Origin of the sequence: Devosia chinhatensis, from assembly GCF_000969445.1 — a bacterium.
GTDB classification, from domain to species: Bacteria; Pseudomonadota; Alphaproteobacteria; order Rhizobiales; family Devosiaceae; genus Devosia; species Devosia chinhatensis.
This window is the reverse complement of the sequence record NZ_JZEY01000061.1, coordinates 1-54,334: the sequence shown is the minus strand read 5'-3', so window position 1 is coordinate 54,334 and position 54,334 is coordinate 1. Positions and strand designations below refer to the sequence as shown.

Annotated in this window: 63 protein-coding genes (1 of these 63 cut by a window edge); 27 read left to right on the top strand and 36 right to left on the bottom strand. The window is 62.9% G+C overall.

Annotated elements, in window-relative coordinates; translation table 11 throughout:
• The 3 genes in view from VE26_RS10680 to VE26_RS10670 are tightly spaced (at most 57 nt apart) and all read left to right on the top strand, a layout consistent with a single transcriptional unit that may run on beyond the window.
• A protein-coding gene (locus VE26_RS10680; RefSeq protein WP_046106239.1) for an NAD(P)-dependent alcohol dehydrogenase crosses the window boundary here: on the top strand, positions 1-765 show its 3' portion. Its footprint begins 282 nt before the window's first position; the window shows 765 of its 1,047 coding nt (coding positions 283-1,047); its start codon lies beyond the left edge, outside the window; the stop codon is at positions 763-765.
• 10 nt (positions 766-775) lie between these two features.
• The gene (locus tag VE26_RS10675; protein WP_046105289.1) at positions 776-1,549 is read left to right on the top strand and encodes an SDR family NAD(P)-dependent oxidoreductase; all 774 of its coding nucleotides are present in this window, start codon (positions 776-778) and stop codon (positions 1,547-1,549) included.
• A gap of 57 nt (positions 1,550-1,606) precedes the next feature.
• Positions 1,607-2,131 carry an MgtC/SapB family protein gene (locus VE26_RS10670; protein WP_046105288.1) on the top strand — a complete coding sequence of 175 codons (525 nt, stop codon included), beginning with the start codon at positions 1,607-1,609 and terminating at the stop codon, positions 2,129-2,131.
• A gap of 218 nt (positions 2,132-2,349) precedes the next feature.
• On the opposite strand, the gene VE26_RS10665 is transcribed toward VE26_RS10670, so the two are convergent.
• Positions 2,350-2,784, bottom strand: a complete 435-nt coding sequence (locus tag VE26_RS10665; RefSeq protein WP_046105287.1) for an ANTAR domain-containing protein — start codon at positions 2,782-2,784, stop codon at positions 2,350-2,352.
• A 292-nt stretch (positions 2,785-3,076) separates the two neighbouring features.
• Here VE26_RS10665 and VE26_RS10660 point away from each other — a divergent pair, with 292 nt between their 5' ends.
• Complete coding sequence (locus VE26_RS10660; protein ID WP_046105286.1) at positions 3,077-4,798, top strand: tetratricopeptide repeat protein; 1,722 nt, start codon at positions 3,077-3,079, stop codon at positions 4,796-4,798.
• Here the strand turns inward: VE26_RS10660 and murD are convergent.
• Complete coding sequence (murD, locus tag VE26_RS10655) at positions 4,795-6,087, bottom strand: UDP-N-acetylmuramoyl-L-alanine--D-glutamate ligase (protein WP_046105285.1); 1,293 nt, start codon at positions 6,085-6,087, stop codon at positions 4,795-4,797. The two genes, VE26_RS10660 and murD, sit on opposite strands and share 4 nt — an antisense overlap.
• A complete protein-coding gene (locus tag VE26_RS10650; RefSeq protein ID WP_046105284.1) occupies positions 6,077-7,408 on the bottom strand; it encodes a MurL-like N-terminal domain-containing in 1,332 nt (443 codons plus the stop codon). Before VE26_RS10650 ends, murD begins: the two co-directional genes overlap by 11 nt.
• A gap of 171 nt (positions 7,409-7,579) precedes the next feature.
• Between VE26_RS10650 and VE26_RS10645 the strand changes: the two genes are divergently transcribed.
• Positions 7,580-9,946, top strand: a complete 2,367-nt coding sequence (locus tag VE26_RS10645; protein ID WP_052715846.1) for a bifunctional diguanylate cyclase/phosphodiesterase — start codon at positions 7,580-7,582, stop codon at positions 9,944-9,946.
• A gap of 3 nt (positions 9,947-9,949) precedes the next feature.
• On the opposite strand, the gene VE26_RS10640 is transcribed toward VE26_RS10645, so the two are convergent.
• On the bottom strand, positions 9,950-10,840 hold the full coding sequence (locus VE26_RS10640; protein ID WP_046105283.1) for a metallophosphoesterase family protein: 891 nt from the start codon (positions 10,838-10,840) through the stop codon (positions 9,950-9,952).
• A gap of 167 nt (positions 10,841-11,007) precedes the next feature.
• Between VE26_RS10640 and VE26_RS10635 the strand changes: the two genes are divergently transcribed.
• Complete coding sequence (locus VE26_RS10635; protein ID WP_052715845.1) at positions 11,008-11,481, top strand: NUDIX domain-containing protein; 474 nt, start codon at positions 11,008-11,010, stop codon at positions 11,479-11,481.
• A 74-nt stretch (positions 11,482-11,555) separates the two neighbouring features.
• Here the strand turns inward: VE26_RS10635 and VE26_RS10630 are convergent, their stop codons facing one another.
• Positions 11,556-12,515 carry a glutathione S-transferase family protein gene (locus tag VE26_RS10630; RefSeq protein WP_046105282.1) on the bottom strand — a complete coding sequence of 320 codons (960 nt, stop codon included), beginning with the start codon at positions 12,513-12,515 and terminating at the stop codon, positions 11,556-11,558.
• 361 nt (positions 12,516-12,876) lie between these two features.
• Here VE26_RS10630 and VE26_RS10625 point away from each other — a divergent pair, with 361 nt between their 5' ends.
• The 3 genes from VE26_RS10625 (at position 12,877) to VE26_RS10615 (ending at position 15,309) form a co-directional block, all read left to right on the top strand.
• Positions 12,877-13,425, top strand: a complete 549-nt coding sequence (locus VE26_RS10625) for a GNAT family N-acetyltransferase (protein WP_046106236.1) — start codon at positions 12,877-12,879, stop codon at positions 13,423-13,425.
• Between the two features lie 79 nt (positions 13,426-13,504).
• The gene (locus VE26_RS10620; protein WP_052715843.1) at positions 13,505-14,131 is read left to right on the top strand and encodes a CoA pyrophosphatase; all 627 of its coding nucleotides are present in this window, start codon (positions 13,505-13,507) and stop codon (positions 14,129-14,131) included.
• Positions 14,128-15,309: a CCA tRNA nucleotidyltransferase gene (locus tag VE26_RS10615; RefSeq protein ID WP_046105281.1), complete on the top strand. Its 1,182-nt coding sequence runs from the start codon at positions 14,128-14,130 to the stop codon at positions 15,307-15,309. Before VE26_RS10620 ends, VE26_RS10615 begins: the two co-directional genes overlap by 4 nt.
• On the opposite strand, the gene VE26_RS10610 is transcribed toward VE26_RS10615, so the two are convergent.
• Positions 15,303-15,500, bottom strand: a complete 198-nt coding sequence (locus VE26_RS10610; RefSeq protein WP_046105280.1) for a DUF1059 domain-containing protein — start codon at positions 15,498-15,500, stop codon at positions 15,303-15,305. The genes VE26_RS10615 and VE26_RS10610 overlap by 7 nt on opposite strands.
• 58 nt (positions 15,501-15,558) lie before the next feature.
• Entirely contained in the window at positions 15,559-16,725 is a 1,167-nt protein-coding gene (locus VE26_RS10605; protein ID WP_046105279.1) for an AAA family ATPase, read from the bottom strand.
• A 62-nt stretch (positions 16,726-16,787) separates the two neighbouring features.
• Here VE26_RS10605 and VE26_RS10600 point away from each other — a divergent pair, with 62 nt between their 5' ends.
• Positions 16,788-17,375, top strand: a complete 588-nt coding sequence (locus VE26_RS10600) for a DUF2062 domain-containing protein (protein ID WP_046105278.1) — start codon at positions 16,788-16,790, stop codon at positions 17,373-17,375.
• On the opposite strand, the gene hemF is transcribed toward VE26_RS10600, so the two are convergent.
• Together hemF and VE26_RS10590 are read right to left on the bottom strand one after the other, a co-directional pair.
• Positions 17,329-18,201 (bottom strand): oxygen-dependent coproporphyrinogen oxidase, encoded by an 873-nt coding sequence (gene hemF / locus VE26_RS10595; protein ID WP_046105277.1) that lies wholly within the window; start codon positions 18,199-18,201, stop codon positions 17,329-17,331. The genes VE26_RS10600 and hemF overlap by 47 nt on opposite strands.
• A 17-nt stretch (positions 18,202-18,218) precedes the next feature.
• Positions 18,219-18,683, bottom strand: a complete 465-nt coding sequence (locus VE26_RS10590; RefSeq protein WP_046106234.1) for a tRNA (cytidine(34)-2'-O)-methyltransferase — start codon at positions 18,681-18,683, stop codon at positions 18,219-18,221.
• A 235-nt stretch (positions 18,684-18,918) separates the two neighbouring features.
• Here VE26_RS10590 and petA point away from each other — a divergent pair, with 235 nt between their 5' ends.
• The 5 genes from petA (at position 18,919) to VE26_RS10565 (ending at position 22,573) form a co-directional block, all read left to right on the top strand.
• On the top strand, positions 18,919-19,446 hold the full coding sequence (petA, locus tag VE26_RS10585) for a ubiquinol-cytochrome c reductase iron-sulfur subunit (protein ID WP_046105276.1): 528 nt from the start codon (positions 18,919-18,921) through the stop codon (positions 19,444-19,446).
• Positions 19,447-19,460: 14 nt separating this feature from the next.
• Positions 19,461-20,711, top strand: coding sequence for a cytochrome b (locus tag VE26_RS10580; protein ID WP_046105275.1), 1,251 nt, complete (start codon positions 19,461-19,463; stop codon positions 20,709-20,711).
• A 14-nt stretch (positions 20,712-20,725) separates the two neighbouring features.
• Positions 20,726-21,595, top strand: a complete 870-nt coding sequence (locus tag VE26_RS10575; protein WP_052715842.1) for a cytochrome c1 — start codon at positions 20,726-20,728, stop codon at positions 21,593-21,595.
• 225 nt (positions 21,596-21,820) lie between these two features.
• Entirely contained in the window at positions 21,821-22,015 is a 195-nt protein-coding gene (locus tag VE26_RS10570; protein ID WP_046105274.1) for a hypothetical protein, read from the top strand.
• A 24-nt stretch (positions 22,016-22,039) separates the two neighbouring features.
• On the top strand, positions 22,040-22,573 hold the full coding sequence (locus VE26_RS10565) for an adenine phosphoribosyltransferase (RefSeq protein WP_046105273.1): 534 nt from the start codon (positions 22,040-22,042) through the stop codon (positions 22,571-22,573).
• Between the two features lie 29 nt (positions 22,574-22,602).
• On the opposite strand, the gene VE26_RS10560 is transcribed toward VE26_RS10565, so the two are convergent.
• The 6 genes from VE26_RS10560 to VE26_RS10535 all read right to left on the bottom strand — a co-directional run bounded on the left by VE26_RS10560 (position 22,603) and on the right by VE26_RS10535 (position 26,359).
• Positions 22,603-23,004, bottom strand: a complete 402-nt coding sequence (locus VE26_RS10560) for a GFA family protein (protein ID WP_046105272.1) — start codon at positions 23,002-23,004, stop codon at positions 22,603-22,605.
• A 75-nt stretch (positions 23,005-23,079) separates the two neighbouring features.
• Positions 23,080-23,481, bottom strand: coding sequence for a VOC family protein (locus VE26_RS10555; RefSeq protein ID WP_046105271.1), 402 nt, complete (start codon positions 23,479-23,481; stop codon positions 23,080-23,082).
• Positions 23,482-23,770: 289 nt separating this feature from the next.
• On the bottom strand, positions 23,771-24,790 hold the full coding sequence (locus tag VE26_RS10550) for a TerC family protein (RefSeq protein ID WP_046106232.1): 1,020 nt from the start codon (positions 24,788-24,790) through the stop codon (positions 23,771-23,773).
• A 159-nt stretch (positions 24,791-24,949) separates the two neighbouring features.
• Positions 24,950-25,294 carry a hypothetical protein gene (locus tag VE26_RS10545; protein ID WP_046105270.1) on the bottom strand — a complete coding sequence of 115 codons (345 nt, stop codon included), beginning with the start codon at positions 25,292-25,294 and terminating at the stop codon, positions 24,950-24,952.
• 31 nt (positions 25,295-25,325) lie between these two features.
• The gene (locus tag VE26_RS10540; protein ID WP_052715841.1) at positions 25,326-25,883 is read right to left on the bottom strand and encodes a MaoC family dehydratase; all 558 of its coding nucleotides are present in this window, start codon (positions 25,881-25,883) and stop codon (positions 25,326-25,328) included.
• Entirely contained in the window at positions 25,880-26,359 is a 480-nt protein-coding gene (locus tag VE26_RS10535) for a MaoC family dehydratase (protein WP_046105269.1), read from the bottom strand. The genes VE26_RS10540 and VE26_RS10535 overlap by 4 nt, the downstream gene beginning before the upstream one ends.
• 156 nt (positions 26,360-26,515) lie before the next feature.
• Between VE26_RS10535 and ychF the strand changes: the two genes are divergently transcribed.
• The 3 genes from ychF to VE26_RS10520 all read left to right on the top strand — a co-directional run bounded on the left by ychF (position 26,516) and on the right by VE26_RS10520 (position 28,905).
• The gene (ychF, locus tag VE26_RS10530; protein ID WP_046105268.1) at positions 26,516-27,613 is read left to right on the top strand and encodes a redox-regulated ATPase YchF; all 1,098 of its coding nucleotides are present in this window, start codon (positions 26,516-26,518) and stop codon (positions 27,611-27,613) included.
• A 213-nt stretch (positions 27,614-27,826) separates the two neighbouring features.
• A complete protein-coding gene (locus VE26_RS10525; RefSeq protein WP_152658821.1) occupies positions 27,827-28,369 on the top strand; it encodes a hypothetical protein in 543 nt (180 codons plus the stop codon).
• The gene (locus VE26_RS10520; RefSeq protein WP_046105266.1) at positions 28,369-28,905 is read left to right on the top strand and encodes a hypothetical protein; all 537 of its coding nucleotides are present in this window, start codon (positions 28,369-28,371) and stop codon (positions 28,903-28,905) included. The genes VE26_RS10525 and VE26_RS10520 overlap by 1 nt, the downstream gene beginning before the upstream one ends.
• 51 nt (positions 28,906-28,956) lie before the next feature.
• Here VE26_RS10520 and pth read toward each other — a convergent pair whose 3' ends face one another.
• From pth to VE26_RS10485, 7 genes are all read right to left on the bottom strand, one after another.
• Positions 28,957-29,667 carry an aminoacyl-tRNA hydrolase gene (pth, locus tag VE26_RS10515; RefSeq protein WP_046105265.1) on the bottom strand — a complete coding sequence of 237 codons (711 nt, stop codon included), beginning with the start codon at positions 29,665-29,667 and terminating at the stop codon, positions 28,957-28,959.
• A 66-nt stretch (positions 29,668-29,733) separates the two neighbouring features.
• Positions 29,734-30,357, bottom strand: coding sequence for a 50S ribosomal protein L25/general stress protein Ctc (locus tag VE26_RS10510; protein ID WP_046106230.1), 624 nt, complete (start codon positions 30,355-30,357; stop codon positions 29,734-29,736).
• Between the two features lie 164 nt (positions 30,358-30,521).
• Positions 30,522-31,454, bottom strand: a complete 933-nt coding sequence (locus tag VE26_RS10505; RefSeq protein WP_046105264.1) for a ribose-phosphate pyrophosphokinase — start codon at positions 31,452-31,454, stop codon at positions 30,522-30,524.
• Between the two features lie 117 nt (positions 31,455-31,571).
• Positions 31,572-32,285 carry a peptidoglycan editing factor PgeF gene (pgeF, locus tag VE26_RS10500; RefSeq protein WP_210165403.1) on the bottom strand — a complete coding sequence of 238 codons (714 nt, stop codon included), beginning with the start codon at positions 32,283-32,285 and terminating at the stop codon, positions 31,572-31,574.
• A gap of 41 nt (positions 32,286-32,326) precedes the next feature.
• Complete coding sequence (locus tag VE26_RS10495) at positions 32,327-33,406, bottom strand: class I SAM-dependent methyltransferase (protein WP_052715839.1); 1,080 nt, start codon at positions 33,404-33,406, stop codon at positions 32,327-32,329.
• A gap of 45 nt (positions 33,407-33,451) precedes the next feature.
• Positions 33,452-34,276 (bottom strand): prolipoprotein diacylglyceryl transferase, encoded by an 825-nt coding sequence (gene lgt, locus VE26_RS10490; RefSeq protein WP_046105263.1) that lies wholly within the window; start codon positions 34,274-34,276, stop codon positions 33,452-33,454.
• 157 nt (positions 34,277-34,433) lie between these two features.
• A complete protein-coding gene (locus tag VE26_RS10485; protein WP_052715838.1) occupies positions 34,434-34,904 on the bottom strand; it encodes a nucleoside deaminase in 471 nt (156 codons plus the stop codon).
• A gap of 135 nt (positions 34,905-35,039) precedes the next feature.
• Here VE26_RS10485 and VE26_RS10480 point away from each other — a divergent pair, with 135 nt between their 5' ends.
• The 4 genes from VE26_RS10480 (at position 35,040) to proC (ending at position 38,682) form a co-directional block, all read left to right on the top strand.
• Positions 35,040-36,632 carry an FAD/NAD(P)-binding protein gene (locus VE26_RS10480; protein WP_052715837.1) on the top strand — a complete coding sequence of 531 codons (1,593 nt, stop codon included), beginning with the start codon at positions 35,040-35,042 and terminating at the stop codon, positions 36,630-36,632.
• A gap of 88 nt (positions 36,633-36,720) precedes the next feature.
• The gene (locus VE26_RS10475; RefSeq protein WP_046106225.1) at positions 36,721-36,972 is read left to right on the top strand and encodes an accessory factor UbiK family protein; all 252 of its coding nucleotides are present in this window, start codon (positions 36,721-36,723) and stop codon (positions 36,970-36,972) included.
• A 388-nt stretch (positions 36,973-37,360) separates the two neighbouring features.
• On the top strand, positions 37,361-37,861 hold the full coding sequence (locus VE26_RS10470) for a type III secretion system chaperone family protein (protein WP_046105262.1): 501 nt from the start codon (positions 37,361-37,363) through the stop codon (positions 37,859-37,861).
• Positions 37,861-38,682: a pyrroline-5-carboxylate reductase gene (gene proC, locus VE26_RS10465; protein ID WP_046105261.1), complete on the top strand. Its 822-nt coding sequence runs from the start codon at positions 37,861-37,863 to the stop codon at positions 38,680-38,682. The genes VE26_RS10470 and proC overlap by 1 nt, the downstream gene beginning before the upstream one ends.
• 10 nt (positions 38,683-38,692) lie before the next feature.
• Here proC and VE26_RS10460 read toward each other — a convergent pair whose 3' ends face one another.
• Positions 38,693-39,211 (bottom strand): MarR family winged helix-turn-helix transcriptional regulator, encoded by a 519-nt coding sequence (locus VE26_RS10460; RefSeq protein ID WP_244465681.1) that lies wholly within the window; start codon positions 39,209-39,211, stop codon positions 38,693-38,695.
• A 129-nt stretch (positions 39,212-39,340) separates the two neighbouring features.
• Between VE26_RS10460 and VE26_RS10455 the strand changes: the two genes are divergently transcribed.
• Complete coding sequence (locus tag VE26_RS10455; protein ID WP_046105260.1) at positions 39,341-40,231, top strand: branched-chain amino acid aminotransferase; 891 nt, start codon at positions 39,341-39,343, stop codon at positions 40,229-40,231.
• Between the two features lie 52 nt (positions 40,232-40,283).
• On the opposite strand, the gene VE26_RS10450 is transcribed toward VE26_RS10455, so the two are convergent.
• The 7 genes from VE26_RS10450 to VE26_RS10420 form a co-directional block, all read right to left on the bottom strand.
• The gene (locus tag VE26_RS10450; protein ID WP_200897239.1) at positions 40,284-40,730 is read right to left on the bottom strand and encodes a molybdenum cofactor biosynthesis protein MoaE; all 447 of its coding nucleotides are present in this window, start codon (positions 40,728-40,730) and stop codon (positions 40,284-40,286) included.
• Between the two features lie 24 nt (positions 40,731-40,754).
• The gene (locus VE26_RS10445; RefSeq protein WP_046105258.1) at positions 40,755-41,006 is read right to left on the bottom strand and encodes a MoaD/ThiS family protein; all 252 of its coding nucleotides are present in this window, start codon (positions 41,004-41,006) and stop codon (positions 40,755-40,757) included.
• Positions 41,003-41,569 carry a CDP-diacylglycerol--glycerol-3-phosphate 3-phosphatidyltransferase gene (gene pgsA / locus VE26_RS10440; protein WP_046105257.1) on the bottom strand — a complete coding sequence of 189 codons (567 nt, stop codon included), beginning with the start codon at positions 41,567-41,569 and terminating at the stop codon, positions 41,003-41,005. Before pgsA ends, VE26_RS10445 begins: the two co-directional genes overlap by 4 nt.
• Before the next feature lie 134 nt (positions 41,570-41,703).
• The gene (locus tag VE26_RS10435) at positions 41,704-42,777 is read right to left on the bottom strand and encodes a 3-deoxy-7-phosphoheptulonate synthase (RefSeq protein WP_046105256.1); all 1,074 of its coding nucleotides are present in this window, start codon (positions 42,775-42,777) and stop codon (positions 41,704-41,706) included.
• Positions 42,778-43,043: 266 nt separating this feature from the next.
• Complete coding sequence (locus tag VE26_RS10430; RefSeq protein WP_046105255.1) at positions 43,044-43,547, bottom strand: pyridoxamine 5'-phosphate oxidase family protein; 504 nt, start codon at positions 43,545-43,547, stop codon at positions 43,044-43,046.
• Positions 43,548-43,709: 162 nt separating this feature from the next.
• Positions 43,710-45,590 carry an excinuclease ABC subunit UvrC gene (uvrC, locus tag VE26_RS10425; protein WP_046105254.1) on the bottom strand — a complete coding sequence of 627 codons (1,881 nt, stop codon included), beginning with the start codon at positions 45,588-45,590 and terminating at the stop codon, positions 43,710-43,712.
• Positions 45,587-46,375 carry an SDR family oxidoreductase gene (locus tag VE26_RS10420; protein WP_046105253.1) on the bottom strand — a complete coding sequence of 263 codons (789 nt, stop codon included), beginning with the start codon at positions 46,373-46,375 and terminating at the stop codon, positions 45,587-45,589. The genes uvrC and VE26_RS10420 overlap by 4 nt, the downstream gene beginning before the upstream one ends.
• 225 nt (positions 46,376-46,600) lie before the next feature.
• On the opposite strand from VE26_RS10420, the gene VE26_RS10415 reads away from it, so the two are divergent.
• Complete coding sequence (locus VE26_RS10415) at positions 46,601-47,515, top strand: DMT family transporter (protein WP_052715836.1); 915 nt, start codon at positions 46,601-46,603, stop codon at positions 47,513-47,515.
• Between the two features lie 37 nt (positions 47,516-47,552).
• Here VE26_RS10415 and VE26_RS17160 read toward each other — a convergent pair whose 3' ends face one another.
• On the bottom strand, positions 47,553-48,047 hold the full coding sequence (locus VE26_RS17160; RefSeq protein ID WP_052715835.1) for an SH3 domain-containing protein: 495 nt from the start codon (positions 48,045-48,047) through the stop codon (positions 47,553-47,555).
• 132 nt (positions 48,048-48,179) lie between these two features.
• Complete coding sequence (locus VE26_RS10405; RefSeq protein ID WP_046105252.1) at positions 48,180-48,602, bottom strand: hypothetical protein; 423 nt, start codon at positions 48,600-48,602, stop codon at positions 48,180-48,182.
• 146 nt (positions 48,603-48,748) lie between these two features.
• On the opposite strand from VE26_RS10405, the gene VE26_RS10400 reads away from it, so the two are divergent.
• From VE26_RS10400 to hemH, 3 genes are all read left to right on the top strand, one after another.
• On the top strand, positions 48,749-49,648 hold the full coding sequence (locus VE26_RS10400; RefSeq protein WP_046105251.1) for a LysR family transcriptional regulator: 900 nt from the start codon (positions 48,749-48,751) through the stop codon (positions 49,646-49,648).
• Positions 49,649-49,687: 39 nt separating this feature from the next.
• A complete protein-coding gene (locus VE26_RS17155) occupies positions 49,688-51,292 on the top strand; it encodes a HoxN/HupN/NixA family nickel/cobalt transporter (protein WP_052715834.1) in 1,605 nt (534 codons plus the stop codon).
• An 82-nt stretch (positions 51,293-51,374) separates the two neighbouring features.
• Positions 51,375-52,397: a ferrochelatase gene (gene hemH, locus VE26_RS10390; protein WP_046106221.1), complete on the top strand. Its 1,023-nt coding sequence runs from the start codon at positions 51,375-51,377 to the stop codon at positions 52,395-52,397.
• 85 nt (positions 52,398-52,482) lie between these two features.
• Here hemH and VE26_RS10385 read toward each other — a convergent pair whose 3' ends face one another.
• From VE26_RS10385 to VE26_RS10375, 4 genes are all read right to left on the bottom strand, one after another.
• Positions 52,483-52,851, bottom strand: a complete 369-nt coding sequence (locus tag VE26_RS10385) for an SH3 domain-containing protein (RefSeq protein ID WP_046105250.1) — start codon at positions 52,849-52,851, stop codon at positions 52,483-52,485.
• 66 nt (positions 52,852-52,917) lie between these two features.
• A complete protein-coding gene (locus tag VE26_RS10380; RefSeq protein WP_046105249.1) occupies positions 52,918-53,295 on the bottom strand; it encodes a hypothetical protein in 378 nt (125 codons plus the stop codon).
• A 472-nt stretch (positions 53,296-53,767) separates the two neighbouring features.
• The gene (locus VE26_RS18085) at positions 53,768-53,914 is read right to left on the bottom strand and encodes a hypothetical protein (protein WP_160297835.1); all 147 of its coding nucleotides are present in this window, start codon (positions 53,912-53,914) and stop codon (positions 53,768-53,770) included.
• A gap of 108 nt (positions 53,915-54,022) precedes the next feature.
• The coding region (locus VE26_RS10375; RefSeq protein WP_342018407.1) for a hypothetical protein at positions 54,023-54,334 on the bottom strand (312 nt) is incomplete at its 5' end.

Here is a 54,334-nt window from a genome sequence, read left to right as displayed (position 1 = left end):
CCCGACGCCAATTCGCGCGCCAGTCGCCTCGGCATGTACAATGTCGACCCTGCGGTGACGTTCTGGGCCACCCCGCCGATCCATGGCGTGTTGACGGCTGAAGTCGTGCATCCGGCCAACTATACTTTCAAACTTCCAGACAATGTCAGTTTTGCCGAAGGCGCGATGGTGGAGCCGTTCGCCGTCGGTATGCAGGCTGCGAGCAAGGCCCGGATCCAGCCGGGCGACATCGCGGTCGTGCTGGGCGCCGGACCCATCGGCACCATGGTTGCCCTCGCGGCGCTCGCCGGGGGATGTGCACGCGTGATCGTGGCCGATCTGGCGCAGCCAAAGCTCGATATTGCCGCCCAATACGAGGGCATCATTCCGGTCAATATCCGCACGGAAAAGGTGGCCGACGCGGTTGCGCGCCTGACCGATGGCTGGGGCGCCGACGTGGTGTTCGAATGCTCGGGCGCGCCCAAGGCATGGGAAACCATCATGAACCTGCCGCGTCCCGGTGGAGCGATTGTCGTCGTCGGGCTGCCGGTGGAACCGGTGGCCATCGACATTGCCGGTGCTTCGGTCAAGGAAGTGCGGATCGAAAATGTCTTTCGCTATGCCCATCAATATGACCGAGCCATTGCGCTCATTGCCTCAGGCAAAGTCAACCTCAAGCCGCTGATTTCAGAAACCTTTGCTTTCGAGGACGCCAAGACGGCCTTCGATCGTGCCGTCGAGGCGCGCCCGAGCGACGTCAAGCTGCAAATCCGCGTCGCACAATAGGGAGCGGACAATGGACCTCGGGCTCAAGGGAAAGAAGGCCGTCATCACCGGCGGCACCGTGGGGATCGGTCTCGCCATCGCAGAAGGTCTGGCCAGGGAGGGCTGCGACCTCCTGCTCGTGGGGCGTGACGGAGCGCGTGCGGATGCGGAGGCCGCGCGGATCGGCGCCACGTTCGGCGTGACGGCGCGGGGCATTTCGGCCGATGTGGCGACTGCCAAAGGTTGCGATGCGGCGATCGCGGCGGCCGGCGATATCGATATTCTCATCAACAATGCCGGCACCGGATCGAACGAAACGATCCTTGAGGCCGAGGACGCCAAGTGGCAATATTATTGGGACCTGCATGTGATGGCCGCCGTGCGGCTGGCGCGCGGACTGGTGCCGGGCATGAAGCGGCGCGGCGGTGGTGCGGTGGTGCACAATGCCTCGATCTGCGCGGTGCAGCCTCTGTGGTACGAGCCGATCTACAACACGACCAAGGCCGCGCTGATGATGTTTTCCAAGACGCTCGCCAATGAGGTGGTGGGGGACAATATCCGCGTCAATACGGTCAATCCGGGGCTGGTGCTGACGCCGGACTGGATCAAGACCGCCAAGCAGATCGCCGGCGAAGAGGGATATGAGGCGCATCTGCAGGCGGTGGCCGACGAGGCGGGCGGGATGAAGCGTTTCGCCGCGCCAGAGGAAGTGGCGGCGTTCATCGTCTTCCTCTGCTCGGACAAGGCGAGCTATTCGACCGGCAGCACCTATTTCGTCGATGGCGGCTGGCTCAAGAGCGTGTAGGGAACTCCCGGGGCGCAACGAAGTTGTGACGGCAGCGTCACATAATCGGGTGTCCCCATGGATGTCGGCAATTCATTCGGCCTGGTCGAAACCTATCTTCCCCAGCACATTATCGCGCTGCGCCTGCTGATGGCGGCCATTTTTGGCGCGCTGATCGGCTTCGAGCGTGAAATCAACACCGCCGAGGCGGGCTTGCGCACCCACATCCTGGTGGCGGTGGCCGCGGCGCTTTTCACCATTCTGACCTTCGAGATTTTCCACACGATCGAGGTGGGATCGCAGGGGCCGCAGGCCGACCCGATCCGTGCGGTGGAGGCAGTGACCGCCGGCATCGCCTTCCTCGGCGCGGGGGCGATCTTCCGCAGCGGGCGGAACGTGCAGGGACTGACCACGGGCGCGGGCATGTGGCTGGCAGGCGCGGTGGGCGTGGCGACGGCGCTGGGCTTTTATATCGTCGCCGCCATGGTCGCGCTGTTTGCCGTGCTGGTGCTGGCAGCGCTGCGGGCATTTTCGCACCATGTCCTGGGGCACAAGAGTGCCGAAGTGGTGGCGGACGAGATGAGCCGCGGGGAGAAGCCTTAGCATTTCCGCCGCGTGGAGGACGGACGCGGCAGATCGGTCGGCTTCTCCCCTGTCACGGATGCGACAGGGAGGATGATCGCATCCGCTTGAACCAATGGCGGTGCAGGCCACCGATCCAGTGCAGGATGGCGGAGAGAGCGGCTTGGGAATGCCGGCCGGCTCCCGCCGGTCAGCAGCCCCTCTCTCCGCCGCAGGCATGCAACCTGTGGACGCAGGTGTCACATGCCGATCGCGTCGAGGCGCTGGTGGCGCGCCCAGAAGGTGACGATGGCCGCTGCCTCGCGCCGATAGGCGTCGAGTTCCGCATGGCGGAAGAAGATGCCGGCAGCGCCAGCAGCGGTAAGCGCCTCGCATCCGGCTGCGGAAAGCGGCGGGCTCATGACCGCGATTGGAATGCCCTTCTGCCGAAACAGCGCCTGGTTGCGCTCCAGAAACTCGAGATTGGCGCTGCTGTGGCTCTTGAGATCGATGATGACGAGCCCCGGCCAATTGGCCAAGGGATCCTGTAGCATGGCCGCGATCTGGCCTTCGCCAAGCGCGGCGGTGCCGAAATGGCTGATGGCCGGCGCACCATGAGCCGCCATCATCCTTGTGAGCAGATAGGCGGAATGATCGTCGTCATCGACGAGCGCAATAAAGCCAGGTTCGGACATGTCCGCCAACACAATTCACCTCGGGACCCGCAGGGTGCGGGCAAAACAAAACTCGGGAACAGACCAGTCCCGATCGCGCCGCGCGTCAGGATCAAGGGTCGAACTATTTTATAGAACGGGTCCGGGCGGGGCCTTCCGCCGGGGAATATGTCGAGCGCATGACATCGACAGGGCTGCATATGGTGCAGATGACTGGTCCTGCACAGGCAAAACGGGGTAAATCGTCTGTAATCCGGGTTGCGTTTAACATGTAAAGAGTCAGTATGGGGCGCGGTCAGGAGGGGAATTCCGCGTGTCCGATGGCGCACCCAGCGAGGGCGAAATCCGTGCTGCCTTGCAGCGGCTGCTGGCATGGCCGGACATGGCGCGCTCGGGGCAATTGGCGCGGTTCCTGAGCTATATCGTCGAGCGCAGACTCAATGGCGACGCGCAGGCGATCAAGGCCTATTCCATTGCCGTCGACGTCTTCGGGCGTTCGACAGATTTCGATCCGCAGACCGATCCCATCGTGCGCGTGCAGGCGCGTCGGCTGCGCGCACTGCTGAGCCAGTATTATCGGGAGGCGGGCGCGGGCGAAGAGGTCCGCATCACGCTCCCGACCGGGCGATACGTTCCGGACTTCCTGCGGGCCGATGGCGCCGGCGCCGCCGCCACCGCGCCAGCGCCTGTGGCGGCTCCAGTGATGCCGCCGAAACGGGCGGGACTGGGTCGATCCTGGATTTTACTTGCGGCGCTGACAGTGTTGGCAACGCTGGTTGCATTATCCTCTTCGATCTGGTGGACGGGGCAGGGCGAGCAGAGGATCGGCTCCCAGCCCAATGCGCTGGTCGAGAGGCCGCGTTTGCTGATCACCGAGTTTCAAAGCCTGACCGGCGATTTCGGCGACCTGGGCATGGTGGCGAGCCTGGCCGTCGAAATGGTGGGCGACCTGGGTCAGTTCGGCACTATTGCAGTGGATTATGGCGGAGCTGCGCAGGCCGACATGGCCGATTATGTGCTGAGCGGCATTGTCCGCCGGGAAGCGGGCGGGCTGCAGTTCAGCGCGATCCTCACCGAGGTCTGGAGCGGTGGTGTCGTTTGGAACAGGACGATCGGTCTGTCCGGCAGCGAGATCGCGCGCACCGATCTCGTGAGCCATGTCTCGGACAGGTTGAGCATGATGCTGGGCGGCGCGCGGGGGCCGTTGCACCGAAACGCCCGAACGCTGGTGGCGAACAATTCGGATCTGACGGGCCGGGAAAACCTCTACCTCTGCCGGATATTGTTCGATCTCTATCGCGAACGCAGCACGGACGAGCGGGCATCCAGGACGCAGCGCTGCTTTTCGGTATCCGGCATCGGCATGGAGCAAAGCGGGGAGGCGCAGGCGGCCCTGGCCATGTTGGGTGCCGAAATGGCCGAGAGCACGGCGATACGCGACGAGCAGGATGCAGCCCTCGCACAGGCCACGCAAAGAATGGAGCATGCTGCTGCCCTGGCCCCCGTCAGCGGCTTTGTCTGGGAGCAGCGGGCGCGCCTGCTGGAATTGACCGGACGGCATGACCTCGCCGAAGCCGCCTATAGCACGGCCTCGCAGATCAACCCGGCCAACAGCGATGCCATAGCAGCGCGGGCGCGACATCTGGCCTTCCTCGGCCGACTGGACGCCGCCATAACCCTGATGGCGCCCGTGATGGCCGACAGTCCGGATCCGCCGTCCTGGTATTATGCCGTGCCAACCTTGCAGGCGCTGCGGGACCAATCCTTCGCCGTGGCCGCGCGGCGGGCCGGCACCTATACGGATGCCGACCGGGAACTGGGACCGATCCTGGCGGTAATGGCCGGGCAGCGGCTGGACAATGTCGATATCGTCAACCGCTACCTGCCGCGCGTGCTCGATCTGCCCAGTTTCCGAACAGAAGGCGTATTGACGCGTTTGCGTGGCCGGATCGTTGATGAAGGCCTGCTGCGCGATATCCGAGTGGCGTTATTGTCGGCAGGCGTGCCGCCGGGGGCGCTCAACGGTCCCTTCTAGGTGCCGAAAAGGTCGCGACCAAGAGCGACGAAGCGTGCGCCGCGTTCCTCGAAATTCTTGAACTGGTTGTAGGACGGCGCGCCGGGGGAGAGAATGACCGTGTTGAAGCGGTGGTGGCGGTGCGCGAGGGCACGCATGGCGCCTTCGAGATCGGAGCATTCGATGATCTCGATCTCCGGCGCTGCCCGGCGCGCTGCGGCAGCCAATCTTTCGCCTGTCACCGGAAGCGTGGCGAGCGTGGTAACGCCATGTCCGCTCAGGAGTTCGGCCAGCTCAGCATAATCTTGCTGGCGCTCATGGCCACCAGCAATCAGGGCAATGGCACGACCAGGATAAGCGGCCAGAGCGGCCTTGGTGGCTTCGGGCGTGGTGGAAATGGAGTCGTTGACGACGACCATCCCGCCAAAGGTGTGTTCTTCGAGCCTGTGGGACAGAGGGCGGAAGGCGGCAATGCCCTCGAGGATACCGTCGAGCGTTCCGCCCGCTGCCAAGGTGATCTGGGCAGCCAGTTTTGCATTGTCGACATTATGCGCGCCGCGCAGCCGCGAGTGCGCCGCGGCCTGATCGATGGCCCGCGCTTCGTCGCGCGTCAGGTCCCGCAACAGGCGCCGATGGTCCCGCACCGCTTTGGCGACGAGCGCATTGCTGCGCGCCTTTTCCCCCAAGGCCACGGCAAACTGGCCGTCGCGATCCACCAGATGCAGCTTGTCGGCGTAATAGCGCTCGACCGAGCCATGCCAGTCGACATGCTCGGGATAGAGATTGGTAATGGCAGCAATATCGGGCAGAAAATTCATGTCCGCCGTCTGGTAACTCGACAGTTCGAAGACGATCAAAGCATGTCGGTCGGCGATATCGAGCGGAGCGAGGCCGACATTGCCGGCAAGTCCGGCATCGATGCCCGACCGCGTCAGCATCAAATGGGTGAGCGTGGCCGTCGTGGACTTGCCCTTGGTGCCGGTGATGGCGATGACGGTCCGCCCGTGGCGAAACGCAGCGCCCCAGAGATTGAGATTGGACGTGACGGTAATGCCGGCCGCGGCAGCCTGGGCAAAGATGGGCTTATAACGCGAGACGCCAGGGCTTTTGACGATGTAGCCGAAGCGGCGGGCCGCAAGGGCATCGGGCAGGTCGTCGGCGGAGATCTGTTCGGTTTCGGCAATGTCGGCGACACCGCTATCCACGGTGACGAAAACCTTCAGGTCCGGCTGTCGTGCCTTGAGGAAAGCCCGGGTCGAGAGCGCTTCCTTGCCGGCGCCATAGAGCAGGACGGGTTCTTCAAACCGCATAGGCAGCGACCTTTGCGGCAAGGGCGGGGGGAATATGATGGTCACGGCTGTCGGTCAGGCACTCGGCCATGGCCATTTGCAGTTTCTCCTCGCCGTATTGGCTCAGCAGATCGGCCTTGACCGCCCGCACAACCGCATCCTCATGCCAATCGGCATGGCGGGTGAGCGTATAGAAACAGGCGGCGGCCTCGAGAATTTCGCCGACGCACTCCCAGGGCTTCTGCCCGGTGAGGCCGGCCAGCTCGCGGAAGGAATGTTCGTTTGCGGGCTTGTCGAGCAGGTTCTGGCCGAAAATCGCGAGGAGGCGTTCCTTTTTCATGAAAGGCGCGAAGATCAGGAAAACGAAGTGGCATTTCGGGCATTCGCCGCACCAAAGGGCCCCGTCATTACCGGTGAGGCGGAAATTGCGGTTGCAGCTCGAAAAGACAGCATCGAACTTGCTGGCTTGCGTAAACAACGATGCGATGCGCGCCTCCGAATAGGGACGCAGCAACGAGAAGTATTTTAGCGCGCCGCCGGTGGCATTGGACAAAGTATCGGCGATGAGCAATTCGAAGCCGAGCGACTTGGAATATTGATGATTGGTCTCTCGGCCATCGAAGACGACATTGCCTTCGCTGGCCGAGCGCTCGTTGGACAACACGATCTGGCTGAAGCCGTAAAGCACGGCGCAGAGCGAGGCGATCATGGAGTTGATGGCCGTAGAAGGGACATGGCCATTGTAATAGCCAGGCTCCTTGCCCAGGCGGATCATGTCCGCGTCCAGACTGCGCGTCACGTAAAGCGGCGGGGTGCCGATGGCCTCGACCGATGAGAGGATCGGGCCCTTTGGATTGACGGCGAAGGGGGTGAAATCCACCCCGGTATGGGTCAGCAGGTCGACGCTGACGAGACTATCCTTGCCGCCGCCGATGGGCAGAAGCGTGCGATCGGCCAGGACAGGCGCGGGCTTGCGATCCTGGGCGTCATCGGGCGCGTGCAGCGTCAGCTTGCCAAAGCGCGACAGCTGATTGCGCGCGTAGAATTCGCCGAGGCCATTTTCATAGACATCGATGACGAAGGCCCGCTCGGCAGCGGTGAGCGCAATGCCAGGCGCCTCGATGACGAATGGCGCGCGGAGCTTGAAATAGGAGACACCAAGCACAAGGGCGGTGAGGCCGAGAAGCTTTTCAAAAGCGGGAGAGAGCGCAGCACCCGCATCGGCACCGTCGGGCAGGCCGAGGCGCTCGGTGAAGCGCAGATCGCCCAAGCCATAGGTGAAACGGGCTTCGCCGGTGGCGGGGTCGAAGCTGGGGCGGTCGATGCGAAAGGTTTCAGTCACGGGCTACTCGCTGGCTTTGCCCCTCATATAGGTGATTTGCGGCCCGCGCGGGAGGGGCCTGCCGGTGGACCCTGTTGGCGGGGCGAGCCACTAAGCGATTCCACTCAGTAGTAAAACACTCGGCATTAATGTTTCAGTCCTACTGATATTTGCGTCTAGTGGAGTTAAATCGTGCTGAAACTGGTCGATTGTCTTGCGATCATGCATGATCCGGTAACAGCTGGACTGGCGATCGTAATATCCATCGCTTCCATGCAAGTTGTTTTTCTGTTGCAGCGACGGGTTGCCGAATGCGCCGTGCAACGGCAGCCTCTGTGGCTGGTGACCGGTGCAGTGGTTGGCGGCATGGGCATCTGGTCCACCCATTTCCTCGCCATGCTGGCCTATCGCAGCGCCGGGCCCCTCGATTTCGACTGGACCATGACCCTGATGTCGGCGCTGATCGCGGTCGCCGGAATGTTCGAGGTGCTGACCCTGCTGGCGCGACCCGAACGCGGCAAAGCCCTCCTGGCCGGTTTGCTGCTGGCCGCGACGGTGGCGGCGATGCACTTCATGGGCATGTGGTCGATGAAGGGACTGATCCGGCACAGCTATGATTACAGCCTGCTGCTGGTGGCCGTGGCGATCAGTACGGTGCTTTTCGTTTCCGCCTTCCGGATCGTGCCGGCGCCATTCGCGCGAGGGCCGGCTCGGTGCCTGCCGGGCCTTCTGGTCGTGGCCGGGATTACCCTCATGCATTTTGCCGACATGGCAGCAGCGACGTTCATGGTCGATGCCAGCGTTGCTCATGCCGTGGATGAAACCAGCCGCCTTGTCCTTGTGGGCGCATTGTGCGCGGTTTCGACCCTGCTGGCGAGCGGAAGCGTTGCGGCGGTGTTCATCGATCGGCACCTGACCGACCTGCGCGGATTGCAGGAAGCCTCGATCGAGGGCCTCGCCATCGTGCGCGACAATCGGGTGATCGACGCCAATTCGCGCTTTGCGGAGGTGCTGGCGCTCGATGCCGGCGCGACGCGCGCGGAAGGGCGCGATCTCGACAGCCTGTTGCAACCGCTCGATGCAGCGCCGGTCCTCGCCCCGCGCGAGCGGACCGCGGAAGCCCGGCTAATGGCGGGGCCCGCCGAGCGGATCGTGGAATTTGCGGTGCGCACGGTGGAGTATCGCGGGCGGCCGTGCCAGGTGATCGCGGTGCGCGATCTCACGGCCAGCCATCAGGCCAAGCAGCGCATCGAACACCTGGCCAGTCATGATGCGCTGACCAACCTCGCCAATCGCACTCTGCTCGAACAGCGTCTTTGCCAGGCCATCACCGTAGCGGGCGAGGCGCGGGCCAGTGTTGCGGTGCTGGCGCTCGATCTCGACCGGTTCAAGGCCGTCAACGACATGCATGGCCACAGCGCCGGCGATGACGTGCTGCGCCGCGTCGCCCGCATCCTGCGCGACTGCGCCAATGACCATGACAGCGTCGCGCGGATCGGCGGGGACGAATTCGTCATCGTACAATCGGCCCAGAGCCAGCCCAAGGCGGCCGATCAGCTGGCGCGGGCGATCCAGAAGGCATTCCGGCGCGAGTTCAATACGCAGGCCAACTCGCTGGCAGTGGGCGTCAGCATCGGCATTGCGCTGTTTCCTGACGACGCGCAGACGCCCGAGACGCTGCGACATTGCGCGGATATCGCGCTTTACCGCGCCAAATCGGAAGGGCGCGGCACGGTAGCGCATTACTCGGCCGAGATGGACCAGGACCTGCAACAGCGCCGCCGGATCGAGGCCGAGCTGCGGCTGGCCATTCGACGCAAGCAGCTGCGTCTCAATTTCCAGCCTCTGGTGAAAACCGAAAGCGGAGCTGTCGTGGGTTATGAGGCGCTGTTGCGCTGGCGTCATCCCGAACTGGGAGAGGTGCCACCCTCGACCTTCATCCCCATTGCCGAAGAGAGCAACGCAATCCTTTCCATCGGCGAATGGGTGCTGCGCCAGGCTTGCAGGACGGCGGTGAGCTGGCCGGATGGGTGCAGCGTCGCGGTCAACGTGTCGGCGATCCAGTTTGCGCGGGCAAATTTCGCCGACAAGGTCTTCGACATCCTGCGCGAAACCGGGCTGGAGCCGGAGCGGCTCGAAATCGAGGTTACCGAAACGGTGCTGCTGCAGGACGAGGCGCAATCGCGCGCCATCCTCAACCAGCTCAAGGCCGGCGGCGTGCGCATCGTCATCGACGATTTCGGCACCGGCTATTCCTCGCTCAGCAATCTGCGCACGTTCCAGTTCGACAAGATCAAGATCGACCGCTCGTTCATCGCCACGATGGAGACGGATCGACATGCCCGGGCCATCGTGCGCTCGGTGGCGGATCTGGGGCGCAACATCAATGTGCCGGTGCTGGCCGAGGGCGTGGAGACCGCAGCGCAGGGCGAGATGATCCGCGCCGATGGCTGCACCCATGCCCAGGGCTATTATTACGGTCGGCCGGTCGAGGACATCGCCGCCGCCGCACACACATCCGGCTCGGTCATATCGCTGGCAGAACGACGCAGCGCGTAAGGGTCAGTAGATGCGCATCTGCATGCGCATGACGATGTCCTGGCCCAGGCGCTGGAAGCCAAATTCGCGCATGGTGCACTGCCAGCCCTCTCCCGCCTTTTCGATGCGGAAGAGATTATAGCGGGCCGGATCGTCCAGCGTGCCGCCCTGTGCGGCACTGGCTGCGGCGACACCGATGACGGGCACTTCGTGATCCTTGCCGGGGATGTGGTGGATCGAGGAGCGGTGCGTGTGTCCATGCAGGACGAGCTCGGCGCCTTCCTCGGCAATGACCTGACGGAAAAGGCGGTGGCCCTTGAGCCCGAAGGAGGGGTGCTGCAATTCCGCGTTGGGCGGATGATGGATCAGGACGACGCGGAAATAGCCGGCGTCGCCCAAAAGCTTGAGGATACGGCGGAGGCGAGCGGCCTGCTTGTCCTCGAAGCGGCCGACAGCCATGAAGGGCGGGGTCGGAACGGCGCTGGAACAGGAGACGATGGCCACGTCGCCGACGCGGCGCACGAAGGGAAAAGCCTGACCTTCGAGCGTTTCGCCCTTGAGGTAATCGCCCCAGATCGACTGGGCACCCTCGAGCGCGCCTGGCACATAGGCGTCGTGATTGCCGGGGCAGACGGCAACCTTATCGGCGCCGCCCACGCCCTGGAGCCAGCGGCCGGCGCGTTCGATCTCGCCGGGCAGGGCCAGATTTGTCAGGTCGCCGGTGACGGCCGTGAAATCGGCCTCCTGCTCCTGCATGTGCTCGACGAGCCGCACCAGCGTTTCGCTGTTGAGTTCGCCATGGCGCTTGAGCTTCCAATTGAGAAAGCCGGTGAGGCGTTTGCCGACCAGGTCACGCATGCCCACTTTGGGAAGGGGCGACAGGTGAATGTCGGAAATATGGGCCAGGGTAATCATCGGGCCGGTTTTGCCAGAAGGAAAAGGGCAAGAAAACGGTCAATCGTGCTCACACACGATTTTGTCGCGCACAAAGCTTTGCTAGAGCGCACCGGAAAACCGGGAAAACCGCGTCGCACTTTTCCCGCCGATGCTTTAGCCATGGCAGGCAAAAGGGAGCAAAGCCGATGATGAATCGTTTCCAGCGCGTCCGGGCCAAGGTGTTCCTGACCCTCAAGGGCGTGTGGCTGCGCATGACGGTGGGGGCGCGGGTGATGGTGGTCGAGGGCGACAAGGTCCTCCTGATCCGCCACCGCCATATTCCCGGCTGGCAATTTCCCGGCGGCGGCGTTGGCCCTGGCGAAACCTTCGAAGAGGCCGGCGCGCGCGAAACGCTCGAGGAGACGGGGTACAAGCCGATCGGCCCCATGCAGCTTTTTGGTCTCTATCACAATTCCAGCACCGTCACGAACCGCGATCATGTCGCCTTCTTCGTCTGTACCCATTTCGAGAAGGCGTTCGATCACTCGGGCAATTTCGAGATCGCGGAAGTGGGCTGGTTCGACCGCCACTCCCTGCCGAACGGGGTAACGCCGGCAACGAGCCAAAGGATCGACGAATATTTCGACAAAGTCGAAAAGCGCAAGATCTGGGGTTATTGAGGGGTCAAGCGCCTCACGTTTCGATGTCACCCCAACCTTCGTCGGGATGACATCGTGGGTGTGGGCGGGGGGCACTATGCCAGGAATGGCAGTTCCGGGCCGACCGGAATGATCCGGTGCGGATTGATGGTGGTGTGGCTCCAGTAATAATGGGTGCGGATATGGTCGAGGTCGACCGTTTCCTTGACGCCCGGGACTTCGTAGAGCGCCTTGAGATAATGGCTGATATTGGCGTAGTCGGCGATGCGCCTGCGATTGCACTTGAAGTGGCCGACATAGACCGCATCGAAACGCACGAGCGTCGTGAAGAGCCGCCAGTCTGCCTCGGTGATATCGTCGCCGGTCAGGTAGGCGCGGTCGCCCAGGAGATTTTCTACCCAATCGAGCGCTTCGAACAGCTTGCTGACGGCCTCGTCATAAGCCTCCTGGGTGGTGGCGAAACCGGCTTTGTAGACGCCATTGTTGATGTCGTCGTAGACGCGGGCATTGATGGTATCGATGTCCGGCCGAAGGGCCTCGGGATAATAGTCGTCACTATTGCCGGTCAGCCCGTTAAAGGCCGAATTGAACATGCGGATGATTTCCGAACTCTCGTTGGAAACGATGGTGTTGGTCTTCTTGTCCCAGAGCACCGGAACGGTCACGCGGCCGGTATAGTGCGGATCGGCCTGGGTATAGACCTGCCACAGCGTTTCCTTGCCGAAGAGCGCGTCGCCCGTCGAGCCTTCGGCCTTGTCGAAGGACCAGCCGGTTTCATCGGGCATCTTGGGGGAGACGACCGAGACCGAGATCAGGTTCTCAAGCTCCTTGAGCTTGCGGAAGATCAGGGTGCGGTGGGCCCATGGACAGGCGAGCGAGACATAGAGGTGGTAGCGGTCGGCCTCAGCAGCAAAGCCGCCCTCGCCCGAGGGGCCGGGGGCGCCATCGGCGGTGACCCAATTGCGGAAACCAGACTGTGACCGGACGAACTTCCCGCCGGTCTTGGCGGTGTCGTACCATTGGGTGGACCATTTGCCGTCGATCAATTGTCCCATATCGGACCCCTTTCGGTCATTTTGCTGTCAGGTTGCCAGAGTCAAATTGATCCCGGCGCCATCAGGTTGCGGTGTCCCGTTCTAACTAGGTCGTCATCCGAGTATCGAAAAGGCCGGTCTGGGGGAACAGTGCGTTATGCAACCCGGACACAGCGCGGCTTCGAAGAAAGGAATTTCACGGCATGAGCCCAATATTCCCATTTACGGACCGGAGCACGGGTGCTAATGCGCATTCAGACGTGGAGGCGTCCAGGATGGTGAAGGTTTTGCAGACGAGCCGACGACCCTAAGCGGTCGTTTCATGCGGGAGCCCGAGGGCTGCTCGCGAGTTGTTCTGCACACCTTTTCCGGATTTGCCCTGATGACCACGCTCGTTGCGGCCGAGGCCGCTTCCCCCCAGCATGACGGCCAGCCCAATGTCCGGCTTGCCACGCCCGCCGATGACAGCTTCGTCGAAGACCTTCAGGCCATTGCCTTCGGTCCCGGCCGGTTTGCACGTACCGCTTTTCGAGTGCGCGAGCGCTTTCCGATCGATCCGGGCCTGAGCCTCATCGCGGAAGTCGACGGCACGCCTTGCGGTTCGGTGTGGATGACCCCGATCAGTGTCGGCGGCATGAAGGGCTATCTGCTTGGGCCGCTGGCGACCCATCCCAATTTCCGCAAGCGCGGCGCTGGAAAGCTTCTGGCGCGGGAAGTGAGCAAGCTGGCGCTGTCGCGCGGCGAAGGCCATTTCGTGCTGCTGGTGGGCGATCAGGATTATTACTGCCCCCTGGGCTGGGAAATCACCACACCGGGTAATATCGAGTTTCCCGGCCCGGTCGATACCAGCCGCGTCCTGCTGCTGGCCGAAGACAAGAGCCTGGCCAAGTCACTCAAAGGTGCTATTGCCGCCTTCGATGCCGGCCAATAGCAGCGCGGCCAAAAAAAGCTGCGTGTCCGGGGCGGCTTGATCTAATGTTCAGCCGAGACTGATGGTTTGCCGGTGATTTTTGGCCCTGGACACGCATATTATCGATCTACTCACTGAAAAGCTGCTGCGGGAGCCGCCATCGCTGCGACCGGCGCGGGACCTCGTGCCCGACTGGACGCCGGTCATTCCGGCGACGCGACCACCTGTGCCAGCAGCAGTGCTGATCGCGCTGGTGCGCCGGCCTGAAGGCCATACCGTGCTCTACACCGAGCGATCACCTGACCTCCGGGCACATTCCGGCCAAGTGGCGTTTCCCGGCGGCAAGGTGGACCAAGACGATGTCAACGTCGCCGCCGCTGCCCTGCGCGAGGCACAAGAGGAAGTGGGCCTGGCGCAGGCCGATGCCAATGTGCTGGGCTATATGCCGACCTATTATACCGGCACCAATTACCTCATCACCCCCGTGGTCGCCGAGGTGTCGCCCAGTGGACCGTTCGTGCCCAATCCGGGGGAGGTGCATTCGGTCTTCGAGGTGCCCCTGGCGCGAATTCTCGATGCCGGGACTTATGGCCGGTTCCGCATCAGCCGGGCGGGCAAGGAGCATTCGACCTGGCAGATCGACCATGACGGCCATCTCATCTGGGGCATTACGGCCAATCTGACCCGCCAGTTTCGCGATCTGGTGCTGGGCGAGGTTCGGCCATGATACCGGAACGGCTGGAAAAGGCGGAATGGCTGGCCAGGCCTGACGTGCAGGCGATCTTTGCGGCGCTGGACGGCGCCGAGGGGCGCACAAGGGCCGTGGGTGGCATCGTTCGGGACAGCCTGATCGGAAGGCTTCGCAACGACAGCGATATCGACATGGCGACCGAATTGCTGCCGGTGACGGTGATGCAGAAGGCAAAGGCGGCAGGGATATCCGCTTATCCCACGGGCATCGACCACGGAACGGTGACGCTGCGCCTGGGTGAGACCCAGGTCGAGGTGACGACGCTGCGGCGTGACGTGGCCACCGATGGTCGTCATGCCGAAGTGGCCTTCGGTACCGACTGGACTGAGGATGCGCGACGGCGGGATTTTACACTCAACGCGCTTTACTGCTTTGCCGATGGCCGCCTGTTCGATCCGCTTGGGGGCGCAGGGGATCTCGTCAACGGGCGGGTCCGGTTCATCGGGGATGCCACCCGGCGCATCGCTGAAGACGGTCTTCGCGTCTACCGGTTTTTTCGCATCTCGGCGAGCCATGGCGAGCAGCGTTTCGACCCCGAGGGCCTCGCGGCCTGCCGCGATGCCGCAGGGAGGCTGGACCATATTTCGCGGGAGCGGGTGGGCCACGAGATGCTTCGGATGCTGAGCCTGCCGCGCATCGCGCTGACCCTGGCGACCATGCAGGCTATCGGCCTCCTTCCCGTCTCGGGGGAGCGGCTGGAGGCGCTGCATCGCTATGAAGGCATCGGCGGGCAGGACGTAGCAGCGCGAATGGCGCTGATCAGTGTTTCCCCCCAGGATTTGCAGGCACAATGGCGGCTGAGCAGGGCCCTGGTGGATCGGGTCGCACGGATCGCAAAGGCCGCTGCGCTTGCCGGCGCGGACAAGCTCAACTGGGCTGCTTATCGCTATGGCGAAGAAGCGGTGGAGGGGCTTGCAGTCGCAGCATCTGAGGACAATTGGCCCAGAGACCGGCTGATGGAAGCGGCGCGGGAGCTGGCGCGGCTGCCGGTGCAACCTTTGCCGGTGAGCGGGCAGGATCTGATCGCCCTCGGCATGGTCGCAGGGCCGGATATCGGGCGGGCTCTCGCGCGGCTCGAAAAGAGATGGGTCGAGAGCGATTTCACCCTCGACCCGGAAACCTTGCTGGCAACTGAAGCCGCGTCGCGTCAGTGACGGGCCTGGCCCTGGTCGTCGACATCGACGATGCGTTCCTTGATACGCTCGATCATGTCGGGGCGTATTTCAGTTTCGCCATTGATGTTCTTCATGTTTTCGACGGCACGGCGGACCACTTCTGCCTCGCTCTCGGCCTGGGCATGCCAGGTGGAACCGGGAATGAGAGTGCCCGAATCAAAGCGTTTCATTGCTGAATCTCCTTTGTGGTGCGTCTGGAAAAACGCCGGGCTGCCCATTGAGTTCCGATCAGTGATCCTCGGGGAAGAGCCCAATCTGCGAGAGGCCTTCAAGCCAGGTGCCGTCATCGGACCGGATGACGCGGCGCGGGGTGATGCCGGAAAGTTCGGCAATGGCCGTGGCCAGGGCGGCCGAGTGGGTGACCACCCATATCTGGCTGCGACCGGCCGCATTGACAATCATGCGGGCAAGGAGCGGCAGAAGCGAGGGGTGGAGGCTGGTCTCGGGTTCGTTGAGCGCGATGAAGGGCGGCAGCCGATAGGCGAGGAGGGCGCCTGCCAGAGCCAGGAATTGCAGCGTCCCGTCGGAAAGCTCGTGCGCGAGGAAGGTGCGTTTGGGCATTTCGGGATAGCACAGGCCGAAATTGACGGCCTCGCCCAGGGTGACGTCGAGCCGGGCCCCGCCAAAGGCGTCGGCAATGATGGCGTCGAGGTCTATCGTATCCTCGCGGATGAAGCGCAGGGTGGCCAAGACAGCGCCCAGATTGTCGCCCGAGGCGCTGAGCGTGGGTGCGGTGACGGCGCGGGAGGGGCGGCGCAGGGCGGAATCGGCGTCAGTGCGGAAGCCATGATAGAAGCGCCAGGCCAGGATCGTGTCGCGCAAGGCAGCGACCTCGGCATAGGGGCCAGGTCTCGAGAGGGCGGTCTCGCTGGCGAGCAGATCAATGGCGGCGTTCTCGCGCTGACCCTCCTCGTTACGCGCCCAGACCTGGGCTTCGCGGCGTTCCATGAGGATGATGGGCCGGCGCTCGGCCAGGGTGATTGCCTCGCGACGGATCTGGGCCTCGTTAGGAAAGGCGGCGCTGGCCTTCGCGGCAAAGCCGATTTCGATGCGATAGCGCTGGGCAATTCCGGTATCGCTGGCGTCAAGGCCAACCTCGAGCGCGAGGCGATGCGCTTCTCCCTTGCGATAGCCATCGGTGCGAAATTGCGGATCGAAGCTGCCATCTGCGGTGAGATTGCGTCCGCCCGCCCAGAAGATCGAGGCAAGGCCGCCCTCGCGGGCAATCTCGTCGGCCAGGGTGCCGCGCGCCGAGGCCTGGATCAGCTCCAGGCTGCGGTAGAGATTGGTCTTGCCCACGCCATTGCCGCCGACCAAAACCGTGACCTGGCGCAGCGGAAACCGGATGGCGCGAATGGAGCGAAAGCCGGTAATGTCGACATCGGTCAAAGGCATCGGATCACCTCGGTGGGGCGGTGGCGGAGTGGCAAGTCGTCACCAATTCGGGCGGACCGGCAATGAAAAACACGAAATCGTGGCGCGACCGGGTCTGGCCGCGCATGGGCTGGAAACGTTACCTGGCCTATCTGCAAAAGCGGCTGATGCGGCTTTCGGGCAGTGCGCATGCTATCGCTGCGGGCCTGGCCTCGGGCGCCGCCGTGGCCATGCTACCGCTGTTCGGGCTGCATTTCGTTCTGGGGCTGGCTCTGGCCTTCGTGACGCGCGGCAATATCGTGGCCGCGGCGATCGGGGCGCTGTGGGGCAACCCGCTCACCTTTCCGCTGTTCGTGGCTGCCGGCTATGGGTTGGGCGACTGGCTGAGCGGCGGAGGCGGGGTGAGCCCGCAGGAGGCCGCGCTGGTGCACGAGATCGCGCAGAAGCTGCCCCATGGCCTGATCTCGCAGGAATTTGAGGCGCTGGCGCCAACCTTTGTCACGACGCTTTTCGGCTCCCTGCCGCTGGCCATCGGCACCTATGTACTGGTTTATGGCTTCGTGCGCTTGCTGGTGCTGCGGTTCCGTAGGGCACGCCTGGCGCGGCTTCGGAGGCGGCAGGAGATCACGGCCACTTCACCGCCGGCGGCATTGAAGACAGGATCGAATTGACATTGCCGCCGGTCTTGAGGCCAAACGTGGTGCCGCGATCGTAGAGCAGGTTGAATTCCACATAGCGGCCGCGCCGCACCAGCTGTTCGTCGCGCTCCGCCTCGGTCCATGGCTTTTCGAACTGGCGCCGCACGAGCTGGGGATAAATGCCCAGGAATGCCTCGCCCACGGCGCGCGTGAAGGCGAAATCGGCGTCCCAGTCCCCGGAATTGAAGTGATCGTAGAAGATGCCGCCAACGCCACGCGGCTCGTTGCGATGGGGCAGGAAGAAGTATTCGTCGCACCAGGCCTTGAAGCGTTCGTAGTCGACGCCGGGGCGGTTTTCGCAGGCGGCCTGCATGGCGGCGTGAAAGTCGATCGTGTCGGGATCGGTCTGGGTGCGGCGATTGTCGAGGACTGGGGTCAGGTCGGCGCCGCCGCCCCACCATTGCCGCCCGGTGACGATCATGCGCGTGTTCATGTGCACCGCCGGCACGTGCGGGTTCCAGGGATGGACGATAAGCGAGATGCCCGAACTCCAAAAGGCGGTGCCGGCTTCCGTCCCTGGCATCTGGCGGGCAAATTCCTCGGTGAAGTGCCCGTGCACGGTGGAGATGTGTACCCCCGCTTTTTCGAAGACGCGGCCATGGAGCATGCCCATTTCGCCGCCGCCCCCAGCGGCGCGATCCCAGGGGCTGCGCTCGAAAAGGCCGGGCGCCATATCGGCATTGGGGCCGGTCAGCTCGCGCTCGATGGCTTCGAATTCGGCGTGGATGCGGTCGCGCAGGGTGCGGAACCAGGCGCTGGCCGCAAGTTTCTTGGCGTCGATATCGGCAGGAAGGGTCATGGCGGGGAAATGGACTTTCAGGACAGATCTGTAAAGCGGCCAGTCTGCCGCATGGCTTCGGCCAGAACCATGCTGCCGGCGATGGCGACATTGAGCGAGCGCATGGTTTCGCGCATCGGGATGCGCACGCGCAGGTCGGCCTCGGCCGCTACCGCATCGGGTACGCCGGCGCTTTCCCGGCCCAGCATGAGAATATCATCGGCCCCATAATCCACCGCAAAGGCGGATTGGCTCGACTTGGTGGTGAGCAGGACCAGCCGGCGTCGCGCCGCGCGGCGCCAGGTTTGGAAAGCGGCAAAACTGGCATGCTCGACCAGCTGCGCCTGATCCAGGTAATCCATGCCCGAGCGCGCCAGATTGCGCTGGGTGATGGCAAAGCCGGCCGGGTGGATGACATGCACTGCGACCCCCAGGCAGGCGCCAAGGCGCAGCAGGGTGCCGGTATTGGCGGCAATATCCGGTTGATAAAGGGCAAGGTCGATGGCCAAGACCGGTCGCTCCACAGCTGAACAAGCGCCCGGTTTCCGGGCGTGGCACGGGTATAGTGTCGCAGTTTGCCCCTGTCACGGTTCGCGCACTGGACAAGTTCTTATGACAGTGCAAAAAGGACGCTACCTGACGGGCCGCTTGAGGGCGGCCGGCGGCACGATTCTGCCTATGGGATCGCGATCGCCGGGGCCGGCCCCGTCAATTGTGCATCGTACGGGGATACGGACCTTGGCCACGCAAGCTGAACATTCATCCACGAACCGGCGGGACTTTCTCTATGTCGCCACGGGCGCCGTCGGCGTCGTCGGCGCCGCAGCCGTGGTCTGGCCGTTGATCAACCAGCTCAATCCCGACGCCTCGACCCTGGCGCTGGCAAGCATCGAATTCGATGTCGGCGCCATTCCCGAGGGGCAGTCGGTGACCATTACCTGGCGCGGCCTGCCGGTCTTCGTGCGTCACCGCACGGCGGCCGAGATCGAGGAAGCCCAGGCGGTTCCGCTCAGCGATCTCAAGGATCCCGAGACCGACGAGCAGCGCACCAAGCCGGGCCACGAACAATGGCTGATCATGATCGCCAACTGCACTCATCTCGGTTGCGTGCCGGTGGGTGAATCGGGCGATTTCGATGGCTGGTTCTGCCCATGCCACGGGTCGCACTACGATACGGCCGGCCGTATCCGTCGCGGGCCGGCGCCCCTCAACCTGGTGGTGCCGCCTTATGAATTCGTCAGCGATACGCTGGTCCAGATCGGCTAGTGGGGGCTTTTCCGATGTCTGATCACTCTACCTATATTCCGGGAAATGCCGTCGAGAAGTGGCTCGACGACCGCCTGCCGGTCGTTCGGTTTGCCAAAGAACACCTGATGGACTTCCCCACGCCGAAGAACCTCAATTACTGGTGGACGTTCGGCGCCATCCTGGTCATGTGTCTGGGCGTCCAGATCGTCACCGGCATTATCCTGGCCATGCACTACACGCCCAACGTGGCCATGGCTTTCGACTCGGTCGAGCACATTCGTCGCGACGTCAATGGTGGTCGCATCATCCAGGCCACTCACGCCGTGGGCGCCTCGATGTTCTTCGCTGCTCTATACATCCACATCTTCCGCGGCCTGTTCTACGGCTCGTACAAGGCACCGCGCGAAATCCTCTGGATCCTGGGCGTCATCATCTTCCTTCTGACCATGGCTACCGCCTTCATGGGCTACATCCTTCCCTGGGGCCAGATGTCCTTCTGGGGCGCCACGGTTATCTCCAATATCTTCTCGGCCATCCCGCTGGTCGGCGAGCAGATCAAGCAGCTGGTGCTGGGCGGGTTCTCCGTGGGCAATCCGACGCTGAACCGCTTCTTCTCGCTGCATTACCTGCTGCCGTTCATCATCGCTGCCGTGGTGGCGCTCCATATCTGGGCGCTGCACGTTCCGGGCAACAACAATCCGGTGGGCGTCGAAGTGAAGGACAGCCGCGACACCGTTCCCTTCCATCCGTACTATACGATGAAGGACCTGTTCGCGATGGTCGTGTTCATGATCCCGTTCGCCTGGTTCGTGTTCTTCGCGCCGGACATCCTGGGTCACCCCGACAATTACATCATGGCCAATAGCCAGGTGACGCCGGCACACATCGTGCCCGAATGGTACCTCCTGCCGTTCTATACGATCCTGCGCGCCATCGACTTCAATATCCTGTTCATCGACTCCAAGCTGGGCGGCGTGATCGCCATGGGCGGCGCCATCCTGATGCTGCTGATCCTGCCGTGGCTGGACACGTCCAAGGTGCGCTCGGGCTCGTTCCGCCCGATCTTCAAGTGGTTCTATGGCCTCTTCGTGCTGAACTTCATCGCCCTGGCCTATCTGGGTGCGCAGGAAGCCGCCGAGCCCTACACCACGCTCGCCAAGGTCTGCACAGCCTACTACTTCATCTACTTCCTGGTGGTGCTGCCGGTGCTCTCGCGCATCGAAAAACCAAAGCCGCTGCCGACCAGCATTTCCGAGAGCGTTCTCGGCAAGGCACACGCGTGAGTAGGGCGATAGACATGTTCAAGAACAAGATCATCATCGCCGCGCTCGCTGCCATTGTCGGCCTCTCGACAGTGCAGGTGCAGGCCGCAGAAGCCGGAAAGCACCCGGAACGCGTCAACTGGAGCTTCGCAGGTATCTTCGGTACCTATGACCAGAACCAGTTGCAGCGCGGTTTCCAGGTGTTCCGGGAAGTGTGCGCCAGCTGTCACGGCGCCCATCTCCTGGCGTTCCGCAATCTCAGCGAGCCGGGTGGTCCGAGCTTTTCCGAGGAGCAGGTAAAGGCGCTGGCCGCCGAGTACCAGGTTGCCGATCCGACCGCCGATGGCGGCATGCGTCCGGCCGTGGCTGCCGATCGCTGGCCGTCCCCGTTTGCCAACGATCAGGAAGCGCGCGACGCCAATGGCGGCTCGCTGCCGCCGGACTTCTCGGTGCTGGCCAAGGCTCGCGGCGTCAAGGATCCGTTCCCGACCTGGGCGTTCAACTACTTCACTGCCTACCAGGAAGGCGGCGTGGACTATATCCATGCCCTGCTAACCGGGTACCACGAAGAAGTGCCCGCAGACGCACCGCACAGCTCCGACGGCGAGCCCTTCCAGTTGCCCGAGGGCAAGTATTACAACGACTACTTCCCTGGACATGCCATCGGCATGGCGCCGCCGCTGGCCGATGGCCAGATCACCTATACGCCCGGTGAAGACGGTGTGGCCGTTCCCGAGACGCTCGAGCAATATTCGACGGACGTGTCGGCATTCATGATGTGGGTGGCCGAGCCGCATCTGGTGAGCCGCAAGCAGACCGGTTTCGTGGTCCTGTTGTTCCTTGTCGGTTTCGCCGGCCTGCTCTGGGCCACCAAGCGCAAGCTCTGGTCCGGCATCGAACACTGATCTCGCCCGCACCGCGGAAAATCTCCCCGGTGCGATGATTGCAGCAAGGGTCAGGCCGCCGAGCCAAGCTCGAAGGGCATGCACGGGATGACACATTTTGAAAGGGGCCCCCTGGGGCCTCTTTTGTTTTGTGGCGGAAAGCCGTGTGCGCCTTTGCGTGAAGGCCTTGCCAAGCCAGGCAAATGCCACGATATTCCCGTTGAATTCGGTGTTGGAGGAATTGCGATGTCCGCCATTCGCCTGGCCGTTACCGTGGTCAGCACTGCACTTGCCGTCAGCCGTCACCCGGCTGTGCGCGCGGGCGTGCATGCCGTGGTCAGCAACCCCAAGACGCGCGAAACGGCCATCAACACGACGCGCAATGCCGCCTACAATGCCGGCGTCATCGCCCGACACCTGCTGGGCCGCAACAAGTCCTAACCCTCTCTCCTTGCAAGGCCTTCCATGTCGCTCGACCTGAAGTCGCTCGTCCGCACGATTCCCGACTATCCCAAAAAGGGCATTCTGTTTCGGGACATCACGACGCTGATCGAGCATCCCGAGGGCTTCAAGGACAGCATCGAGCAGATCGCCGCGCGCTATCGGGGGCAGGGGATCACCCATGTCGCCGGGATCGAGGCCCGGGGTTTCATCTTCGGGGCGGGCGTGGCCATTGCGCTGGGGACGGGTTTCGTGCCGATCCGCAAGAAGGGCAAGCTGCCCGGAGAAACGATCGGGCAGAATTACGCGCTCGAATACGGCGTCGATACGATCGAAATCCATGCCGACGTGGTGGGGCCGGGTCACAAAGTGCTGCTGGTGGACGATCTGATCGCCACGGGCGGCACTGCCATTGCGGCCATTGGGCTCCTGCGCCGGACGGGCGCAGTATGTGATGACGCGGCCTTTGTCATCGACCTGCCCGAGATCGGTGGCGCCGCCAAGCTCGAGGCCGAAGGCGTGCGCGTTTCATCGCTGATGGCGTTCGACGGGCACTAGCGTTTCAAGTCGCCCCCAGGTACTCGGAATCACCAATTGTTGCGTCCATCCAGGTGTTCGATCTCGAGTTTGGACCAATCGAGATCGTCCACGAGGTTGAGATTGACCTGCAGCTTTGTCAGTTCAGGGACCAGCGCCGTGTCGTCGCCCTTGGGTGTGCCGTCATTATTATAGGCGGCCGACCAGTCCACACTCTCGCCCCAGGTCTGCATGCCGCAATGCCTGCAGAAATGATGCAAGCCGTAGGCGGGATTGGTGGAATAGCTACCTTCATCCTCGGCGCTCAGGATTTTCAGATCACCCACGGAATAATAGGCCCACACGGCGCCCGTGCGCTGGCAGAAGGTGCAATTGCACCGCGCGGCCTTGGTCGGGTGGCCGGGAAGGGCGATGCTGGTCTTGCCGCAATGGCAGGAGGCGATGAGGGTCATGAATTGGCTCCGTCTCTGATCGACCGAGACTGGAGCGGGGCGCTGACAGGACGTGTCAGCACCCGCCGACGGTGTCTAGGCGGCCACGCGCTCGGCTTCAGCCTTGCTGTCGACCAGAACGAACTGGTTGCCTTCCGGGTCGCGCATGATGGTGTAGGTCGGCAGGACACGCTCGACGCTGGCACCCGATAGCGAGAGCCGATCGACCTCTGCGGCCCGATTGGTGACGCCGATATCGAAATGCACCCGGTTGTTCTCGGGGCGTTGGCCCTCGACATTCTGGAAGCATAGCGAGGGGCCGGGCCCGTCGACCATGATGGTCGTGGGTTCGGCTGGATCAAGGCCCAAGGCCAGGGAGAGCGCGGCGCTGGTCATGTCCGGCTGGCGGACGGCATAGCCATCGAGCAGGTCGGCCCAAAATTCGGCCAGAACAGCCGGCTGATCGCAATCGAAGACAATTTCGTGGATGGCACCCATTGTCCGATCTCCTTTGTCGTTACGGTCCATCCATTAACGGGAAATTAAGGCAAGAAAGGTGCAGGCCCGACCCTGTGGATGCCGGACTCACTTTGCTCCCTGCGCCAAGCCAGTTCACGCGCGGTTTTGGGCGCATGACACGCGGCTGCTCGGCACTTTGGAAGAGGCCGCCGAAATCGGCTGCAGATCGCGAATTGTTGCACGCGCTGGCAGCCGGGTGCGGGCAAGCAAAAAGGGCCGGCGTCAACCGCCGGCCCTTCCTCAATCGAATTGTGCAGTCACCTGTCGATCAGGGCTCGAGCTGGCCCGTCTTGGGATCGTCCTCGGCGCTGATATTGGGCTCGTTGCGGGTCTTCCACAGCGAATAGAACACGCCGGCAGCCAGGATCGAGATGGTCAGGCCCAGCGAGATTGCGGTGGGCACGTGATAGCCAAAGGGCACCAGACAGATCTTGATACCGATCATCACCAGGATGATCGCCAGCGATACCTGGAGGTAGCGGAAGCGGTTCATCGCAGCGGCAAGCGCGAAGTAGAGCGCGCGCAGGCCGAGAATGGCGAAGATGTTTGATGTGTAGACGATGAACGTATCCTGCGTCACGGCGAAGACGGCGGGCACTGAGTCGACCGCAAAGATCAGGTCGACGATTTCCACCATGATCAGCGCGACGGCAAGCGGGGTCAGCCAGGTGACGATCTTGCCGGTCTTGGGATCGGGCGCCTTGATCGTGAAGCGGCGGCCATGCAATTCGCGCGTGATGCGGAAGCGCTTGTTGAGGAACTGGAAGATTTTGTTCTCTTCCAGGTTCGGCTCTTCATCCTTGTGGCTGAACATCCTGATACCGGTGAAGATCAGGAAGGCACCGAAGAACAACAGGATCCAGCTGAACTGGTAGACGAGGGCCGCGCCGATGCCGATGAGGATGGCACGGAAGGCGATAACGCCCAGAATGCCCCAGAACAGCACGCGGTGCTGGTAGAGCCTAGGGATGCCGAGGAAGCCAAATATTGTGGCAATGACGAACATGTTGTCCATCGCCAGTGACTGCTCGATCAGATAGCCGGTGTAGAATTCGAGGCCTGCCTGCGCTCCGCGCTGGAACCAGACCCAGGCGCCGAACGCCATGGCAATACAGACGTAGAAGCCGTAGAGCAGCAGGCTTTCCTTGGCTTCGATCTCGTGCTCATCCCGGTGGAGGATGCCAAGGTCGAAAACAAGCAAAGCGATCACGATCGTGATGAACGCGATCCAGAAATAAACGGGTGTACCGAGAAAATCGCCCGATAGGGCGGCAAGAAGCGATTCCATCGCCGGACCTTCTCCATGAACTTGGTGGAGCAGCTCCGACATCGCCATAGCGGGAAACCATGACCAGAGGGGCCCGGCGCTGCGCGATGAAAATGCTCCAGTCGGCGCAAAGTTTCAAGCCCCCGCGTGCAAGTGATGCTCACGCGGCGCAAAAAGGCCCTAGCGCGGGGTGCAGAGCATGACGATGGTTTCGGCGGTTTCCATCTGCAGCGCGACTCCATAGGTGGGATCGTTGACCACGCGAACCGCCTGGATGCCGCCATTGGAGCGCAGGTTGCCGTCGTTGATGCCCACGCCGTCCTGGTACGGGGTCAGCGTGCCGCTGCCCGAATTGGGGTCGCCTGCCACGCGGGATGCCCAGCCATAGACCTGGCCATAGAGCGTGAAGATGCCCACCCGCTGCGTCGTGGCATCCCTGCAGCTCCAATTGCCCTGGTAGACCTGGGCAAGGGCAGGGAACGCGGAACAGGCGGTGAGGGCGAGGACAAGGGCGAATCGGCGCATGCATGCACAGTGCCGAGCAGCCCAGCCGGTTTCAAGAGCCCCGTCTGATCAGCTTTCCGAGAACGGGGGTTCTGCTGAGTGCCATCATGACCTTGAGCCGAAGGGGCATGCGATAATCGCGGCGTTTTGAAAAGCCCACGAGATCGGCGGAATAAACGAGTTCGCCGCGCTGGTTGATCGCCGTGATACGGTTGAAGAGCAGGCCCCAGCCGGGAATGGAATTGGATGGGCGCTTGTCCGTCACGGTCAACTCGTAGGTGACGGTGTCGCCCGGACGGACCGGAACCTTGAAATCCATGGCATTGACCCCGGGCGAGGGACCCGACACGCCGGGCTCCTGTCCCAAGGCCTGCAGACGCTCTTCTTCGGCAAAGAGCGCGTCTACCATCTTGCGGTGCCCGACGCTGACCGTGTGCCAGCCCGAGGCGATCAGGCCGCCGAAATGACTGTGGCGCGCCAGCTCTGGATTGATGTGAAAATATTGCGGATCGTAGAGAGTGGCGAAGTCGATGATTTCCTCGGCGGAAAAGGTGTGGCTGCCCAGGGGAAAGGCTTCGTCGATGGTGATATCCTCGAACCAGCGGGTCATGGCCGGGCCTCCGGATTGCGGCACTCGACCAGGTTGGCCAAGCGCATGGTCATGACCGGCTTGTCCTTCTGGTTGCGGATATCGAAGTCGAGCGTGACAATGCCCCATTGCGGATGGGTGGCAGAGCGACGCAGTTCGGCGATCGTGGCGGTGCCCCCGATCGTATCCCCGACCATGACAGGATTGCGCCACTTGAGATCGCGAAAGCCCAGGCCGCCGCAGGAAGCGATGGTAGAGAGGAAGGCGTCGACCAGCATGCGCAGACTGAGCGCGCCGGTCTGCCAGCCGCTGGATGCCAGCCCACCGAGCAGGCTTTCCCTGGCCGCTTTTTCATCGAGATGGAACGGGAAGGGATCGAATTCGCGCGCAAAGCCGACAATCATGTCGCGGCTGACGGTCGTTGTTCCCAGAGTGATGATTTCGCCGGTCGAGAGATCTTCGAAATGGCGCCGATCATGTGTGACTGGATTGGTCATTTGCTTGCCCTATGCGTCAAGCGGGTTTTCGCATGAGTGGCCGGATAGGGCAAGGCGAGGGGCCGCCGCAGTGTACGAACGGCTCTTGCCCGCTCAAACATTGACATCGGCAGCGATCCGACCCAATTGGAGCCCAACAGTTTCCCGGAGACACAGATGGGCTTCAAGATGGGCATTGTCGGCCTGCCGAATGTCGGCAAGTCGACGCTTTTCAACGCACTGACCCGCACCGCGGCTGCGCAGGCGGCCAATTTCCCCTTCTGCACGATCGAGCCCAATGTGGGCGAGGTTTCCGTGCCCGATCCGCGGCTCGAAAAGCTGGCTGCGATCGGCAAGTCGGCCACTATCCTGCCGGCGCGCATGAGCTTCGTGGACATTGCGGGTCTGGTGAAGGGCGCCTCGCAGGGCGAGGGGCTGGGCAATCAGTTCCTTGCCAATATCCGCGAGACCGACGCGATCGCCTATGTGCTGCGCTGCTTCGAGGATTCCAACGTCATCCACGTGTCCAACAAGGTCGATCCGCTGGCCGATGCGGATGTGGTTGAAACCGAACTTATGCTTGCCGATCTCGAAAGTCTCGAGAAGCGCCGCGCCGGCGTCGAAAAGAAGGCCAAGGGCAACGACAAGGAAGCCAAGGTCACCCTCGAGCTGATTGACCGCGCGCTGGCCGTGTTGCGCGAGGGCAAGTCCGCCCGCTTCGTCAAGCGCGATCCGGAAGAAGAAAAGGCGTTCCGTGAGCTGCAATTGCTGACCAGCAAGCCGGCGCTCTATGTCTGCAATGTGGACGAGGGTTCGGCTGCCACCGGCAATGCGCTCAGCCGCCAGGTCGAGGACTATGCCAAGGCCAATGACGCCGGTGTGGTCGTCATTTCGGCGGAGATCGAAAGCCAGCTGGCTCAGCTTTCCGACGAGGAGCAGGCCGAATATCTCAGCTCGCTCGATCTCGAGCAGCCCGGCCTCAACCGGCTGATCCGTGCCGCCTATGATCTTTTGAACCTGCAGACCTATTTCACCGTGGGCCCCAAGGAAACGCGCGCCTGGACCATTCACAAGGGTGACCGGGCGCCCCAGGCCGCCGGCGTCATCCACACCGATTTCGAGCGTGGTTTCATCCGCGCCCAGACCATCGGCTATGACGACTTTGTCGGGCTGAACGGTGAACAGGGCGCCAAGGAAGCGGGCAAGGCCCGTGACGAGGGCAAGGACTACGTCGTCAAGGACGGCGACGTGATGCTGTTCAAATTCAACGTCTAGCCGCGTACGGGCGGACGTTCCTACGCTTGAGAAAGCCGGCGCCTGCATCTCCTGCAGCGCCGGCTTTCTGCGTCGGCCGCGCTAGAGAGATAGCTCCGTTCCAAAATCGCTGCCCGTCGAAATTTTTCGAAAAGTGACCAAGGGCAGACCTTACCCGCCAAGGTTTTTGTGTCCGCACACGTCTCACCTCACAACACACTCGAGGAGAGAGCAATGCGCATCACACTTGCCGTCATGTTGGCCCTGATGGCCGCCAGCCCGGCCGCCGCCCAGATCGAGGACGATTTCGCCGAGGCCAACCGGATTTTCGGACAGGTGTCGGCAGACAGCGTCGTCGAGGATATTGAGGGCGAGTGGCTGCCTCTGAGCGTGCTTTCCAACGCTCAGGGCACCGATCCCGACCCTGGCCTGATCAACAGCCTCATCGAGCGCATCTGCGGCAATGATCCTGTGCGGGGCGCGCTGATGACTGCACTGGATGGTACGAGCTTTGAAATGGTGGCGGCCAATAGTGGTGGCGAACTGGTCTATCGCTTCGACTGGATTGCCGGCTCGCAGTTTCATCGCAATGTCGATCCGGAAGCCTTGTTCCGTGTCTTCAAATTCGACACGATGGAAGGCGAGAATGGCGTTGCGATGCGCGCCCGGGCGCTCGAGCAGAACAGCAGTCGCGTCGACCTGTTTCGCGTATCGCCCGACCTGCTGGCTATGGTGACGCCGGGCCGCGCTGAACTCTTTGGCCGCTGCCCGGAGTGATGAGCACGGTGAGGCGTGCCGGCCTTGCGCTCATCGCCATTCTCGCGATGAGCGCAGCGCCGAACGTCCTGGCGCAGAGCGCGGTGGAGGACGCTGTCGATACATTGAGGACGTTCGGCAAGGTCGAGGGCCTGGACGGGCGCTGGATCTGGGCGAATATGACGACACTGATCGATCCTGGCGCGCCTGACGGCGATGCGCTCGCGGAGAAGATGGTTCGCTTCTGCCCCGAGGATCGCGGTCCAATCATGGCGATTACCACTGTGGGCGATGGAGGTTTCGACCTCGGTATCGTTGATCAGCCGCGGGCCATGCATTGGCAGTTTCGGCGCGACCGGGCCGGTAGCAACAGTCAGTCGATCGATCTGGACGGCTTCTTTGCCGCCATCGGGCACGGCCCGGGGGACGCGAGAAGCCAGGGGCAGGTTGACTTCCTGCAGCGCAATAACGGACCCGTCACAATCATCCGCGCGGCAGAGGACGTCTTGTTGATCACCAACCGCACCGGCTTCGACATGTTCGTTCGCTGCGACTAGCGCCAAGGCGTAGCCTGAGACGCAATGGGCCGGTGCTGGCCAGTCTTGCTTTCAGGTCTTGCCGAAAAGCTTGTTCAGCATATCGGCCATGGGGCCGGATTTGGGTACATCCACCTGCGGCCGGGCGGTGCGGGCCTGGCGGATATGGCTCTGGCCGGCAGAGACGGGCTTTTCGGATTTTGCAGGGGGAGCCTCGTCACCCTTGAGAGCCAAGGCGAGCTTGTTCATGAAGCCGCTGTCGTCGCCCTTGAGCAGGAGCGGGACCTGGCGGGCGACCTCGTCCAGCAGGGGGTCGAGCCAGGCCTTGTCGGCCTTGGCAAAGTCACCCAGCACATGGTGGGTGACATTCTCCTTGCCCGGATGGCCGATGCCGAGGCGGACGCGCTTGTAATCGAGGCCGATCTGGGGATCGATCGACCTCAGGCCGTTATGACCGCCATTGCCGCCACCGACCTTGACGCGCACCTTGCCGGGCGCCAAGTCCAGCTCATCGTAGAAGACGATCACATCGGCGGCCGGTATCTTGTAGAAGCGGGCGACCTGCTGAACGCTGTCGCCGGATTTGTTCATGAAGGTCTGCGGCTTGAGCAAGAGCACGCGATCGGGACCAATGCTGCCCTCGGCCTGCTGGCCGGCATGCTTGGACTTCCAGGTCGGTATATGATGCGCGGCCGCGATGGCGTCGATGGCCATGAAGCCGATATTGTGGCGGTTGCCGGCATATTGAGCGCCGGGATTTCCAAGGCCGACAAGCAGTTTCATGGGCTACTCCAAAACAAGAGGGGCGACCCGAAGGCCGCCCCAAAGCATAGCAGAAAAGCCACGCGATTACTCGGCGGAGGCTTCGCCTTCTGCGTCTTCAGCGTCTTCGCCAGCCGACTTCAGCGCCGACGGAGCAACCAGGGTCGCGATGGTGAAATCGCGATCGGTGATCGTGGCGGTCACGCCCTTGGGCAGGGTCACGGCCGAGATGTGGATCGAGTCGCCGATTTCATAGCCGGACAGATCGACGGTGATCTCTTCGGGAATGGCATTGGCCGGAACCGAGACTTCCACGGTATGGCGGACGATGTTCAGGGTACCGCCGCGCTTGAGGCCGGGGCTCTTTTCTTCGTTGATGAAGTTGACATGCACTTCAACGTTGAGCTTGGCATTGCCCGAGACGCGCAGGAAGTCGATGTGGACGGGCTGGTCCATGACGACGTCGAGCTGGTAGTCACGCGGGATCACCTGGTGAATGGTGCCGTCGACGTCCAGATCGAGCGTATGGGACTTGAAGCCACCCGCATAGATGAACTTCAGAGCGTCCTTGTATTCGACGGAAACGGTGACGGGGGGCTTCTTGTCACCATAGATAACAGCGGGAACACGTCCCTGACGACGCAGCTCACGAGCGGCCCCCTTGCCCACTCCCTCACGCGCCTGTGCCTTGAGCACCTTGTTGGCAGCCATGGAAATCATCCATTCTGGTTTGGTGTATGTCACTCCAACAGCAACATACGCGCCCGTCCTCCAGGGGTGACGAGCGCTTCATGGGCGCGGGATATAGAGGAAAGGGGGCCGGGGAGCAAGGGGAAGCGTGGCCTTGCCACCCTTTCGGCACCCCATCTGCCAGATCAGTCGAAAAGGCTTGAAACGCTCTGCTCGCTGGCCGTGCGGGCGACGGCCTCGCCGATCAGGGCGGCGATGGACATGCGCCGGATGTTGGCAGCCCGGCGGGTGGCTTCGGTGTCGAGAATGGAATCGGTCACCACGAGCTCCTTGAGCTTGCTGGCCGCGATCCGTTCGGAGGCGGTGCCCGAAAGCACGCCATGGGTAATATAGGCCGAGACTTCCTTGGCGCCGGCCTTGAGCAAGGCTTCGGCGGCATTGACCAGCGTGCCGCCAGAATCGACGATATCGTCGATGAGGATGCAGGTCTGGCCCTCGACATCGCCGATGATGTTCATCACTTCCGAAACGCCGGCGCGGGGGCGGCGCTTGTCGACAATGGCCAGGCTGGCGCCGATGCGGCTGGCGACGTTGCGGGCGCGCACCACGCCGCCGACATCGGGCGAGACGATCATGACGTTCTTGACGTCGTAATTGTCCTTGATGTCGCGCACCATGACCGGGGCGGCGGTCAGGTTGTCGGTGGGAATATCGAAAAAGCCCTGGATCTGAGCGGCATGCAGATCCAGCGTCAGGACGCGGTTGGCCCCGGCCTCGGTGATGAGATTGGAGACCAGCTTGGCGGAGATGGGCGTACGCGGGGCGGACTTACGATCCTGCCTTGCATAGCCGAAATAGGGCAGGACGGCCGTGATGCGGCGGGCCGAGGAGCGGCGCAAAGCATCGGCAATGATCAGCAGCTCCATCAGGTTGTCATTGGCGGGGTAGCTGGTTGACTGAAGGATGAAGACATCCTCGCCGCGCACGTTTTCCTGCACTTCAACATAGACTTCGTTGTCTGCGAAGCGCTTGACGGTACAATCGGTCAGCGGAAGTTCGAGATAGCTGGCGACAGCCTGCGCCAGCGGACGGTTGGAGTTGCCGGTCACCAGCTTCATGATCGCGATCCTGTCTCAACTGGTCCTAGGGGGGAGGACCTACCAGTTTCGCGGGCACCTTTAACGGAGCGGGTCTGGACTCGCAACGCCACTTTGGGCGAAGCGGTAAATTAAACCTCATGTCATTCCGATGACGGCGATCTGCCGACCCGTTCGCGTGCCATTATGGGTGGCATAGCGATGCGAGAAATACCGATCAGGATGGGCATAGGTGCAGGCGCCGACCTGCTCGACCCGGTCAATGCCGGCCGCATGCAATTGTTCTTCGACAAAGCCCGGCAGGTCGAAATGCGGGGGGCGGTTGTCAGGCGTGTCAAAATGGTGCGCGCCACCAGGGTGAAGGGCCAGGAAATCGGCGCGGAACTGCTCGCCCACTTCGTAATTCGGACCGGAGATCGTGGGGCCATAGGCGACCCGGATGTCTTCTCGCTTGGCGCCGAGGGACAGCATGGCTTCGACCGTGTTGCCGATGATGCCGTCGACAGCGCCGCGCCAGCCGGCATGAGCGGCTCCAAGGACGCCGGCAATCGGGTCAGCCAGAAGAATGGGCGTGCAGTCCGCCGTGAGGATAGCGAGGCCGATGCCGCGTGTTGCGGTCACCGCGGCGTCGGCAGCGATGGTCGAGGCTTCCGGAACCTGGTCGAGGATGGCGACGCGGCTGGAATGCACTTGCTTCAATATGGCGAGCGCTCCGGCTCCGACTGCCCTTTCCACCAAAGCGCGATTTTGCGCCACCAGATCGGGGTCGTCGCCGATTGCGGCAGAGACGTTTAGGCTGGCAAATTCGCCGGTGGACACCCCTCCGGCCCGGCCGAAGAAACCGTGCCGCACAGCCGATATCTGAGCGAGGACTGCAGCTCTTTCCATTGCAATCATTGAGTAAATCCAGGCGGCATCAAGCCGGGGCTGTGGGCGCAGAAGACCTTGAACAACTTGCCCATCTGATCGGGGGAGACGAGTCGGTGGCGGGCGGTCTCGATGGTCTCGGCAGCGCCAGGATTGGCTTTGCTCAAGGCTGCGGACCGCTCCCCGATGCCGAGGCGGCTGAGGAACTGGCCCTGTTCGACGACCGGCTGAACGGCGAGCCCGGCCTTGCGGGCGACATTGGCCATGGCGCCGAAGTCGACATGGGCGGAAATATCTGTCTCCCCTGGGGCCTCGAGCACGTCGGCATAGGCATGGTTGCGCACGCCCTGCAGGGTTTCGCCAACCTGGGTCTCGGCATAGCCGTAATCGATGGCCAACAGGCTACCGCCTTGAGCGGAAATGACTTTTGCCAGCTGGTTGGTGACTTCGGCGGCGCCGAAGCACACCTCGAAGACGGTACCGATTTCTGCACCGGCAATGGCTTCGGGCATGGCCTCGGGCGGAATGGGCGTGGGGGAGAGACCGAAGATGCGCTTGGTATCGAGAAGGCCGACCTGGCGTTCGTGCCAGCCATCGTGCTGGCGGACGAATTGACGGATGGGCAGGGCATCGAAGAACTCGTTGGCGACGACCAGTACCGGGCCGTCGGCGAAATTGTTGAAGTCCTGCAAATATTTGGGCTCGTAGGGTGCCAGCTTTTGCTGCTGCTCCGCCATAAGGGCCGGGCTGGTTTCGAAGAGCCGGAGGTCAAGACCATCGCGAAAACCGGGGGCGCGGCAGGCAACGCGCAGGATATCGGCCATCAGCGTACCGCGGCCGGGACCCAGTTCGAGCAGCGTATAGGCTTTCGGTTCGCCCATCTGCTGCCAGAGGTTGACCAGCCAGAAGCCGATAAGCTCCCCGAACATCTGGGAAATTTCCGGCGCGGTGATGAAATCGCCCTTGCTGCCTATCGGGTCGCGGGCGCGATAATAACCCTTGGTGGGATGGGTGAGGCAGAGGCCCATATAGTTGGCCACCGACATCGGGCCGCCGGAGCGGATCTGGATGTCGATCTGCTGTTCGAGTGTCAGCGTCTGGGTCACGTCTGGCGTCTCACTTGGGGGAATAGGTTAACAGACTGTTAGCGCTCACGGTCGCAAAGGATTGTCGCGGCGGCTTACGGCGTAGGCGACGAGCAGAACGCCGCCCAAAAGGATCGGCAGGCTCAGGATCTGGCCCATGGTGACCCAGCCGAAATAAAGGTAGCCCAGCTGTTCATCGGGCAGGCGGACGAATTCGACCGCGATACGCGAGAGGGCGTAGCCTATGGCGAAGATGCCAGCCACCAGGCCCGGCTTGCGCAGGGCGAAGAAGACATGGGTGGCGACGCGGATGACGAGGAAGAGCAGGAGCCCTTCGAGGACGGCTTCATAGAGCTGGCTGGGATGGCGCGCGACCTGGAGGGGATCGGTGGGAAAGACGACGCCCCATGGCAGGGTCGTGGGCGCGCCATAGAGCTCGGAATTGATGAAATTGGCGAGGCGACCGAGAAAAATGCCGATGGTGGCGACGGCGCCGAGCAGGTCGAGGCTCGAAAGCCAATTGCCGCCCTTGGAGCGCGTAAAGAAGATGGCCGCCAGCATGAGGCCGACCATGCCGCCATGATAGGACATGCCTCCATCGAGCGTGTTGATGATCTCGATCGGGTTCTGAAGGTAATAAGGCAGGTTATAAAAGAGCACGTAGCCGACGCGCCCACCGAGGACGATGGAGAGCATGGCCCAGAAGGCAAAATCCCAGATGTCCTTGGCGGGGAAAGGCGGGGCACCGCGATGCCAGAGACGCTGATTGCGCAAAAGCAGAAAGCCGTAGCCCGCGCCCAGCAGGACGCCGAAGAGATAGGCCAGCGCGTACCAGCGGATGGCGATGGGGCCGATGGCGATGGCGATGGGATCGATATTGGGGAAGGGCAATGGGCGCTCCGGTGGTTCGACCCGCTCAACATGTCATCGGGCAGCAACAGGCCTGCCGTACCCTCCCGCCCGGCCCCACGGCAAGAGGGCGAGACAACAAAGCGCATTAGCAAATCGCTCCGCGCATAAAGATAGCAGCATCGGCGACAAGGAAAACCTATTCGTCACCGTCGCGGTACAATGGCAGGACGTCGTCTTCCATCGTGCCGCCAATGGCGGTGAAAGGCTCACCGGCGGCAATAAAGTCATCGATGGAAAGGCCCGGAAAGACGAAGTACTTGCCAGCAACATGGGCTTGCGTGGCAGCGAAGATCACGCGTCTGATGCCGGCAAAGCGCATGGCCGAGAGACACATCTCGCATGGCTGGAGCGTGGAGATAATCACGCAGCCGGAGAGATCGGTGCTGCCGACAAAGTGACCGGCCTCGGTAAGGGCAACCATTTCGGCATGCTTGGTCGGATCGGACTGAAGCCGGACCTCGTTTTCACCCCGGCCGATCACCACGCCATCGCGCAGAATAGCGGCGGCGATACCGGCCTTGCCCGATTGCCGGCGGGCCTGCAAGGCGCGCTCGACAGCGTCCCGCATGGCGGTGAGTTCAGCTTCGGTAGGCTGGTTGGTTTCCATGGCGGGCGAAACGTGTTGAACGCGGGAAAGTTCATGCGGCCCACACCGCAATTTATCCAGCGCTGCAATGGGCAGCGAAATGGACGCTGATGCGTTCAGCAAGACGCCGGGCCCAGTTTAGAGTAAATTCAAGACATGCGAACGACGACACCAACGCGGATTGCCATTGTCGGTGGCGGGCCCACCGCCGTCTACACGCTCAAGAACCTGCTGCAAAAAGCGGGGCGAATGACCATCACGCTTTTCGAGGCCGGCAAGGTTGCGGGTTGCGGCATTCCCTATGCCGAGGAATTCAATACGCCCGATATGATGGCCAATATCACCTCCATCGAGATTCCGCCGGTGCTGATTTCCCTGGCGGACTGGGTGCGAGTTGCCGATAGCGGGTTGCTGCGCCGGTTCGGTATCGACCGCGAGACCGTAAGCGATCGTGACTTTTATCCGCGGGTGCTGATTGGCGCCTATTATAGCGAACAGCTGGAGAGACTGATCGCTGCCGGAGCGCAGTCAGGCCAGCAGGTGACGGTGGAGACCGAAAGCCGGGTGACCGACGTGCGGCCCGATGCCTCCGGCTTTACCGTGTTCGTGACCAAGACGAAGGGCAATGTGCGCCGTCGGTTCGACACGGTGATCATGGCGACCGGTCACCTCACCGACCAGAACAAGGCGGAGCGAGATGGCGGGCTCTATCGCTCGCCCTATCCGGTACAGGACCTCAAGGTGGGGCCTGACGGGGCGGCGCTGATCCTGGGATCATCGCTCAGCGGCATCGACGCCGTGGTGGCGCTGGCGTCGCGCTATGGGCAGTTCACGGGCGAGGGCGATGCATTGCGCTATTCGCTCAAGGGCAAGCAGAAGCTGCGGCTGGTCATGGCATCACGCAAAGGCGTGACGCCTGATGCCGACTTCTATTATCCCATCCCCGAAGAACCGCTAATGGTCTTCACAGAAGCCCGGCTCGAGGCGCTGCAAAAGCAGGGCAAGACGGGCTTCCTGTCGCGCGCCATGAAACTGTTCAAGCAGCAATTGGCCGCCGACGATCCGAAATTCCTCGCCGACCTCGGCATCAGCCGCTTTACGCCGGAAAGTTTTGCCAAAGGCTATTTCGGCATGCGCAAGGCGCGGCAGGGCTTTGAGGCGATGGCCGAGAACCTCGCCGAATCGCAGAAGAACTATGCCGAGCGCCGCATCGTGATGTGGCGCTATACGCTGATGCGCGCCCATGAAGTGTTCAGCCAGATCGTCCCCTTCTTCGACCGCAAGGATCTGGCGCGGTTCCGGCGCTATCTGGTGCCGGTCTTTGCCGATGCCTATGGCTGCGTGCCGCACCTGTCCGTGCAGCGGCTGTTGGCCCTGCATCGAGCCGGGTGCCTTGAACTGGCTGCCCTGGGCGAAACGGGGGTGATCCGCTATGGAGCAGGTAATTTCACGCTGACAGGGGCTGGTCCCGAACAGGTGTTCGGTACTTTTATCGATGCGCGTGGGCAGGAAATGACCTCGATCCGCGAACTGGGTTTCACCGAGCTGGACCGGGCGCTCGAGAGCAAGGATTTCCTAAGGCGCAGTCTTCGGGAAAGCGACGACGACCAGTTTCGTATCCCCTTGGGCGAGCGGATGAACCCCGATATCTTCTGTCTTTCGATACCGGTGATGATGAAACGCTATCCCTTTGCGCAAGGGCTGGTTGCCTGCTCGGATGCGGCCAAGTTGGTCGCCGAAGCGTTATAGAGGGGTCGACATTGGGCCGCACTGGTCAGCGGGGCCGACGTGCCCTACATATCGAGCAATGATCTTCAACGCGGAACGGATGCGCGCCATGAACCAGAACAACCGGATTTTCGACGGCCTGGGCCGAGTGATGAACGAAGCTGCCGGCGTTGCCGACGGCGTGCGGCGCGAAGTGGAGACCGTGGTCAAGTCTCAGGCCCAGCGCATCGTCAACGACATGGACTTGGTCAAGCGCGAGGATTTCGACGCCCTGCGTGAAATGGTGCAGGTTCAGGGCGAGGAAATCGATGCCCTGCGCAAGGAAATCGCGGCACTGCGCGGCGCGAAAGTCGCTGAATAGTGGAGGCCCCATAAGGGCCATACCCCATCAAAACCAAGGCGTCGTCCTTTGCCTCGAAGGCAGGACGTTGCACGAACAGGATTCCCGCTTTGGCGGGAATGACCTGCGGTGACGGGGACATCGCGTTTATTAACAGATGCTTGATGGCAGAAATGCCAGAGCCGGTGGGCGCCTTAACGTTTCGTTAACCCGGGCAGCCCAATCATCATCCACAAGAGAATGCCGTTCTCCCGGCGGCCTTTGTGCCCTGAATCAGTGGCGCAGTGTAGGTTTGGTTCAGGAGGACGATTCGAAGCCGCAGTTGCGGTCTGTTGTTCCTTCCCGCGTATCCGAAGTGTGCCGGCATAGGCCGCGCTACCATCAACGCCTAGCAGGACGGACCCTTTTTATGTCCCTGATTGAATTCGAGCCCGATCGGTCGTCCCACCCTGTGGACCTCGTCGAGCATATCGCTTCGATCAATGACTGGACTTTCGAGCGGCAGGACGCCGATGAGATTTCCATTTCCGTGCGTGGCGGATGGAGCGATTACCACGTCTCGTTCAACTGGATGGAAGATCTCGAGAGCCTGCACATTGCCTGTGCCTTCGATCTCAAGGTGCCCGAGGGGCGACGTGCCGAAATCAAACAATTGATCAGCCTGATCAATGAGCAATTGTGGATCGGCCACTTCGACGCCTGGCACAAGGAAGGCGTGGTGCTGTTTCGCAATTCGCACCTGTTGACCGGGGGCGCGGACGTGTCTCCACAGCAATGCGAGGCGCTGCTGCGCTCGGCATCGGATTCCTGTGATCTTTACTACCAGGCCTTCCAGTTCGTGGTCTGGGCCGGCAAGTCGGCCGCCGATGCACTGAGCCATGTGATGTTCGAAACCGTGGGTGAGGCGTGATGAGCCGCCTGCACGAAATCGGCCCGGTCATGCTGGTGGGTGCCGGCAAGATGGGCATTGCCCTGGCGCGCGGATGGCTCGATGCGGGCCTGCCACCGGGCAATCTCGTGCTCGTCGATCCTGTGCCCGGCGATGCCGCCCGGGAACTGGCCGAGGATTTCGGGCTCGTGATCAACAGCGAAGCGCTTGGCCTGCAGCCCAATGTGCTGGTGCTGGCGGTCAAGCCGCAGATCATTGCCGAGGTGATGAAGACCCTGGCGCCGGTGATCGGCAACCACACGCTTGTGCTCTCCATTGCCGCGGGCGTTTCGATTGCAAGCCTGTCGGAGGGCCTGGGCACGGGCCGGGTCGTGCGCTCGATGCCCAATACGCCCGCGCAGATCGGCAAGGGCATCAGCGGCGCGGTGGCGGGGCCCGATGTGGCGCGGCAGGATCGCGATGCGGCCGATGCGCTGCTGGCGGCGGCCGGGCAGGTGGTGTGGTTCGACGCCGAGGGCGATCTCGATGCGGTGACGGCCGTCTCCGGTTCGGGCCCGGCCTATGTGTTCAACATGGTGGAAGCCCTGGCAGCGGCCGGCATTGCCCAAGGCCTGCCCGAGCATGTCGCCATGCAATTGGCCCGCCAGACGGTGATCGGCGCTGCGGCGCTGATGGAGGCCGATCCGGCGCCGGCCAGCGTGTTGCGGCAGAACGTGACCTCGCCTAATGGCACGACCGCGGCAGCGCTCGACGTGCTGATGGCGAGCGACGGGCTGACACCACTTCTGGAGCGGGCCGTCGTTGCCGCGCGCCAGCGCAGCGAAGAGCTGGGTCGCAACTAGGCTTTCTGGATCAGAGCTTGTCGGTGAGGCGCAGGCGCTCGAGCGTCGGGCGGTCCTGTGGCGTCACCATGCCCACGAGGAACCGGCGCACTTCGGCAGCGCCCTCGGCCGAAAGCGCGGCCATCGAGGCGTCGATACGCGTGGCCTGATTGGCAGAGAGCTCGGCGAAGAAATGCCGGCCCTTGTCGGTGGCATAGAGCAGGCGCTGGCGCCGGTCGGACGCTCCGGTGCGCTGCTCGACATAATTGTGGTCGATCAATTGCCGCAGGACACGGGCCAGGCTCTGCTTGGTGATCTTGAGGATGTCGAGCAAATCGGCCACCGGCATGCCCGGGCGCAGATTGACGAAATAGAGCACGCGATGATGCGCGCGACCGAAGCCCTGGCGCTCGAGCAGGGCATCGGCGTCGCCGGTGAAATCACGATAGGCGAAGAAGAACAGGCCCATGATGTCGAGGGGCAGGTCAGCATGGTCGGCCAGCGTAGAATTTATGTCAGCCTTGTTGACATTTTTTCGATCCGCTGACATAGTTGCTCCATCGCCGCTGTCGTTTTGTCTTATCCCAAAGACGTTACGGTTTGCCAAGGGTTTGACCCTGATGCATGATCGGCGCAACAAAGCGCGAAGGCGCGGACACCGATATTCTGGAGAGGAAAGATGGCAGGCCTGCCGATGGACCAGCGCGATGGCTGGATCTGGTTTGATGGCGAACTCAAACCCTGGAAGGATGCGAAGATCCACGTGCTGACGCACGGGCTTCACTATGCCAGTTCCGTATTCGAAGGCGAACGCGCCTATGGCGGCGAGATCTTCAAGTCGCGCGAGCACACGGAGCGGCTGATCCGCTCCGCAGCGACGCTCGACATGCCGTTCCCCTACAGCGTCGACGAGATCGAGGCGGCCAAGCGCCTGGTGCTCGACAAGAATGGCCTCGTGGATGCCTATGTACGTCCGGTCGCCTGGCGCGGTTCGGAAGAGCTGAGCGTTCCGGCGCGGAACAACACGGTGCATGTGGCCATCGCCGCCTGGGTGTGGCCGAGCTATTTCTCGGTTGAGGAAAAGCTCAAGGGCATTCGCCTGGAATGGAGCAAATGGAAGCGGCCCAGCCCCGAAACCATTCCGTCTTCGGCCAAGGCGGCAGGTCTTTACATGATCTGTACGCTTTCCAAGGACCACGCCATGGCCAATGGCTATGCCGATGCGCTGATGCTGGACTATCGCGGCTATGTGGCGGAAGCCACCGGCGCCAACGTGTTCTTCATCAAGGGCAAGGACATTACGACGCCGACGCCAGATTGCTTCCTCAATGGCATTACCCGCCAGACGCTGATTGCGCTGGCCAAGGAGAAGGGTTTCACCGTCACCGAACGGCATATCATGCCCGAGGAACTGGATCAGTTCGACGAGTGCTTCCTGACCGGCACGGCGGCGGAAGTGACGCCGGTGTCGCTGATCGGGGATTACAAGTTCACGCCGGGCGATGGCTGCCGGACGCTGATCGATGCCTATACGGCGGCGGTGACGCCGAAGCGGGCGGCGGCGGAATAAAATCTGCTGGTTTTGACTGAAAAAGGCCGGGCAGATGCCCGGCCTTTTTGTCTTATCGGGTCCAGCGGTCCCGGGCAGCGTCGTCGGCTGGTTTGGCGTCGACCCAGCGTAAACCCTGTGCGGTTTCCTCCTGCTTCCAAAAGGGAGCGTCCGTCTTGAGGTAGTCCATCAGGAACTGGGCACCATCAAAGGCCGCCTGGCGGTGGGCGGAGAGTGTCGCCACCATCATGATCGGTTCACCGGGCACCAGGCGCCCATGGCGGTGGATGATGGCCGCGTCAATGAGCGTGAAGCGCGCGATGGCGGCATCGCGAATTGCGGCAAGTTCGTTGCGAGCGAGATTCTCGTAGCATTCGAGGATAAGAGCGGTGATCGGATCGCGGGGGTCGGAGCGGACGAGGCCGGTAAAGCTCACCATGGCGCCGGCCTCGCTGTGGCTGGTGTGGAAGCGATTGGCTTGGGCGCCGGGATCGAATGGCGCCTGGGAGACAAGGATCATGATGTGCTGTCTCTTCCCGTCAGGTCAGCCGCCGGTCATGGGCGGAAGGATGGCGATTTCGCGGGCGCCGGCAATGGGGGTGTGGCCGGGAGCGATGCGGGCATCGATCGAGAGCTTGAAGATGGCCGGATTGGTCATGGCCAAGTCGAGTGCTTCGTCGCGACCACGCAGCCATGTGACCAGATCGTCCAGCGTGACCACACCGTCGGGTGGAGAGACCTCGTCGCTGGCGCGATTGAGCCGCTCACGCAGCCAAGCGAAATAAAGAATTTTCATTTGCCGACGCCGGACAGATGCGGCCAGGACGCGCGCAGGTAAAGCCAGCCGGTCCAGAGCGTTATGGCGCCGGCCGCCCAAAGCAGCAGGTCGGAAACAAGGCCAAGGCCCGGCACGATCCGCTCGAGCAGGATGATGCCCAGGGCAACGAGCTGGACCGTGGTCTTCCACTTGGCGAGCTTGCTGACGGGCAGCACCACGGTCTTGTTGCCCAGAAACTCGCGCAGGCCGGACACAAAGAATTCGCGAAAAAGGATGGCGACGACCGGGATCATGTCCCAGCCCGAGAGGCTGCCGTCCCAAGCCAGGGCGACGATAAGGATGCCGACGAGAAGTTTGTCGGCGATGGGGTCGAGCATGCGGCCCAGATCGGAATACTGGTTCCAGGCCCGGGCGAGGAAGCCATCGACCCAGTCGCTGGCAGCAGCCAGGACGTAAAGCACGAGTGCGATAATGCGCAGGGTAATGTCCCCATCCATGACCAGCCAGACGATCGGCAGGATGGCGAGGATGCGGGCAATGGTGATGATGTTGGGGACGAGGAAGAGAGGGTTTCTGGCCATTGCGGGAGAGAACAGGAATGGCGGCGGGGGGTCAAGGGGAGATGGATTGCCCGGTCAAGCCGGGCAGTGACGGAAGAAACAATTTCACATTTCATCGTCACCGCCCGGCTTGACCGGGTGATCCATTTTTACCGTCAGGCCACCGCCTGCCGGGTCACGGCACGGCGCTTCTCAACGGCTTCGGCGAGCGCGGTAAGCGTAGTGACGGTGCTGTCCCAGTCAATGCAGCCATCGGTGATGGACTGGCCATATTTGAGCGGTGTGCCGGGCACCAGATCCTGCCGGCCGGCCTCGAGGTTGGATTCGACCATGACGCCGATGATGCGCTTGTCGCCGGCAGCCACCTGGCCACCGATATCGGCCAGTACCAGCGGCTGGTTTTCCGGCTTCTTGGAGGAATTGGCGTGGCTTGCATCGATCATGATCGCGGCGTTAAGGCCAGCGTTGACGGCAGCCTGGGCGGCGGCGTCGACGCTGGCGGCATCGTAATTGGTGGTCTTGCCGCCGCGCAGGATGATGTGGCCGTCTTCGTTGCCGGTGGTGGCGGCAATGGCGGAGCGACCGTCTTTGGTCACGGCGAGGAAATGATGGGGATGCGCCGCCGAGAGCACCGCATCGAGCGCGATCTTCACATTGCCGTCGGTGCCGTTCTTGAAGCCGACAGGACAGGAGAGGCCCGAGGCCAGTTCGCGATGGATTTGGCTTTCGGTGGTGCGTGCGCCGATAGCCGCCCAGGCCACGAGGTCGGCTATGTATTGGGGCGTTGTCATGTCGAGGAATTCGCAGGCGGCGGGTAGGCCAAGATTGTTGACATCAAGCAGCAGGGCGCGGGCAGTGTGCAGGCCCTGGGTGATATTGAAGCTGCCATCGAGATCGGGGTCGTTGATGAGACCCTTCCAGCCCACGGTGGTTCGCGGCTTTTCGAAATAGACGCGCATGATGATTTCGAGATTGCCGCTCAGCTCCGTCCGCAGGGCCGCGAGACGGCGGGCATAGTCCATGGCGGCAAGCGGATCGTGGATCGAGCAAGGACCGACGACAACCACCAGGCGATCATCCTGACCGGCAAGGATGTTGTGGACGGCGTGGCGGGCCGAAATCACGGTGCGGGTGGCCGTATCGGTCCGCGGATGCTGCCGCATGACCTCGATGGGCGTGGTCAGCGGTTTGATCTCGGTGATGCGCAGGTCGTCAGTGGATTTGAGCATTTCTGTAGTCCCTCGGGTGGTGCTGCGAGGGGCCAAGAAAAAAGCCGCCTCGGAAGTCGGGCGGCTGGCTTGCGATCTGGTCTGGTCTTAGGGGATCAGGACACGCGCGCATTAGCCTCCGCCGGGAGCGGATAGCTAAAGTACCAGTAAAAGGTGGCGGCGTTGATCATGAGCGAGAAGCTAGCGTGGCGCTCTGGACTTGTCGAGTCCCCACTTTGGTAGGGGGTGCACGGCAAAACCCCCGGCGTGAGCCGGGGGTGAAAAGGTCAGAGGTCGACCTTGGCATTGTCGCCCACATCCGGCTTTGCGCCGGTTGCCGCCGCCACAAGCATCTTGGCGGTGGTGACGATCATGTTGGGGCTGTCCCAGACTTCGCCATCGTCCGGCGTGACCTTGAGCAGGCGAATGCGCGGATCGGTCTCGTCATCCCACCAAGCCTTGTCGAAGGATTCCCAGAGTTCGGCGATCTTGGCGCGATCGTTGAGTACCTCAGCCTCACCGGCAATCACTGCATATTTATGGCCGCCATTGTCGGCCCAGGCGAGCGAGACATGGGGATATTTCTCGATCTCGGTCAGCTTGTGGCCTTCAAGATCGGTGAGAAAATAGATGGCATGTTCGTCGCGACGCACCCGGGCCGACATCGGACGGCTGCGCTGCTGCTGGCCGTCCCAGGTGGTGAACATGCAGATATCGATCTTCTTGGCCAGTTCCCAGATCCGGTCAGCGGCTTCGCTGGGGGAAAGGGTGTGTTCTTTTTCGTCGCTCATGGGACACTCCGTTTGCTGGTCATTGAAACGGATGGCGCGCGCGGAAGTTGCGCCGCTGGCGCAGGATCGCAAAATTCCCCGGCTGGCGGCGCCGCCGACGGCGAGGATGGGACAGACGCGTTCCGGGCCGGGCGATGGGCGGTGTTGGATGCGTCCGACCGGCTATGTCCGGTTGAAGTGATCGTAAACCAGTTGTGCCATGGCACGTGAGATCGAGGGCACGGATTCAAGATCGGCCAGGGAGGCGCGGGAAACCGCCTTGGCCGAGCCGAAATGGTTGAGAAGGGCGCGCTTGCGGGTGGGGCCGATGCCCTCGATTTCGTCGAGCGGGTTCTTGACCACGTCCTTCTTGCGCTTGGCGCGATGGGTGCCAATGGCAAAACGGTGGGCTTCGTCGCGCAGGCGCTGAACATAGTAGAGCACCGGATCGCGATGGGGCAGCATGAAGGCGTCCTTGCCTTCCATGAAGAATTTCTCGCGACCGGCATCGCGCTCCTCGCCCTTGGCGATGCCGATGAACGTGACTTCGCGCGGCAGGTTGAGCTCGGCAATGACGCCGCGCACCGCGCTCATCTGGCCGGCGCCACCATCGATGAAGACCACGTCGGGCCAATCGGGCATGCCGGTATTGTCGTCCTCGGCATCGGTTTCGCTTTCGGCGGCGAGGCGGGCGAAGCGGCGCGTCAGCACTTCGCGCATCATGCCGAAATCGTCGCCGGCCGAGATGTCGGATTTGATGTTGAAGGTGCGGTAGTGCTTTTTGGAAAAGCCCTCCTCGCCCGCAACGACCATGGCGCCGACCATATTGGTGCCGGAGATGTGCGAGTTGTCGTAGACCTCGATCCGGCGGGGCACGGTTTCGAGCGCGAAGGTTTCGGCGACGCCTTCAAGCAGGGTGCGGTTGGACGCGCCTTCGGCTAGCTGGCGACCGAGCGCCTCGCGGGCATTGTTGAGTGCATGATTGACGAGATCGCGCTTTTCGCCCCGCTTGGGCTGTTCGATATAGACCCGGCGACCGGCGCGGCTGGAAAGCGCCTCTTCCATGACTTCGGGCTCGCTGAGTTCATGGGAGATCAGCACCAGGCGAGCCGGAGTACGGTTTTCGTAGAATTGGGCGATGAAGGCTTCGAGCACTTCGGCGTCGGTGAGGCTGGCATCGGCGCGGGGGCGATAGGGGTAATTGCCCCAGTTCTGGAACGCGCGGAAAAAGAAGACCTGCACGCAGAACTGGCCACCTTCATGGTGGATGGCGAAGACGTCGGCCTCTTCCACCGATCGGGCGGTGGCATCGCCCTGCGACTGGATGAGCGCGAGAGCCGAGAGGCGGTCGCGCAGGAGAGCAGCGCGCTCGAAATCGAGGTCCTCGGCGGCCTTGTTCATATCGGCCTGGAGGTGCTGCTGCACGCTGCGGGACTTGCCGGAGAGGAACTGGCGGGCGTCCTCGACCAGCTCGCCATAGGCGTCGAGACTGATTTCGCGCGTACACGGGCCGGCACAGCGCTTGATCTGGTATTGCAGGCACGGCCTTGTGCGCGCCGCGTAGAAACTGTCCGAGCAATTGCGCAGAAGGAACGCCTTTTGCAGGCTGGCAATGGTGCGACCGACGGCGGTGGCCGAGGCAAAGGGGCCGAAATAATGGCCCGGCCGGCGACGGCTGCCGCGATGCTTGGTCAGCTCGGGCGCCTCGTGATCCGTGGCGATCAGGATATAGGGGAAGCTCTTGTCGTCGCGCAGCAACACATTGTAGCGCGGCTTCAGGCGCTTGATCATGTTGGCTTCGAGCAGCAGCGCTTCGGACTCGGTTTCCGTGCGCACGAATTCCATGCTGACGGTCGAGGCAATCATGCGCTGCAGGCGCAGCTCGAGCCCTTCGGGACGCGTGTAATTGGTGACGCGCGCCTTGAGATTGCGCGCCTTGCCCACATACATGACCTCGCCCTGCGCATCGAGCATGCGATAGACGCCCGGGGCTGCGGGCAGGGTACGGACGAAAGCCCGGATGACATCCGGGCCGGATTGGGGCGGGGTGGTCTGTTCGGTCATAGGCGGGGCGTAGGAGCGCTTTTGGGCAGATATTCAAGGTGCTCGCCGCCATCGAGGGCCAGCATCTGCCCGGTGAAGGATGGCATGGACAGGATGGCGAGAATGCCGCGGGCTATGGCCTCAGGACCGGCATGGCGGCCCAGGGGCAGGGCCTCCACGGACGCATCGAATTCGGCCTGGGTCTGGCGGGAATTGGGCAAGACCGGGCCAGGACCAATGGCATTGACCCGAATGGCGGGCGCCAGCGATTGCGCCAGGGTACGCGTGGCGGTCCACAACACGGATTTGGACAGGGCATAGCTGAAGAAGGCCGGCGTCGGGTGAAGCACCCGCTCATCGATCATGTTGACGATATTGCCCTCGACCCCCTCAGGCAGTTGCGCCGCAAAATCGCGGGCAAGGAAAACCGGGGCCTCGGCGTGAACGGCGAAATGGGCATCCCAGAGCGCCTCGTCGACGTCGCGGGCCGCGTCCGGCTCGAAGATCGATGCATTGTTGACCAGCAGTGTCAGCGGACCGAAAAAGGCAGCGGCCTGTGCGATGAGGCCGGCGCGCTGGCTGCGCTGGGCCAGATCGGCCTTGAGGATTTCGGCCCGGCCGCCCTCGGCGCGGATGCGGGCCTGCACGGCCTTCGCCCCTTCGGCATCGGTGCGATAGTGAACCACGACGGCAAAGCCCGCCATGGCCAAAGCAAAGGCGATGGCGGCGCCGATGCGGTCGCCGGCGCCGGTCACGAGGGCGACCTGCGGGCTCTGATTCGCGGGTGTCGGCGGGGTCTGTTGCATGGTGGCGACCTTAGGCGGGAAACGAGACAGGCTCAATATTGCCCGTCCCAGGGGCGGAGTTATGCCGCATATGTGACACAGGCTGGCAGCAGGGGGAGAGATCGGCAGGCGAACACTCCGCGCCGGCGGATCTGGGCGATGGCGAAGCGCCGAGGCTTGATATAGGATTCTTGATGCCTGGCAGCCAGATGCCGAAGGCGTTTGTTTGTCCCGAGCATTTTCCGCATGGCCGCCCTCGATGCCTCCCTGCGCTCCGATCAGATCGGCCGCGCCATTGTCCTGACTATCATCACCATCGGTGTTTTCGGCATCCAGGATGCCGTTTCCAAGATGCTGGTGCAGGATTATTCGCCCTTCCTGATTACGATGATGCGCTATTGGGGGTTTGCGCTCTTCGCCCTTATCATGGTGTCACGGCAGGCGCCCCTGCGCCGCGCCCTGACGTCCCGAGCGCCGGGCTGGCAGGTGCTGCGCGGGGTATTGCTGATCGCCGATATCTGGTTCTTCGCGCTGGCGCTGCAAAGCGTGCCGCTGGGCGAATTGCAGGCCATCGTCATCGTCTATCCGCTGCTGGTCACGCTGTTTGCCATCCCCTTTCTCGGCGAAAAGGTCGGCATCTTCCGCTTCGCCGCAGTCGGCGCCGGATTTGTCGGCGCGCTGGTGATCATGCGGCCGGGCGGCATCCCTCTGGAATGGGGTGTCGTTCATGCGCTCGCCTCGGCGACGCTCTATGCGCTTTACATCGTCATCACCCGCAAGGTGAGCGGCGTGGACAGCGCGGCCACGAGCCTCACCTATGTTGCCTTGGTCGGGCTGGTTCTATCGTCCTGCGTGGGCGTGTTCTTCTGGCAGCCCATGGCATGGAGCGATTTCGCGCTGGTCTGCGTCATCATGGCGACGACCTGCGGAGGACATGGATTGATGGTCTATGCGCTGACCATGGCGCCGGCCAGCGTGCTGCAGCCCTTCAACTATTTCTCGCTGCCCTGGGCGATCATCCTGTCCATCGTGGTGTTTGGCCACTGGATCGACCCGATCTCGCTCGTGGGCGCGGGGATCATCGTCGCTGCCGGACTGGTGGTAATGTGGCGGGAACGCAAGCGCGGTCCCGTGCCCGAAGCGATCATCGGCCGCGAATGAGAAAGGCGCCGCCCTTTTGGGCGACGCCTGTGTCGGATCAGCTATTGACGCAGAAATAACCGTTCGGACCGTTGAAGCAGACGCTTGAGCCCGAATTGCCCGGCTGAACCGGATAGGCCGGGGGCCGCGGATTGTTCCAGTGCGGCGGACGCGGCGGGCGCGGGTTGCCCCAATGCGGAGGCTGCGGCCGAGGGGGCGTCCAGTGCGGGGGCTGCGGACGCGGAGGCGTCCAGACCGGAGGCGGCGGGGTCGGGCGATCCCAGCCAGGACGGCCGCCATAGTTCAGGTAATTGGCCGATACCCAGCCATCGGGGCCGCGCTTTTCGACATAACACCAGGAGCCACGGCAATATTGCACGTCGACCTGTTCGCCGCGGCGCAGGGTGTCGATGACGCCATAGCCGGTGCCGGGGCCGGTGCGCACATTGACGTTGCCGGTTGCGATCGCTGGAGCGGCCGATGCGGCCATGGTGGTGACCAGAATACCAAGCGTGGCGAGGCCGGTCGCGAGCAGTTTGTTTTTGAGGGCCATTGGAAGGGGCTCCTTTCCAAATACGTTCTGGCGTTCTTGCCTTGGACAGCAGTAAGCCGCATCCCGCATGAACCTAATCTGAACGATACGTTAAGGAGAAACGGGGCAGCGCCGCAGCCGGTTCCGAGTGCGTCAGAGGCGCAGAAGGTCCACGAAGCGGCTCAGCACCTGGCCCAGGCGCTTGCGCTGCTTGGCCTTGAGTTCGCCCATCAACGCGTCTTCGAGCATGGCCCAGTGATCGGCCAGGCTGTTGCGGATGCGCACGCCGCGTTCGGTCAGCGCGACGCCGGCCTCCAATTCGGGGCCGACGGCCTGGCGGGTGACCAGATCCCGCTCGACCAGCCGGGCAAGACGGTCGGCCAGCATGTCGACGGGCAGGCCCAGCTCGGCCGCCAGATCGGCTTCCGTGGTGCCGGCGCGGCCCAGTTCGAACAGCACTGCATCGTCGCCGGGCTCAAGCCCCTTCTCACGCAGCGGGACGAGCACCGCCTTGTGGGCGAGCTGGCCGGCTTCGATGAGCCGATAGAGCGCTGATCGGGAAGAGGGTTTGGACATGGGTATGAAAATAGTCCGAACTCCCTGGCTGCGTCGATTGGGCATCCTATCCTATCGTTAATCCAACAGGGACCAAGTGCACTTATTGTTCACATTCCGCAGATGAGTTATGCGTTGCCCGAACGGCTTCAACGGTACGGGATGACATGACGCAGGACATAGCCCGCATCCGCGCCTTCGTTCAGGTATTCGATGCCGGCGGCTTTTCTGCGGCGGCACGCCAGCACGGGCGCTCCAAGGCACTGCTCAGCAAATATGTGACCGACCTCGAGGATTATCTCGGGGTCCGCCTGATGAACCGAACTACCCGCAAGCTGAGCCTCACCGAGGCAGGAGAAGCCTATTATCGCGAGGCTTCCGGGCTGTTGCAGCAGCTTGACGACCTCGATGCCACGATTAGCGACCAGACCACCGAGCCGCGTGGGTTGCTGCGGGTTTCCGCGCCGCGCAATTTCGGCGAATCGACGCTGTCGCCGGCCATTTTCGACTATCTCAAGAAGCATCCCAAAGTGTCGCTCGATCTGCGGCTCGAGGATCGCTATGTTGACCTCGTCGACGAGGGGATCGACGTCGCCCTGCGCATCTCCACCATGGCCGATTCATCCCTGATCGCGCGCAAGATCGCGGATATGCATGTGGTGACGGGGGCATCGCCCGATCTGCTGGAAAAGGTGGGCCGGCCCAGCCATCCCGAGGATCTGCGCCATCTGCCCTGCATCATCGACGTCAACCTGCAGGGTCAATCCAACTGGCGCTTCACCGAGGACGGCAAGACTATTTCGGTGCCGGTGAACGGTCCGGTCCGCGTCAATTCGCCCCTCGCGGCACGGCAAGCGGCGGTGATGGGCCTCGGTTTCGTCACGTTGCCATCCTATCTGGCTGACCCAGTGGTGGCGCGGGGCGAACTCGTGCCCGTGCTGAAGGAATTCCTGCCCACCGGGCAGACGCTGCAGGCGGTCTATCCGCATCGGCGGCATCTGGCTGGAAAGGTGCGGGCGCTGATCGACCATCTGGTGGACTGGTTTGCCGTCCACCCGATCACATAGGGGCCACCAATATTGGGTTTTCGTCGCTGGCGCACGAGTGTGGCCGCATTGGCTCTGGCTGGCTTCGGGCTGATCCAGCCTGCGCAGGCGCATCCGCATATCTTCATCGATGCCGAAGTCGACATCACCCTTGACGATGCCGGGCGCGTTTCGGCGCTGCATCACAGCTGGACCTTCGATACCGCCTTTTCCGTTTGGATGGTGCAGGGGCTGGACACCAATAATAACGGCATCGTTGAGCCCGAGGAAATGCAGGAGCTGGCCGACGAGAACATGGTCGGTCTGGCCGAGTTCGGCTTCTATACCGTAGCCGGCGACGATATGCGCTTCACCGCCGTTGGCGACCAGCGCATGCGCTATGACGACAACCGGGTGACGCTGGACTTCACCATCGCAGCCGTCGAGCCGCAGGTAGCCGGCGACCGCTTCGAGCTGGGCGTCTATGACGCCGAATATTATGTGGCAATCGCCTTCGACGACGTCTCGGATGCCCGGCTGATCAATGCCGGACCCGATTGTGGGGTCACCCTTGAGCCGCCCACGCCCATGGCGCCCGATGTGGAGGCGCGCCTCTATTCGCTGGGCCCCGAAGTGCTTGAATTGCCGCCCGATCTGGCTGCGGCGATGCGCGGCACGCAGGGCATGATCGTCTTGTCCTGCGGGGATGCCCCGCCGGCCGCCACGGCGATGGAGGCCGTCAACCAGATGGCACAGAGCCGACCGGCGACGCCCTTTGGCGGGCCGCCGCCCGAAGTGGGCCTCAACCTGCCGCGCACCGGATTTTTCGGCTGGTTGCAGACGCAGCAGCGCGATTTCTACGCGGCGCTGACCGCCGCCCTCGACGCGCTGAGGACCGACTGGACGGCCTTCTGGGTTCTGGGCGGACTGAGTTTTGCCTATGGGGTTTTCCATGCCGCCGGGCCGGGGCACGGCAAGGTGGTGATCTCCTCCTATGTGCTGGCCAATGAGCGGCAATTGCGACAGGGCATCGCGCTGAGCACGCTTTCGGCGCTGTTGCAGGGCGTGGTGGCGGTTGGGTTTGTGCTTGTGCTGGCGGGGGTGCTGAACCTCACGAGCACGGCCCTGGGGGAGGCGGCCCACTGGGTGGGCGTCGTCTCCTATGGGCTGGTGGCGCTGCTCGGGCTCTGGCTGGTGCTGCGCAAAATCTTCGGATGGGGACACCAGCACGGGCATGCCCATGAGCATGACCACCATGAGCATGACCATGACCACCATGGGCATGACCACCATGGGCATGATCATCAGCATGACCATCACGGTCATGATCATGAGCATATGCACCATGCGATTGGCCCCAGGGACATCAAGGGCGATTGGCGCGAGCAGCTGGGCGTGGTGCTGGCCGTGGGGCTGCGGCCCTGTTCGGGGGCTCTGGTCGTATTGGTCTTTGCGCTGTCGCAGGGGCTGCTGGCCGCAGGGATCGCCGCAGTGCTGCTGATGAGCATCGGCACGGCGCTGACCGTTGCGGCGCTGGCCACGCTGGCGGTGACGGCAAAGGGGCTGGTCAGCCGCATCGGCGGGCGAGAGAGTGCCCTGGCCGGGCGGGTGACCTGGTGGGCCGAATTGCTCGGTGCGCTGTCGGTGCTGGCTTTTGGCCTGTTGCTCCTCGTCGCGAGCCTCTGACAGCGCGACCCATCGCCGCCTTGCGATCAAACGGGAAGTGGATAAGGTGCGCGCAACCTGGAACATTTCCAAACTGGCGCCCATGTCCCAACACCTGCCTCCCAACCATCCGCCCGTGCCCCAGCAGAAAATCGGGGTACTGCTGCTCAACCTGGGAACACCGGACGCGACCGATTACTGGAGCGTGCGCCGCTATCTCAAGGAATTTTTGTCCGATCCGCGGGTGATCGAGACCAACAAGCTCCTGTGGTGGCCGATCCTCAACCTCGTCATCCTTTCGTTCCGGCCGCAAAAGAGCGGGCACGCCTATGCCCAGATCTGGGACAAAAGGACCAATGAAAGCCCGCTGCGCGTCATCACCCGCGAGCAGACCGAGAATCTAGCACAGCGCCTTGAGGGCGAGGGTATCGTGGTCGACTACGCCATGCGCTACGGCAATCCCTCGACCCAGTCGGTGCTGGAGAAAATGCAGGCGGCGGGCTGCCAGCGCATCCTGCTCGTGCCGCTCTATCCGCAATATTCGGCGACGACGACCGCCACGGCCAATGACAAGGCCTTCGATGCACTCAAGCAGATGCGCTGGCAGCCGGCGGTGCGGACGGCGCCGGCCTATTCGGACAGCCCCGATTACATCAAGGCGCTGGGCGATTCGATCCGCGACGGGGTGGCGGCGCTGGATTTCGAGCCGGACCTTGTGGTCACGTCCTATCACGGCATGCCGGTGGACTACCTGCAGAAGGGCGATCCGTATCACTGCCAGTGTTACAAGACGACGCGGCTGGTGCGGGACTATCTGGGCTGGCCGAAAGAGAAGCTGATGGTGACGTTCCAGAGCCGGTTCGGGCCGACGGAATGGCTGCAGCCCTATACCGACAAGACGCTGGAAGAGCTGCCCGGCAAGGGGATCAAGAAGGTCGCGATCCTGGCGCCGGCCTTCCATTCGGACTGTATCGAAACGCTGGAAGAGATCGATATCGGCGTGCGCGAGAGCTTCCTCGAGGCCGGGGGCGAGAAATTCGCCTATATCCCTTGCCTCAATGCCTCCCAGGGGGGGATGGATTTCGTCGAGAGCATGGTGCGGCGCGAGCTGGCGGGCTGGCTCTGAGCCATTCGAGCATAGCTCTTGTGGCCTTCTCGGCCTGAAAGGCTCCACCGGAGCCTTTCATTTGCTGCGCAAACCGCCAGCGAAGCTACCAGCCCGGACCGGCGAAATCGGGCGGGGTCACGTTGACGAGGCCCCTTCCGACGATCTGGTTGCGGGCGACCCAGCCGTAATCGGGAATGCGGCAGAAGGTTTTCGCGCCCGAAGGCCAGAGCGTGTGGCCGGCATCGCCGATCCAGGAACCGCGGCGGCTGTCGCTATCGGTCTGGGTGCACTGATCGATCGGGATTTCAGTGCCGTCGGCGATGCGCCCGACAATCGGGAAGCGATCATCGGGGCCGGTATGAACGGCGATGTTGCCGCCCGAGACGCGGGCGGTGATTGTCATGGCCTGGGCGGGGGTCAGGAGAGCGGCGCTGGCAAGCGCCGCAAGGGCAAGGGCGGTGAGGGCGCGCATGGGAGCCTCCGGAAGGATGAGCTCCCTAGATGGGCCAGTGCCGTGGCGACATCAAGACCGCCCGGCTCAGCCGATCCGGCGCACCGCGCGGCCGAGCTTGCCCTGGAGATGGGCATAGCGCTCCTCGAAATGCAGGCTCGCCGCATTGAGCCGGGCGACAAGGATGTTGAGATCGGTCAGCGTCATGGGCTGGCCGATATCGACGGGAAAGAAGACCGGCATGTCGGGATGGCGCCTGAACAGGCGCCGGGCGCTGAGGATCAGGCCATTGAGCGTGAACAGGGTCGAGGCCGTGACCGGGCCGGACGCCTTGGTGTGGCGCAGCACGTAATTGAAGGCCGCCAGCTCGCGGGCGAGGCGATTATAGGCATTGATGGAGCGGGGGCCGAGCCGGGGCAGGTCGGACGGGGCGGGGCTTTCGGACGGTCCTGATTTCTCTGGCATGGGGCAAATCTCCTTTGCCCCATTGTCGCGCCGATCGGCCGGCCGGGGATAAAGGGGACAGCGGACGAGCCAAAAGCGCGGCCAGCCCTGCGGCTTCCGCTTTTCACTCTGCCTTTGCCGGGCAGACACGGTAACAGGCGGCCATTGGCCCCTCCGAACTGGTAGAGACGGGCCAAAGGCCGCCTGTCACGGCATCGGCTTGCTTAGGGGGTCCGGGATCAGGCACGCTGATATTGCAAGCGCGGCTGCCGATTTTCTACCCACGCAGGGGAGCGCCCTCCCCATCCGATCCTCCCCACCCAACCCTGCGTCCGGGCTGCGTAACTGGCGGGGATGGGGGAAGAATAGAGCCGGGTTGCGAAGCGGGGATAGATTTGCGCGCAAGGGCCGGGACACGGCAGGGCATCCTGCCCCGCCCGGCCTACCGGAGCCGGGCGAGGCAGGCTGCATGTCAGGCCGGATCGCGGGCGCCTCAGGCGCCCTTGGTCCGGCTCCGCTGCCCCTGGCCGCCAAAGCCGCCGGCGACATTGTCGAGCTCGGCATCGCGCAGCGCGTCCTGGCTCTTGTCCTCGGCCTCGATCTTGGGCGGGTTCTGTTCGGATTTGGTCGATTGGGTCATGATTGTGTCTCCCGAAGCGGTTCTAGCACAGGCCGCAGCGCGCGCCAGCGGGGCAGAGCGCCCCAGCGTCCCAAGGGCTTGGCTTATCGTCCCGGTGTGGGGTGGCTATCAATACCGGACTCCGCGCCTCGCCACGATCTCGGCGATCCGTTGCGCGTCACCAGCATTGAGATAGCGCCCGCGTTCGAGGATTTCGAGGACATATTCGTCGTAGGTCAGCCCGATTAGCGCGGCGCGCTGAGCGCGGAGCTTGGCGATATCGAACGGCGCGTCGAACGCCTTCTTCTTCGCCTGCGCCCATTCGAAGTAGCGGCCAATACCGTTTTTGCCCCAGGGCGGGGTGTGGCTGTCATCATCATCAAGCGGCGGGCCGCCATTGGAGATAAGCGCGGGGGTCATGCGGGGAGTGTGGGATTGGGC

Coding starts and splice junctions, on each gene's coding strand:
- VE26_RS10675 (WP_046105289.1), top strand. CDS start 776: ATGGACCTCGGGCTCAAGGGAAAGAAGGCCGTCATCACCGGCGGCACC.
- VE26_RS10670 (WP_046105288.1), top strand. CDS start 1,607: ATGGATGTCGGCAATTCATTCGGCCTGGTCGAAACCTATCTTCCCCAG.
- VE26_RS10665 (WP_046105287.1), bottom strand. CDS start 2,784: ATGTCCGAACCTGGCTTTATTGCGCTCGTCGATGACGACGATCATTCC.
- murD (WP_046105285.1), bottom strand. CDS start 6,087: ATGCGGTTTGAAGAACCCGTCCTGCTCTATGGCGCCGGCAAGGAAGCG.
- VE26_RS10640 (WP_046105283.1), bottom strand. CDS start 10,840: ATGATTACCCTGGCCCATATTTCCGACATTCACCTGTCGCCCCTTCCC.
- VE26_RS10635 (WP_052715845.1), top strand. CDS start 11,008: ATGATGAATCGTTTCCAGCGCGTCCGGGCCAAGGTGTTCCTGACCCTC.
- VE26_RS10630 (WP_046105282.1), bottom strand. CDS start 12,515: ATGGGACAATTGATCGACGGCAAATGGTCCACCCAATGGTACGACACC.
- VE26_RS10625 (WP_046106236.1), top strand. CDS start 12,877: ATGACCACGCTCGTTGCGGCCGAGGCCGCTTCCCCCCAGCATGACGGC.
- VE26_RS10615 (WP_046105281.1), top strand. CDS start 14,128: ATGATACCGGAACGGCTGGAAAAGGCGGAATGGCTGGCCAGGCCTGAC.
- VE26_RS10610 (WP_046105280.1), bottom strand. CDS start 15,500: ATGAAACGCTTTGATTCGGGCACTCTCATTCCCGGTTCCACCTGGCAT.
- VE26_RS10605 (WP_046105279.1), bottom strand. CDS start 16,725: ATGCCTTTGACCGATGTCGACATTACCGGCTTTCGCTCCATTCGCGCC.
- VE26_RS10600 (WP_046105278.1), top strand. CDS start 16,788: ATGAAAAACACGAAATCGTGGCGCGACCGGGTCTGGCCGCGCATGGGC.
- hemF (WP_046105277.1), bottom strand. CDS start 18,201: ATGACCCTTCCTGCCGATATCGACGCCAAGAAACTTGCGGCCAGCGCC.
- VE26_RS10580 (WP_046105275.1), top strand. CDS start 19,461: ATGTCTGATCACTCTACCTATATTCCGGGAAATGCCGTCGAGAAGTGG.
- VE26_RS10575 (WP_052715842.1), top strand. CDS start 20,726: ATGTTCAAGAACAAGATCATCATCGCCGCGCTCGCTGCCATTGTCGGC.
- VE26_RS10570 (WP_046105274.1), top strand. CDS start 21,821: ATGTCCGCCATTCGCCTGGCCGTTACCGTGGTCAGCACTGCACTTGCC.
- VE26_RS10565 (WP_046105273.1), top strand. CDS start 22,040: ATGTCGCTCGACCTGAAGTCGCTCGTCCGCACGATTCCCGACTATCCC.
- VE26_RS10560 (WP_046105272.1), bottom strand. CDS start 23,004: ATGACCCTCATCGCCTCCTGCCATTGCGGCAAGACCAGCATCGCCCTT.
- VE26_RS10555 (WP_046105271.1), bottom strand. CDS start 23,481: ATGGGTGCCATCCACGAAATTGTCTTCGATTGCGATCAGCCGGCTGTT.
- VE26_RS10550 (WP_046106232.1), bottom strand. CDS start 24,790: ATGGAATCGCTTCTTGCCGCCCTATCGGGCGATTTTCTCGGTACACCC.
- VE26_RS10545 (WP_046105270.1), bottom strand. CDS start 25,294: ATGCGCCGATTCGCCCTTGTCCTCGCCCTCACCGCCTGTTCCGCGTTC.
- VE26_RS10540 (WP_052715841.1), bottom strand. CDS start 25,883: ATGACCCGCTGGTTCGAGGATATCACCATCGACGAAGCCTTTCCCCTG.
- VE26_RS10535 (WP_046105269.1), bottom strand. CDS start 26,359: ATGACCAATCCAGTCACACATGATCGGCGCCATTTCGAAGATCTCTCG.
- ychF (WP_046105268.1), top strand. CDS start 26,516: ATGGGCTTCAAGATGGGCATTGTCGGCCTGCCGAATGTCGGCAAGTCG.
- VE26_RS10525 (WP_152658821.1), top strand. CDS start 27,827: ATGCGCATCACACTTGCCGTCATGTTGGCCCTGATGGCCGCCAGCCCG.
- VE26_RS10520 (WP_046105266.1), top strand. CDS start 28,369: ATGAGCACGGTGAGGCGTGCCGGCCTTGCGCTCATCGCCATTCTCGCG.
- pth (WP_046105265.1), bottom strand. CDS start 29,667: ATGAAACTGCTTGTCGGCCTTGGAAATCCCGGCGCTCAATATGCCGGC.
- VE26_RS10510 (WP_046106230.1), bottom strand. CDS start 30,357: ATGGCTGCCAACAAGGTGCTCAAGGCACAGGCGCGTGAGGGAGTGGGC.
- VE26_RS10505 (WP_046105264.1), bottom strand. CDS start 31,454: ATGAAGCTGGTGACCGGCAACTCCAACCGTCCGCTGGCGCAGGCTGTC.
- VE26_RS10485 (WP_052715838.1), bottom strand. CDS start 34,904: ATGGAAACCAACCAGCCTACCGAAGCTGAACTCACCGCCATGCGGGAC.
- VE26_RS10480 (WP_052715837.1), top strand. CDS start 35,040: ATGCGAACGACGACACCAACGCGGATTGCCATTGTCGGTGGCGGGCCC.
- VE26_RS10475 (WP_046106225.1), top strand. CDS start 36,721: ATGAACCAGAACAACCGGATTTTCGACGGCCTGGGCCGAGTGATGAAC.
- VE26_RS10470 (WP_046105262.1), top strand. CDS start 37,361: ATGTCCCTGATTGAATTCGAGCCCGATCGGTCGTCCCACCCTGTGGAC.
- proC (WP_046105261.1), top strand. CDS start 37,861: ATGAGCCGCCTGCACGAAATCGGCCCGGTCATGCTGGTGGGTGCCGGC.
- VE26_RS10460 (WP_244465681.1), bottom strand. CDS start 39,211: ATGTCAGCGGATCGAAAAAATGTCAACAAGGCTGACATAAATTCTACG.
- VE26_RS10455 (WP_046105260.1), top strand. CDS start 39,341: ATGGCAGGCCTGCCGATGGACCAGCGCGATGGCTGGATCTGGTTTGAT.
- VE26_RS10450 (WP_200897239.1), bottom strand. CDS start 40,730: ATGATCCTTGTCTCCCAGGCGCCATTCGATCCCGGCGCCCAAGCCAAT.
- VE26_RS10445 (WP_046105258.1), bottom strand. CDS start 41,006: ATGAAAATTCTTTATTTCGCTTGGCTGCGTGAGCGGCTCAATCGCGCC.
- pgsA (WP_046105257.1), bottom strand. CDS start 41,569: ATGGCCAGAAACCCTCTCTTCCTCGTCCCCAACATCATCACCATTGCC.
- VE26_RS10435 (WP_046105256.1), bottom strand. CDS start 42,777: ATGCTCAAATCCACTGACGACCTGCGCATCACCGAGATCAAACCGCTG.
- VE26_RS10430 (WP_046105255.1), bottom strand. CDS start 43,547: ATGAGCGACGAAAAAGAACACACCCTTTCCCCCAGCGAAGCCGCTGAC.
- uvrC (WP_046105254.1), bottom strand. CDS start 45,590: ATGACCGAACAGACCACCCCGCCCCAATCCGGCCCGGATGTCATCCGG.
- VE26_RS10420 (WP_046105253.1), bottom strand. CDS start 46,375: ATGCAACAGACCCCGCCGACACCCGCGAATCAGAGCCCGCAGGTCGCC.
- VE26_RS10415 (WP_052715836.1), top strand. CDS start 46,601: ATGGCCGCCCTCGATGCCTCCCTGCGCTCCGATCAGATCGGCCGCGCC.
- VE26_RS17160 (WP_052715835.1), bottom strand. CDS start 48,047: ATGGCCCTCAAAAACAAACTGCTCGCGACCGGCCTCGCCACGCTTGGT.
- VE26_RS10405 (WP_046105252.1), bottom strand. CDS start 48,602: ATGTCCAAACCCTCTTCCCGATCAGCGCTCTATCGGCTCATCGAAGCC.
- VE26_RS10400 (WP_046105251.1), top strand. CDS start 48,749: ATGACGCAGGACATAGCCCGCATCCGCGCCTTCGTTCAGGTATTCGAT.
- hemH (WP_046106221.1), top strand. CDS start 51,375: ATGTCCCAACACCTGCCTCCCAACCATCCGCCCGTGCCCCAGCAGAAA.
- VE26_RS10385 (WP_046105250.1), bottom strand. CDS start 52,851: ATGCGCGCCCTCACCGCCCTTGCCCTTGCGGCGCTTGCCAGCGCCGCT.
- VE26_RS10380 (WP_046105249.1), bottom strand. CDS start 53,295: ATGCCAGAGAAATCAGGACCGTCCGAAAGCCCCGCCCCGTCCGACCTG.
- VE26_RS18085 (WP_160297835.1), bottom strand. CDS start 53,914: ATGACCCAATCGACCAAATCCGAACAGAACCCGCCCAAGATCGAGGCC.